The sequence below is a fragment of the Planomonospora parontospora genome, assembly GCA_014647935.1.
In the GTDB taxonomy this organism is placed as follows: domain Bacteria; phylum Actinomycetota; class Actinomycetes; order Streptosporangiales; family Streptosporangiaceae; genus Planomonospora; species Planomonospora parontospora.
Genome location: BMQD01000002.1, coordinates 1 through 56,577, shown reverse-complemented (window position 1 = coordinate 56,577; position 56,577 = coordinate 1). Strand labels below are relative to the sequence as shown.

53 protein-coding genes (1 of these 53 only partly in view) are annotated in these 56,577 nt (G+C 71.7%); 28 read left to right on the top strand and 25 right to left on the bottom strand.

The genetic code is table 11. The annotated features are described in order from the left end of the window. Together IEZ07_RS03380 and IEZ07_RS03375 are read left to right on the top strand one after the other, a co-directional pair. On the top strand, positions 1-191 hold the final stretch of the coding sequence (locus IEZ07_RS03380; protein ID WP_191893453.1) for a TetR family transcriptional regulator. It extends 520 nt beyond the left edge of the window; only the last 191 of its 711 coding nucleotides appear in the window; its start codon lies beyond the left edge, outside the window; the stop codon is at positions 189-191. A gap of 141 nt (positions 192-332) precedes the next feature. After that, positions 333-1,007, top strand: coding sequence for a FadR/GntR family transcriptional regulator (locus IEZ07_RS03375; RefSeq protein ID WP_191893452.1), 675 nt, complete (start codon positions 333-335; stop codon positions 1,005-1,007). A 105-nt stretch (positions 1,008-1,112) separates the two neighbouring features. Here the strand turns inward: IEZ07_RS03375 and IEZ07_RS03370 are convergent, their stop codons facing one another. Next, positions 1,113-2,054 (bottom strand): aldo/keto reductase, encoded by a 942-nt coding sequence (locus IEZ07_RS03370; RefSeq protein ID WP_191893451.1) that lies wholly within the window; start codon positions 2,052-2,054, stop codon positions 1,113-1,115. Positions 2,055-2,376: 322 nt separating this feature from the next. Here IEZ07_RS03370 and IEZ07_RS03365 point away from each other — a divergent pair, with 322 nt between their 5' ends. Then, positions 2,377-3,573 carry a cytochrome P450 gene (locus tag IEZ07_RS03365; protein WP_068897699.1) on the top strand — a complete coding sequence of 399 codons (1,197 nt, stop codon included), beginning with the start codon at positions 2,377-2,379 and terminating at the stop codon, positions 3,571-3,573. Positions 3,574-3,683: 110 nt separating this feature from the next. Here IEZ07_RS03365 and IEZ07_RS03360 read toward each other — a convergent pair whose 3' ends face one another. After that, positions 3,684-4,673, bottom strand: a complete 990-nt coding sequence (locus IEZ07_RS03360) for a polyprenyl synthetase family protein (protein WP_191893450.1) — start codon at positions 4,671-4,673, stop codon at positions 3,684-3,686. Positions 4,674-4,991: 318 nt separating this feature from the next. Here IEZ07_RS03360 and IEZ07_RS03355 point away from each other — a divergent pair, with 318 nt between their 5' ends. Continuing rightward, positions 4,992-5,369: a type II toxin-antitoxin system RelE/ParE family toxin gene (locus tag IEZ07_RS03355; protein WP_191893449.1), complete on the top strand. Its 378-nt coding sequence runs from the start codon at positions 4,992-4,994 to the stop codon at positions 5,367-5,369. Beyond that, positions 5,366-5,686 carry a helix-turn-helix domain-containing protein gene (locus tag IEZ07_RS03350; protein ID WP_191893448.1) on the top strand — a complete coding sequence of 107 codons (321 nt, stop codon included), beginning with the start codon at positions 5,366-5,368 and terminating at the stop codon, positions 5,684-5,686. Before IEZ07_RS03355 ends, IEZ07_RS03350 begins: the two co-directional genes overlap by 4 nt. A gap of 203 nt (positions 5,687-5,889) precedes the next feature. Here the strand turns inward: IEZ07_RS03350 and IEZ07_RS03345 are convergent, their stop codons facing one another. Beyond that, positions 5,890-6,918, bottom strand: a complete 1,029-nt coding sequence (locus IEZ07_RS03345; RefSeq protein WP_189238189.1) for a GDP-mannose 4,6-dehydratase — start codon at positions 6,916-6,918, stop codon at positions 5,890-5,892. Between the two features lie 306 nt (positions 6,919-7,224). Between IEZ07_RS03345 and IEZ07_RS03340 the strand changes: the two genes are divergently transcribed. From IEZ07_RS03340 to IEZ07_RS03330, 3 genes are read left to right on the top strand one after another with little or no spacing between them, the layout of a single operon-like run. Beyond that, complete coding sequence (locus IEZ07_RS03340) at positions 7,225-8,487, top strand: glycosyltransferase family 4 protein (protein ID WP_191893447.1); 1,263 nt, start codon at positions 7,225-7,227, stop codon at positions 8,485-8,487. Between the two features lie 41 nt (positions 8,488-8,528). Next, entirely contained in the window at positions 8,529-9,242 is a 714-nt protein-coding gene (locus IEZ07_RS03335) for a class I SAM-dependent methyltransferase (RefSeq protein ID WP_068897703.1), read from the top strand. A 3-nt stretch (positions 9,243-9,245) separates the two neighbouring features. Continuing rightward, positions 9,246-10,286: a prenyltransferase gene (locus IEZ07_RS03330; protein ID WP_068897704.1), complete on the top strand. Its 1,041-nt coding sequence runs from the start codon at positions 9,246-9,248 to the stop codon at positions 10,284-10,286. An 81-nt stretch (positions 10,287-10,367) separates the two neighbouring features. On the opposite strand, the gene IEZ07_RS03325 is transcribed toward IEZ07_RS03330, so the two are convergent. Continuing rightward, on the bottom strand, positions 10,368-11,000 hold the full coding sequence (locus IEZ07_RS03325) for a class I SAM-dependent methyltransferase (RefSeq protein ID WP_191893736.1): 633 nt from the start codon (positions 10,998-11,000) through the stop codon (positions 10,368-10,370). A gap of 140 nt (positions 11,001-11,140) precedes the next feature. Here IEZ07_RS03325 and IEZ07_RS03320 point away from each other — a divergent pair, with 140 nt between their 5' ends. From IEZ07_RS03320 to IEZ07_RS03310, 3 genes are read left to right on the top strand one after another with little or no spacing between them, the layout of a single operon-like run. Continuing rightward, positions 11,141-11,614, top strand: a complete 474-nt coding sequence (locus tag IEZ07_RS03320; RefSeq protein ID WP_191893446.1) for a pyridoxamine 5'-phosphate oxidase family protein — start codon at positions 11,141-11,143, stop codon at positions 11,612-11,614. A 14-nt stretch (positions 11,615-11,628) separates the two neighbouring features. Continuing rightward, positions 11,629-11,838 (top strand): ferredoxin, encoded by a 210-nt coding sequence (locus IEZ07_RS03315; RefSeq protein WP_068897707.1) that lies wholly within the window; start codon positions 11,629-11,631, stop codon positions 11,836-11,838. A gap of 23 nt (positions 11,839-11,861) precedes the next feature. Next, on the top strand, positions 11,862-12,947 hold the full coding sequence (locus IEZ07_RS03310) for an alcohol dehydrogenase catalytic domain-containing protein (protein ID WP_191893445.1): 1,086 nt from the start codon (positions 11,862-11,864) through the stop codon (positions 12,945-12,947). Positions 12,948-13,153: 206 nt separating this feature from the next. Here IEZ07_RS03310 and IEZ07_RS03305 read toward each other — a convergent pair whose 3' ends face one another. After that, positions 13,154-14,098, bottom strand: a complete 945-nt coding sequence (locus tag IEZ07_RS03305) for an AraC-like ligand-binding domain-containing protein (protein WP_191893444.1) — start codon at positions 14,096-14,098, stop codon at positions 13,154-13,156. Between the two features lie 375 nt (positions 14,099-14,473). Here IEZ07_RS03305 and IEZ07_RS03300 point away from each other — a divergent pair, with 375 nt between their 5' ends. Beyond that, complete coding sequence (locus IEZ07_RS03300; RefSeq protein WP_204054265.1) at positions 14,474-15,289, top strand: dioxygenase family protein; 816 nt, start codon at positions 14,474-14,476, stop codon at positions 15,287-15,289. Positions 15,290-15,468: 179 nt separating this feature from the next. On the opposite strand, the gene IEZ07_RS03295 is transcribed toward IEZ07_RS03300, so the two are convergent. The 7 genes from IEZ07_RS03295 to IEZ07_RS03265 all read right to left on the bottom strand — a co-directional run bounded on the left by IEZ07_RS03295 (position 15,469) and on the right by IEZ07_RS03265 (position 22,194). Next, on the bottom strand, positions 15,469-15,882 hold the full coding sequence (locus IEZ07_RS03295) for a type II toxin-antitoxin system VapC family toxin (protein WP_191893442.1): 414 nt from the start codon (positions 15,880-15,882) through the stop codon (positions 15,469-15,471). Beyond that, a complete protein-coding gene (locus tag IEZ07_RS03290) occupies positions 15,879-16,103 on the bottom strand; it encodes a FitA-like ribbon-helix-helix domain-containing protein (protein WP_191893441.1) in 225 nt (74 codons plus the stop codon). Before IEZ07_RS03290 ends, IEZ07_RS03295 begins: the two co-directional genes overlap by 4 nt. A 175-nt stretch (positions 16,104-16,278) precedes the next feature. Further along, a complete protein-coding gene (locus IEZ07_RS03285) occupies positions 16,279-17,286 on the bottom strand; it encodes a sugar phosphate isomerase/epimerase family protein (RefSeq protein ID WP_191893440.1) in 1,008 nt (335 codons plus the stop codon). Between the two features lies 1 nt (position 17,287). Next, a complete protein-coding gene (locus IEZ07_RS03280; protein WP_239319478.1) occupies positions 17,288-18,454 on the bottom strand; it encodes a Gfo/Idh/MocA family protein in 1,167 nt (388 codons plus the stop codon). Continuing rightward, a complete protein-coding gene (locus IEZ07_RS03275) occupies positions 18,451-19,515 on the bottom strand; it encodes a substrate-binding domain-containing protein (RefSeq protein WP_068897714.1) in 1,065 nt (354 codons plus the stop codon). Before IEZ07_RS03275 ends, IEZ07_RS03280 begins: the two co-directional genes overlap by 4 nt. Before the next feature lie 94 nt (positions 19,516-19,609). Then, positions 19,610-20,677, bottom strand: coding sequence for an ABC transporter permease (locus IEZ07_RS03270; protein WP_239319480.1), 1,068 nt, complete (start codon positions 20,675-20,677; stop codon positions 19,610-19,612). Further along, positions 20,674-22,194, bottom strand: a complete 1,521-nt coding sequence (locus IEZ07_RS03265) for a sugar ABC transporter ATP-binding protein (protein ID WP_239319490.1) — start codon at positions 22,192-22,194, stop codon at positions 20,674-20,676. Before IEZ07_RS03265 ends, IEZ07_RS03270 begins: the two co-directional genes overlap by 4 nt. 262 nt (positions 22,195-22,456) lie before the next feature. On the opposite strand from IEZ07_RS03265, the gene IEZ07_RS03260 reads away from it, so the two are divergent. From IEZ07_RS03260 to IEZ07_RS03250, 3 genes are read left to right on the top strand one after another with little or no spacing between them, the layout of a single operon-like run. Next, complete coding sequence (locus IEZ07_RS03260) at positions 22,457-22,909, top strand: SRPBCC family protein (protein WP_191893438.1); 453 nt, start codon at positions 22,457-22,459, stop codon at positions 22,907-22,909. Beyond that, positions 22,906-23,319, top strand: coding sequence for an ArsR/SmtB family transcription factor (locus IEZ07_RS03255; protein ID WP_191893437.1), 414 nt, complete (start codon positions 22,906-22,908; stop codon positions 23,317-23,319). Before IEZ07_RS03260 ends, IEZ07_RS03255 begins: the two co-directional genes overlap by 4 nt. 47 nt (positions 23,320-23,366) lie before the next feature. Continuing rightward, positions 23,367-23,810, top strand: a complete 444-nt coding sequence (locus IEZ07_RS03250) for an SRPBCC family protein (protein WP_191893436.1) — start codon at positions 23,367-23,369, stop codon at positions 23,808-23,810. 57 nt (positions 23,811-23,867) lie between these two features. Here the strand turns inward: IEZ07_RS03250 and IEZ07_RS03245 are convergent, their stop codons facing one another. Then, complete coding sequence (locus tag IEZ07_RS03245) at positions 23,868-24,773, bottom strand: SDR family oxidoreductase (RefSeq protein ID WP_191893435.1); 906 nt, start codon at positions 24,771-24,773, stop codon at positions 23,868-23,870. A 228-nt stretch (positions 24,774-25,001) separates the two neighbouring features. On the opposite strand from IEZ07_RS03245, the gene IEZ07_RS03240 reads away from it, so the two are divergent. Continuing rightward, entirely contained in the window at positions 25,002-26,060 is a 1,059-nt protein-coding gene (locus tag IEZ07_RS03240; protein ID WP_191893434.1) for an NAD(P)H-dependent amine dehydrogenase family protein, read from the top strand. A gap of 77 nt (positions 26,061-26,137) precedes the next feature. Here the strand turns inward: IEZ07_RS03240 and IEZ07_RS03235 are convergent, their stop codons facing one another. Then, the gene (locus IEZ07_RS03235) at positions 26,138-26,656 is read right to left on the bottom strand and encodes a hypothetical protein (protein ID WP_191893433.1); all 519 of its coding nucleotides are present in this window, start codon (positions 26,654-26,656) and stop codon (positions 26,138-26,140) included. 310 nt (positions 26,657-26,966) lie between these two features. Between IEZ07_RS03235 and IEZ07_RS03230 the strand changes: the two genes are divergently transcribed. Further along, positions 26,967-28,088, top strand: a complete 1,122-nt coding sequence (locus tag IEZ07_RS03230) for a S1 family peptidase (RefSeq protein WP_191893432.1) — start codon at positions 26,967-26,969, stop codon at positions 28,086-28,088. Between the two features lie 42 nt (positions 28,089-28,130). Here IEZ07_RS03230 and IEZ07_RS03225 read toward each other — a convergent pair whose 3' ends face one another. The 8 genes from IEZ07_RS03225 to IEZ07_RS03190 all read right to left on the bottom strand — a co-directional run bounded on the left by IEZ07_RS03225 (position 28,131) and on the right by IEZ07_RS03190 (position 36,560). Further along, positions 28,131-29,468 (bottom strand): GAF domain-containing sensor histidine kinase, encoded by a 1,338-nt coding sequence (locus tag IEZ07_RS03225; RefSeq protein ID WP_191893431.1) that lies wholly within the window; start codon positions 29,466-29,468, stop codon positions 28,131-28,133. A gap of 179 nt (positions 29,469-29,647) precedes the next feature. After that, a complete protein-coding gene (locus IEZ07_RS03220) occupies positions 29,648-30,154 on the bottom strand; it encodes a flavin reductase family protein (RefSeq protein ID WP_191893430.1) in 507 nt (168 codons plus the stop codon). Beyond that, positions 30,151-30,675 carry an NADPH-dependent FMN reductase gene (locus IEZ07_RS03215; RefSeq protein ID WP_191893429.1) on the bottom strand — a complete coding sequence of 175 codons (525 nt, stop codon included), beginning with the start codon at positions 30,673-30,675 and terminating at the stop codon, positions 30,151-30,153. The genes IEZ07_RS03220 and IEZ07_RS03215 overlap by 4 nt, the downstream gene beginning before the upstream one ends. A 133-nt stretch (positions 30,676-30,808) precedes the next feature. Next, positions 30,809-32,137 carry an LLM class flavin-dependent oxidoreductase gene (locus IEZ07_RS03210; RefSeq protein ID WP_191893428.1) on the bottom strand — a complete coding sequence of 443 codons (1,329 nt, stop codon included), beginning with the start codon at positions 32,135-32,137 and terminating at the stop codon, positions 30,809-30,811. Then, positions 32,134-33,090, bottom strand: coding sequence for an ABC transporter permease (locus tag IEZ07_RS03205; protein ID WP_239319495.1), 957 nt, complete (start codon positions 33,088-33,090; stop codon positions 32,134-32,136). Before IEZ07_RS03205 ends, IEZ07_RS03210 begins: the two co-directional genes overlap by 4 nt. After that, entirely contained in the window at positions 33,083-33,967 is an 885-nt protein-coding gene (locus IEZ07_RS03200; RefSeq protein WP_191893427.1) for an ABC transporter ATP-binding protein, read from the bottom strand. The genes IEZ07_RS03205 and IEZ07_RS03200 overlap by 8 nt, the downstream gene beginning before the upstream one ends. Positions 33,968-34,016: 49 nt before the next feature. Beyond that, the gene (locus IEZ07_RS03195; RefSeq protein ID WP_204054266.1) at positions 34,017-35,033 is read right to left on the bottom strand and encodes an ABC transporter substrate-binding protein; all 1,017 of its coding nucleotides are present in this window, start codon (positions 35,031-35,033) and stop codon (positions 34,017-34,019) included. A gap of 465 nt (positions 35,034-35,498) precedes the next feature. Continuing rightward, the gene (locus tag IEZ07_RS03190; RefSeq protein WP_239319498.1) at positions 35,499-36,560 is read right to left on the bottom strand and encodes an MBL fold metallo-hydrolase; all 1,062 of its coding nucleotides are present in this window, start codon (positions 36,558-36,560) and stop codon (positions 35,499-35,501) included. 104 nt (positions 36,561-36,664) lie between these two features. On the opposite strand from IEZ07_RS03190, the gene IEZ07_RS03185 reads away from it, so the two are divergent. After that, positions 36,665-37,561, top strand: a complete 897-nt coding sequence (locus IEZ07_RS03185) for a glutathione S-transferase family protein (RefSeq protein WP_191893425.1) — start codon at positions 36,665-36,667, stop codon at positions 37,559-37,561. Positions 37,562-37,847: 286 nt separating this feature from the next. After that, positions 37,848-40,388 carry a glycoside hydrolase family 9 protein gene (locus IEZ07_RS03180; protein WP_191893424.1) on the top strand — a complete coding sequence of 847 codons (2,541 nt, stop codon included), beginning with the start codon at positions 37,848-37,850 and terminating at the stop codon, positions 40,386-40,388. Between the two features lie 426 nt (positions 40,389-40,814). Here IEZ07_RS03180 and IEZ07_RS03175 read toward each other — a convergent pair whose 3' ends face one another. Beyond that, positions 40,815-40,970, bottom strand: coding sequence for a hypothetical protein (locus tag IEZ07_RS03175; protein ID WP_191893423.1), 156 nt, complete (start codon positions 40,968-40,970; stop codon positions 40,815-40,817). 243 nt (positions 40,971-41,213) lie between these two features. On the opposite strand from IEZ07_RS03175, the gene IEZ07_RS03170 reads away from it, so the two are divergent. From IEZ07_RS03170 to IEZ07_RS03145, 6 genes are all read left to right on the top strand, one after another. Next, on the top strand, positions 41,214-41,783 hold the full coding sequence (locus IEZ07_RS03170; protein ID WP_191893422.1) for a hypothetical protein: 570 nt from the start codon (positions 41,214-41,216) through the stop codon (positions 41,781-41,783). 67 nt (positions 41,784-41,850) lie between these two features. Further along, the gene (locus tag IEZ07_RS03165; protein ID WP_191893421.1) at positions 41,851-42,513 is read left to right on the top strand and encodes a B3/B4 domain-containing protein; all 663 of its coding nucleotides are present in this window, start codon (positions 41,851-41,853) and stop codon (positions 42,511-42,513) included. Between the two features lie 191 nt (positions 42,514-42,704). Further along, complete coding sequence (locus IEZ07_RS03160) at positions 42,705-46,364, top strand: multifunctional oxoglutarate decarboxylase/oxoglutarate dehydrogenase thiamine pyrophosphate-binding subunit/dihydrolipoyllysine-residue succinyltransferase subunit (protein ID WP_191893420.1); 3,660 nt, start codon at positions 42,705-42,707, stop codon at positions 46,362-46,364. Between the two features lie 109 nt (positions 46,365-46,473). Next, complete coding sequence (locus tag IEZ07_RS03155; protein ID WP_189238156.1) at positions 46,474-46,650, top strand: DUF6104 family protein; 177 nt, start codon at positions 46,474-46,476, stop codon at positions 46,648-46,650. 157 nt (positions 46,651-46,807) lie between these two features. Continuing rightward, positions 46,808-47,605, top strand: coding sequence for a DUF4097 family beta strand repeat-containing protein (locus IEZ07_RS03150; RefSeq protein ID WP_191893419.1), 798 nt, complete (start codon positions 46,808-46,810; stop codon positions 47,603-47,605). Positions 47,606-47,660: 55 nt separating this feature from the next. Next, the gene (locus IEZ07_RS03145) at positions 47,661-48,392 is read left to right on the top strand and encodes a PadR family transcriptional regulator (protein ID WP_191893418.1); all 732 of its coding nucleotides are present in this window, start codon (positions 47,661-47,663) and stop codon (positions 48,390-48,392) included. A gap of 203 nt (positions 48,393-48,595) precedes the next feature. On the opposite strand, the gene IEZ07_RS03140 is transcribed toward IEZ07_RS03145, so the two are convergent. Next, a complete protein-coding gene (locus tag IEZ07_RS03140; RefSeq protein WP_191893417.1) occupies positions 48,596-49,552 on the bottom strand; it encodes a zinc-binding dehydrogenase in 957 nt (318 codons plus the stop codon). Positions 49,553-49,696: 144 nt separating this feature from the next. Next, the gene (locus IEZ07_RS03135) at positions 49,697-51,202 is read right to left on the bottom strand and encodes an acetyl-CoA acetyltransferase (RefSeq protein WP_191893416.1); all 1,506 of its coding nucleotides are present in this window, start codon (positions 51,200-51,202) and stop codon (positions 49,697-49,699) included. A gap of 319 nt (positions 51,203-51,521) precedes the next feature. Here IEZ07_RS03135 and IEZ07_RS03130 point away from each other — a divergent pair, with 319 nt between their 5' ends. From IEZ07_RS03130 to IEZ07_RS03120, 3 genes are all read left to right on the top strand, one after another. Continuing rightward, a complete protein-coding gene (locus IEZ07_RS03130; protein ID WP_191893415.1) occupies positions 51,522-52,682 on the top strand; it encodes a trypsin-like serine peptidase in 1,161 nt (386 codons plus the stop codon). 595 nt (positions 52,683-53,277) lie between these two features. Then, positions 53,278-54,849: a trypsin-like serine peptidase gene (locus IEZ07_RS03125; protein WP_191893414.1), complete on the top strand. Its 1,572-nt coding sequence runs from the start codon at positions 53,278-53,280 to the stop codon at positions 54,847-54,849. A 205-nt stretch (positions 54,850-55,054) separates the two neighbouring features. Beyond that, positions 55,055-56,224 carry a trypsin-like serine peptidase gene (locus IEZ07_RS03120; RefSeq protein WP_191893413.1) on the top strand — a complete coding sequence of 390 codons (1,170 nt, stop codon included), beginning with the start codon at positions 55,055-55,057 and terminating at the stop codon, positions 56,222-56,224. Positions 56,225-56,577: the final 353 nt, after the last annotated feature.

Here is a 56,577-nt window from a genome sequence, read left to right as displayed (position 1 = left end):
CGGGAGAGGGAGCCGGCGCGGACGGCGCGACCGAGGAGCAGGTGGCCCTGGCGGGGTCGCTGGCGAGCGTCTGGGTCCACGAGCTGCTGGAGATGCTGCGCGGGCGGCGGACGTACGAGCAGATCCAGTGGCGCATCGAGATCGCCGCCGTCCGCCTGTTCGCCGACTTCCCGGACGTCTCCTCCGCCTGAGGCCGCAGAACGCCGCGGAACGCTCCGGAGAGCCACCCGAACGGCGTTCCGGATGGCGCGCGGCCGCCTCCGGACGCCCTCGCGCTCCGGCCCCTAAACTCCTGGGCATCCGATGTACCGGCGAGTCTGGGACGGTGAGGCGTGGCGGTCACCGACGCCGCGATCGACAAGATCAAGCAGATGATCCTCTCGGGCGAGCTCACCCCGGGCAGCCGCCTGCCGAAGGAGGCCGTTCTCGCCGAACGGCTCGGCCTGTCCCGCAACTCCCTGCGCGAGGCAGTCCGCGCGCTGGCCCTGATCAACGTGCTGGACGTGCGCCAGGGCGACGGCACCTACGTGACCAGCCTGGAGCCGGGGCTGCTGCTGGACGCCGTGTCCTTCGTGGTGGACTTCCACCGGGACGACACCGTGCTGCAGTTCTTCCAGGTCCGGCGGATCCTGGAACCGGCCGCCACCGCCATGGCCGCGGCCCGGATGGACGAGGCCGGGGTGGCCGAGCTGCGCGGGATCCTCGCCTCGCTGCCCGGCGACCCGAGCGTCGAGCAGCTCGTCGCCAACGACCTGGAGTTCCACCGGCGCATCGCGGCGGGCTCGGGGAACGCGGTGCTCTGCTCCCTGATCGAGAGCCTGTCCGGCCCGACCACCCGGGCGCGCGTCTGGCGGGGGCTCACCCAGGAGGGGGCCCTGGCCAGGACCCGCGAGCAGCACGCCGCGATCTGCGAGGCCATCGCCTCCCGCCGGCCGGAGGTCGCCCGCGCCTGGGCCACCGTGCACATCGCCGATGTCGAGGAGTGGCTCCGCGGCGCCCTCGCCTGACCCCGGCGGAGCGGACGGCCCCCCGGGCCTCGTCACCCGGCCCGGCGGAGAGGGCACCACCCCCGGACCCGCTCACCAGGCGGGAAAGGACGGCCCCGGCCTTGCTCAGCCGACGAGGCCCTCGGCGGCGAGGTCGGTCCAGAGGGCCTCGGGGACGGGTGCGGCGGCCAGGGCGGCGTTGCGGGTGACCTCGGCGGCCGAGCGGGCCCCGGCGACCACGGAGACGACCGCCGGATGGCGGAGCGGGAAGGCCAGCGCCGCCTGGGGCAGGGTGACGCCGTGGCGTTCGCAGACCCGGGCGATCCGGCGGGCGCGCGCCAGCAGCGGCCCGGGGGCGGGGGCGTAGTCGTAGGTGCCGGAGGCGTCGTGGGTGGCCAGCAGGCCGCTGTTGAACACCCCCGCCGCGAGCACGCGGACCCCGCGCTCCGCGCAGAGCGGGAGCAGCCCGCGCGTGCCCGACTGGTCGAGCAGCGTGTGGCGCCCCGCCAGCATCACCACGTCCATGTCCGTCTCCCGGACGAACCGGGCGAGCATCTCCCACTGGTTCATGCCGGTCCCGATCGCCCCGACGACGCCCTGGTCGCGCAGCTCGGCCAGGGCCGGGTACGCCTCGGAGACGGCCTGCTCCCAGTGGTCGTCCGGGTCGTGGATCAGCACGATGTCGACCCGGTCGAGACCGAGCCGCCCCAGGCTCTCGTCCAGCGACCGGCGCACCCCGTCGCGGGAGTAGTCGCGCACCCGGCGCAGGTCCGCGGGGACGTCGAAGCCCTCCGCGTCCCGGGAGCCCCCCGCCTCCGACGGCACGAGCAGGCGGCCCACCTTGGTGGAGAGCGTGTAGGAGTCGCGGGGACGGTCCGCCAGGGCCGCGCCGAGCCGCCGCTCCGACAGGCCGAGCCCGTAGTGCGGCGCGGTGTCGAACAGCCGGATCCCGGCCTCGTAGGCGGCGTCGACCGCCGCCCGCGCCGTCTCGTCGTCCACCGCGGTGAACAGGTTGCCGATGGGGCCGGCGCCGAAGCCGTACCTGCCGATGTCCGCGCTGACGCCCATCACGTGCTCCGTTCCGCGGGAGATGCCCGGGTACGGCTCCCGCCGCCCGGCGGGAGCCTAGCCGATCGCGGTTCCGGTGACCGGCCGGCGGATAAGGCGGCGCCGTACGGGTAGTGCGGCGTCACGCGCCCGGACGAGTCCGGGACGGGACAACCACCGGTCCCGCCCTTGACTCTCCCCCCGCCCCGTAATAGAACACGTTTCAGAAACGTGATCGATCAGTGATCCCCGGATGCACCGCCGGTCGGGGCGCGGCCGGACCGCGTCCCGGTGCCGCGCGGACACCGGGGAAGCCGCCCGTACGGCCCGCATGGGAGAGCAGATGGACATCAACGTCATCGACCAGGACTTCTACGCGAAGCATGGGCCTCCCCACGAGCAGTTCGCCTGGCTGCGCGCCAACGACCCCGTCCACTGGCATCCCGACCCCGACGGCCCCGGCTTCTGGGCGGTGACCCGGCACGCCGACGTGGTCCACGTCTCCCGCCGCTCCGACCTGTTCTCCTCCCACCGCAAGCTCGCGCTGATCAACGAGATGCCCGAGGAGGAGCGCGAGCTCCAGCGGATGATGATGCTCAACCAGGACCCCCCGGAGCACACCCGGCGGCGCTCCCTGGTCAACCGGGGCTTCACCCCGCGGGTCATCGGGCGGCTGGAGCAGCACATCCGCGACATCTGCCACGACCTGGTGGACGAGGCCAGGGGCCGCGGCCCGGTCGACTTCGTCCGGGACATCGCCGCCCCGCTCCCGCTCTACGTCATCTGCGAGCTGCTCGGCGCGCCCGTCGAGGACCGCGACAAGCTCTTCACCTGGTCCAACCAGATGATCGGCGCCGAGGACCCGGACTACGCGGCCGACCCGTCGCAGGGGCGCGACGCGGCCTCGGAGGTCTACGCCTACGCCAACGCCCTGGCCGCCCAGCGGCGCGCGGAGCCGCGCGACGACATCATCACCAAGCTCCTGCAGCCCGCCGAGGACGGCGAGGCGCTCGACGAGAACGAGTTCGACCTGTTCGTGCTGCTCCTGGTGGTCGCGGGCAACGAGACGACCCGCAACGCGGCCTCCGGCGGCATGCTGGCGCTCTTCGAGCACCCCGAGCAGTGGTCCCGCCTGGTGTCCGAGCCGGCGCTGGCGCCCGCCGCGGCCGACGAGATCGTCCGCTGGGTCTCACCGGTCAACCTCTTCCGCCGCACGGCGACCGCCGACACGGTGATCGGGGACCGGCAGGTCCGCGAGAACGACAAGGTCGTGGTCTTCTACGGCTCGGCCAACCGCGACGAGTCCGTGTTCGACTCCCCCGGCGTCTTCGACATCGGCCGCGACCCCAACCCGCACATCGGGTTCGGCGGCGGAGGGGCCCACTTCTGCCTCGGCAACCACCTCGCCAAGCTGGAGCTCCGGGTCCTGTTCGAGGTGCTGGCCGAGCGGCTGCCGAAGATCTCCCAGACCGGCCCGGCCCGGCGCCTGCGCTCCAACTTCATCAACGGCATCAAGGAGCTCCCGGTCGACCTCGGCTGACAGTGAGGATGTAGGGGAACGCCTCCCGGTGGAGCCTGGCTCATCGTCTGACTGACCATGGTGTCTTCAACCCGAGCCGCCGGCTCCGTCCGGGAGGCGTCCACCTGCACTCACCTGACGAGCAGGGACTCCGCCCCGTCGAGGCAGGCGTACGGCAGGCGGTGCAGGGCTTCGGCGGCCTCGGGGTCGGCGATGCCGGGCAGCGCGGCGACGGCGTCCGCCGCCAGGCCGCGGCAGTGCGCGATCGTCTCCTCCGCCATGGAGCCCGCCCTGAGCCGGGCCAGGACGGTTCCGATCTCGTCCTCGTTCAGCCGCCGCCCCAGGAACGGGCGCAGATCGGCGCACTCCCCCCGCACGGCCGTGAGCAGCGGCAGGGTGTAGACGCCCTGCCGCAGGTCGTTGCCGGCGGGTTTGCCGAGCAGCTCCGCCGTGGAGCCCAGGTCCAGCAGGTCGTCCAGGATCTGGAACATCATGCCGAACCGCTCGCCGTACTCCGCCAGGGCCTGCCCGTCCGGGTGCGCGACCAGGCAGCTCGCCCGGAACAGGGAGGCCGTCTTGCGGCGGACGGAGCACAGGGCGCTCTCGGGGGTGCGGTCGGCGTCGAAGAGCTCGGCCGCCTCCTGGAACTGCCCCTCGGCCAGCTCGACGACGGTGGCGGCCAGCGTCTCGGCCACCGGTTTGGAGAGCGAGGAGAGCGCGGTCAGCGCGGCCCTGGCCAGCATGAAGTCGCCCACCACCAGCGCCCGCGCGTCGCCCAGCTCGGCGTTGAGGGTCCGCACGCCGCGGCGCTCGGCCGCCCCGTCCATCAGGTCGTCGTGGACCAGCGACCCCGCGTGGACGAGCTCCACGCACGCCGCGGCGGTCACCGTCCGCCTGTCGATCCGGCCGCCCAGGGCGAGCGCCGCCGCCAGGGTCAGCGCGGGCCGCAGCCGCTTGCCGCCGGCCCCCGTGATCCGGGTGACCGCGCGGCTGACGGACGGCAGCCGGGACGAGGCGCTCAGGCTCCGCAGGCGCTTCTCCACCTGCCGGAGCCCGGCGGAGACGGCCGGACCGGCGAGAACCTCCTCCGGACCCGCGGGGCGCGTGACGTGAACGGGCATGACGACCTCCTGGCGGCGGGACCCCTCTTGTGGGGGATCACCCGCCACGCTGCCCGAACCCCCCTGAGGAGACGCTGAGCCCGGCTGAGCCGGAGCTGAGGACCGCTGAGACGCCTCTCAGCGGGCTCGACCCGCCCAGAGGAACCGGCACACCCGACCCCCGGACAGAGCGGAGCGGAAGATCCCGCCCCACCGGCTTCAGCGGCGGTTCAACCACCCATCGGAACCGAACCGAGGAGCTCCGCCGATCCGCCGTCTCTCGAAGCGCACTTTATTTAGAATATCCTTAACTATGGTGACTGTCCCGAGAAGACCGCAGTGGACGAGTGGGAGATCTTCTTCACCGATGAGGTGGGAGAATTCCTCGACACCCTGAGCGAGACCGATCGCGCTTCCCACAAGCTGGTCAACCAGGCCGTCCTGATACTGGAACGCAACGGCCCCGCAGAAGGTCGTCCACTCGTGGACACCATCACGGGCTCCAAGATCCCTAACATGAAAGAGCTGAGGCCGGGCTCCGCCGGCCGCAGTGAGATCCGCATCCTGTTCGTCTTCGATCCCTGGAGGGCAGCCATATTGCTGGTGGCGGGAGACAAGGCGGGCAACTGGGAGCGCTGGTACCGCACGGCGATTCCGCGAGCCGAGCAACTGTACGAGCTCTATCTGGTGGAGCGGCAGAAGGAGATGGGCCGATGAGCAACTACCGTAGGTGGCGCGAGAGCGGCCATCTGGAGCAGGCGATCGAAACCGCAGGCGGCCCGGAGCGGTTCGAGAACGAGGTGCAGCAGCTGCGCGCCCAGGCACAAGGCTGGCGGCTGAGCGAGATGCGCAAGCGCCGAGGTCTCACCCAGGCCCAGGTCGCCGACCGCATGGGCATCTCCGTGGCCCGGGTGTCTCAGATCGAGAAGGGCGACGTGTCGACCCGCGAGGTCCTGGACCGCTATGTCGCCGCCCTCGGCGGCACCCTCAAGCTGATCGCCGATTTCGGCGACGAGCAGCTCAAGGTCAGCTGACCGGCTCGCGGGTCCCCTGCACGGGCCACCAGGGCGGTTTCGTCTCCGCATGGCAGGGCGGTGATCCAGGCGCGGAAGCCTGCTGTCCATCCGCATGTGCGACGGCGGCACGAGGACGGATCGCCAGGCCCGGCCATCGGCAACGCGGATCAGCGCTCCGCGCCTCCGCGGGAAGGCGCGGCCGTTCGAAAGCCGGGCGGAGGTCAGGGCCAGGAGGAGTCCTGGTCGGGGTCGCCGCCCTCGGACAGGAGTTTGACGTCGGCCTCGACCATCATGGCGACCAGTTCCTCGAAGGAGACCGAGGGCTCCCAGCCGAGCTGGACGCGGGCCTTCTTCGGGTCGGCGCAGAGCAGGTCGACCTCGGCCGGACGGTGCAGGGCCTGGTCGCAGACCACGTAGCGCTCCCAGTCGAGGCCCGCGGCGGAGAACGCCGCCTCGACGAGCTCGCGCACCGACTGGGTCCGCCCGGTGCCGATGACGTAGTCCTCGGGCGTCTCGGCCTGGAGCATCAGGTGCATCGCCCGGACGTAGTCGCCGGCGTAGCCCCAGTCGCGACGGGCCTCCAGGTTGCCCAGGCGGAGCTCGGAGGCCAGGCCCAGCTTGATGCGGGCCACGCCGAGGGAGACCTTGCGGGTGACGAACTCGGCGCCGCGGCGCGGCGACTCGTGGTTGAACAGGATGCCGCTGACCGCGAACATCCCGTAGGACTCGCGGTAGTTCTGGGTCAGGAAGTGGCCGTAGGCCTTGGCCACGCCGTACGGCGAGCGGGGGTGGAACGGGGTGGTCTCCGCCTGCGGGGTCTCCCGGACCTGCCCGAACATCTCCGAGGACGACGCCTGGTAGAACCGGATCTGGCCGGAGCCGTTGACGGTCCGCGAGGAGGAGATCCCCGAGCAGACGCGGATGGCCTCCAGCATGCGCAGCACGCCCATGCCGGTGACCTCGGCGGTCAGCTCGGCCTGCTCCCAGGACATCGGCACGAACGAGATGGCGCCCAGGTTGTAGACCTCGTCGGGCTGGACCTTCTCCACCGCGGAGATGAGCGAGCCCTGGTCGAGCAGGTCGCCGCGGACCAGCTGGACGTCCTGCAGGAGCCTGCGCACCCGGGAGACGCGCGGGTTGGCCTGGCCCCGGACGAGCCCCCAGACCTCGTAGCCCTCGTCCAGCAGGCATTCGGCCAGGTAGGAACCGTCCTGCCCGGTGATGCCGGTGATCAGCGCGCGCCTGGCCAACGCGTCCTCCTTGCTCGTCGGGCGGGGCTTGCTCCCGGACCGGGTCCTACCCGGACAGTGTGCCGTTGACTGGCGAATGTACCGCCCTGCCCTGTTATGGGCACCATACCGGGCGGCGTGTCACTAGAACCCGTTACACCGAATTGCGATCGGTCGCACCAACGTCGCAGCTCGTATGCCCTGAAAGTGACACTGAGCACAATTCCACATTAGAAGGGTGAGACCTACCGAATGGTAGGGTCCGAGGTCTAAGGTCATCTTTCACGGTACCTGTCCTCACCCGGACAGGGTGAGGAAGGGGTTGCCGTGCCAGGTGCGGACTCGCTGCGGATCGCTCTGCTGTCCTACCGGAGCAAGCCGACCTGCGGCGGCCAGGGGGTCTACCTGCGGCACCTCAGCCGTGAGCTGGTCGCCCTCGGCCACCACGTCGAGGTCTTCTCCGGCCAGCCGTACCCCGAGCTCGACGAGGGGGTCGTCCTCAACAAGGTGCCCAGCCTCGACCTCTACCGCGACGAGGACCCGTTCCGCACCCCGGGGCTGCGCGAGTTCCGCGACTGGATCGACGTGCTCGAGGTCGCGACCATGTGGACCGCCGGATTCCCCGAGCCGCTGACCTTCACCCTGCGCGCCCGCCGTGAGCTGGCCAGGCGCGTCGGCGACTTCGACGTGGTCCAGGACAACCAGACCCTCGGCTACGGCCTGCTCGGCATCGCCAAGCTCTTCCCGGTGGTCGGCACCATCCACCACCCGATCAGCGTGGACCGGCGGATCGAGCTCAAGGCCGCGCCGCTGCGCAAGCAGTTCTCGATGCGGCGCTGGTACGGCTTCGTACGCATGCAGGCCAAGGTCGCCCCGCGGCTGAACCCGATCCTGACCGTCAGCGAGTCCTCCCTCGCCGACATCCACCGCGACTTCAACGTCCCGCAGGCCAACATGCGGCTCATCCCGCTGGGCGTGGACACCCGCTACTTCCACCCGCGCCCGGAGATGCCCAAGCGTCCCGGCTCGATCGTCGCGGTGGCCAGCGCCGACTCGCCGATGAAGGGCGTGGCGACGCTGCTGCGCGCGGTGGCCAAGCTCGCCACCGAGCGCGACGTGAACCTGACCGTGGTGAGCAGGCCGACCCCGGGCGGCCCGACAGAGAAGCTGGTGGCCGAGCTCTCCCTGGCCGACCGGGTCCGGTTCGTGCACGGCATCTCCGACACCGAGCTGGGCGAGCTGATCGCCACCTCGGAGATCGCGGTCGTCCCCTCGCTCTACGAGGGCTTCTCGCTCCCGGCCGTCGAGCACATGGCCTGCGGAACCCCGCTCGTCGCCTCGCGGACCGGCGCGCTGCCGGAGGTCGTCGGCGACGCCGCGGTGCAGGTCGCCCCCGGCGACCCCGAAGAGCTGGCCGCCGCGCTGCGCCGCCTGCACGACTCCCCCGAGGAGCGGGCCGAGGTCGGCCGGCGCGGCTACGAGCGCGCCATGGAGCGCTACACCTGGAAGGTCGTCGCGCAGCGGACCGTGGAGGCCTACCGCGAGGCCATCCAGGCCCACCCCGCGGCCCGCACGGCCCGCACGACCTGATCGACCCCCTTTCCCAGCTGGATCTCTGCAAGGAGCGGCAAGTGCTGACTGTCGACTTCGGCCGGTTGCCCGTCGGGCCCGGGACCCGAGTCCTCGATCTCGGCTGCGGCGGCGGGCGGCACGCCTTCGAGGTGCTGCGCCGGGGCGCCGACGTGGTGGCGTTCGACATGGACGCCGAGGAGCTGAAGGGCGTGGCGACCATGTTCGCCGCGATGGAGCAGGCCGGCGAGGTGCCCGACGAGGCGACCGCCGAGACGGTGACCGGCGACGCGCTGGACATGCCGTTCGAGGACGCCAGCTTCGACCGGGTGATCGCCGCCGAGGTCCTGGAGCACATCCCCGACGACATGGCGGCGATGCGGGAGATCTTCCGGGTGCTCAAGCCGGGCGGTCTGGCCGCGGTCACGGTGCCGAGCTTCCTGCCCGAGCGGATCTGCTGGGCGCTGGACGAGGACTACCACACCGCCCCCGGCGGGCACGTGCGGATCTACACGCTCGCCGAGCTCGGCGCGAAGCTCAAGGCCACCGGGTTCGTCATCGGCCCGCACCACCACGCCCACGGCCTGCACGCGCCGTACTGGTGGATCAAGTGCGCCGTCGGCGTGAACAACGACGACCACCCGCTGGCCAAGGCGTACCACGAGATCCTCGTCTGGGACATCATGAAGCGCCCGGCCGCCACCCGCATCGCCGAGGCGCTGCTCAACCCGCTCATCGGCAAGAGCGTCGTGCTCTACGTCCGGAAGCCCGCCTGAGCCGTGGACCGGCAGCGGGTCGCGCAGACCGCGGGCAGCATCGCGGCCGTGCAGGAGGACGACGGCGGCGTCCCCTGGCCCGAGGGCCACGTGGACGCCTGGAACCACGTCGAGTGCCTGATGGCGATGAGCGTGGCCGGACTGGCCGAGCCGGTCCGCAGGGGCTACGACTGGCTGGTCCGCACCCAGCGGGCCGACGGGTCCTGGCCGATGAAGCTGGTCGGGGGCAGGGCCGTCGAGCACGGCGGGGAGTCCAACCACGCGGCCTACGTCGCGGTCGGCGTCTGGCACGAGCTGCTGGTCACCGGTGACGAGGGCTTCGCCCGCGAGATGTGGCCCGTCGTGCGCTCCGCCCTCGACTTCACGGTCGGCCTGCAGACCACCCGGGGCGAGATCGTCTGGGAGCGGGCCGCGGACGGCCGGGCGGCCTCCTACGCCCTGCTGACCGGCTGCGCCTCCATCCACCAGGGCCTGCGCTGCGGCGTGCTGCTCGGCGAGCACCTGGGCGACCCGCAGCCCGACTGGGAGCTCGCGGCCGACCAGCTCGGCCACGTGCTGGCCGCCCATCCCGAGGCGTTCGCCGACAAGAGCCGCTTCTCGATGGACTGGTACTACCCGATCCTCGGCGGCGCCCTGCGCGGCCCGGCGGCCCACGCCCGGCTGGCCGAGGAGTGGGACACGTTCGTCGAGCCGGGCCTGGGCATCCGCTGCGTCTCCGACCAGCCCTGGGTGACCGGCGCGGAGACGTGCGAGCTGGTGCTGGCGCTGGACGCGCTGGGCGACCGGGACCGGGCCGAGAAGCTCTTCACCGACATGCAGCACCTGCGGCACGAGGACGGGTCCTACTGGACCGGCTGGCAGTTCGTGAACGAGAAGTGGTTTCCGCACGAGCGCTCGGCCTACACCGCGGCCGCCGTCGTGCTCGCCGCCGACGCGCTGTACGGCCTCACCCCCGCGTCGGGCCTCTTCCGCGACGCGGGCGCCTACGCGACGGACCGTCCCACCGCGGCCTGCGGCTGCAGTCACGCCCGCTCCCCCGGCTGACCCGGCGGGGCCCGGGAGCCGTGCCGCCGCCCCGCCCGGCCGAGGGTCTCCCCCGCGGCCCGTCAACCGGCCCGGGGCCTGTCAGCCGATGCCGGGGCCGATCCGCTCCAGCACCCGGAGCGAGCCCTCCCGCCGGACCTCCTTGAACGCCCCGGAGGCCAGCGCCCTCTGGTGGACGCGGTACGGCGCCTGCCCGCCGTCGGCCGGGTCGGGGTAGACGTCGTGGAAGGCCAGCGCGCCGCCCGGCACCACGTGCGGGGCCCAGCCCTCGTAGTCCTTGGTCACCGGCTCCTCGGAGTGGCCGCCGTCGATGAACAGCATCCCCAGCGGGGTGTTCCACAGCCCGGCGACCCGCTCGGACCGGCCGACGATCGCGATGACCTCCTCCTCCAGCCCGGCCGCGGCGATCGTGCAGCGGAAGGTGGGCAGGGAGTCCATCTTGCCGAAGCGGGGGTCGACCAGCGTGGGGTCGTGGTGGGCCCAGCCCGGCTGGATCTCCTCCGAGCCCCGGTGGTGGTCCACGGTCAAGACGACGGAGCCGGACAGGCGGGCGCCCGCGCCGAGGTAGACGGCGGACTTCCCGCAGTAGGTGCCGATCTCGCAGATCGGCCCGCGCGAGCCGTACTCGGCGGCGGTCTCGAACAGGGCGATCCCCTCGGCTCGGGGCATGAACCCCTTGGCGCGGTGGGCGGCCTGCAGCAGGTCCGCGGGCATGCTCGGCGGCGTGCCGGGGCGCGGGTCCGCGGGCAGGTCGGAGGGCCCGGTGGCGTTGCTCATCCGAGCAGCCTACCCACGCCGAACAACATTCGGAACGGCTCTTGCCGGGCCTTGTGGAACATGTTCTACTTTGCACCGTGAATCAGCGCGCGCGCATAGCGATGTCCGACGACGAGGTCACCGCCTTCATCGCGGAGTCGCGGAAGCTCCAGCTCGGCACGATCAACCCGGACGGCACGCCCCACATGGTCACCATGTTCTACGGGCTGGACGAGGGGAGGATCGCCTTCTGGACCTACGGCAAGGCCCAGAAGACCCGCAACATCCAGCGGGACGCCCGGGTGAGCTGCCTCATCGAGGCCGGGGACGACTACGCCGAACTGCGCGGAGTCCTGGTGTACGGCGTCGCGCGCACGATCGGCGACCCGGAGGGCGTGCTGCGCGTCGGCACGGGCGTGACCCGGCGGATGGCCGGGATGCCGGACTCCGCGGAGCTCGTCTCCGAGTACGTCGCCCACACCGGCCGGAAAAGGGTCGCGTTCGTCGTCGAGCCCACCCGGGTGGTCTCCTGGGACCACCGTAAGCTCGGCACGCCGATCCAATCCGGTTGAGGAGGTTCACGCTCATGAAGATCAAAGTCGACTATCTGGTCTGCGAGGCCAACGCCGTCTGCATGGGACTCGCCCCGGAGGTCTTCGACGTCGACGACGACGACCAGCTGCACGTGCTGCTGCCTGAGCCGCCGCCGGAGATGATGGACCGCGTCCGGCACGCCGTGCGGTCCTGCCCCAAAGCCGCCCTCTCCCTCGAGGAGACCCCCGAGGAGAAGGCATAACCCAGGACCGAGGAGGACCCCTCATGCGCGGTGCGCTGCTCCACGCCGTCGGCGACGACAAGCTCGACATCCGCGACGACTTCACCCTGACCCCGGTGGGCCCGGCGGACGTCCGGATCAAGGTCAGGGCCACCGGCGTCTGCCACTCCGACCTGTCGGTGCTGAGCGGCGTGCTGCCGATGCCGCTCCCGGTCATCCCCGGGCACGAGGGCGCGGGCGAGGTCGTCGAGGTCGGCGACCACGTGACCACCGTCCAGCCCGGCGACCACGTCATCGTCAACTGGACCCCGGCCTGCGGCACCTGCTCCAACTGCCTGGTCAACCAGCCGTTCCTGTGCATGACCTACGTCATGGACAGCTTCGTCAACGCCCGCTTCCGCTACGGCGGCGACACCCCGGCGTTCGGCATGGCCGGCTGCGGCACCTGGTGTGAGGAGATCGTCGTGCCCTGGCAGGGTGCGGTCAAGGTCGACCCGGACGTGCCCTTCGAGGTCGCGGCGCTGATCGGCTGCGGCGTCACCACCGGCGTCGGCGCGGCGCTCAACACCGCCAGGGTCCGCGCGGGCTCGACCGTGGCCGTGGTCGGCTGCGGCGGGATCGGTCTGTCGATCATCCAGGGCGCCCGGATCTCCGGGGCGACCACGATCCTGGCGATCGACCCGCTGGAGTCCAAGCACGCGCTGGCCGAGAAGGTCGGCGCCACCCACGCGGTCACGCCCGACCAGTTGATGGACGCGATCGGCACGCTGACCGGCGGCCGGGGCTTCGACTACGGCTTCGAGGCCGTCGGCAAGTCCGCCGCGATCATGACCGCCTGGCAGGCGACCCGCCGCGGCGGCGACATGATCGTCGTCGGCGCGGGCGCGATGGACGACACCGTCCCGCTGAGCGCCTTCAGCCTGCTGTTCGAGGGCAAGAACATCCTCAGCTCGATGTACGGGGGCTCGGACGTCCGCCGGGACTTCCCGTTCCTCGCCGGGCTGTACAAGGCCGGCAAGCTCGACCTGGAGAGCATGATCAGCTCCCGGATCAGGCTCGCCGACCTCAACGACGCCGTCGCGGCCCTGCGCGGCGGCGAGGTCCTGCGCCAGGTCGTCGTCCTGGACTGACGGTGAGCATGCGGGGGAACGCCTCCCGGTGGAGCCCGGTTCCCGGCCTGACCGGCCACGGTGTCCTCGACCCGATCCGCCGGCCCCGTCCGGGAGGCGTTCGTCCGCACGCACCGGACGCGGCAGGTGACCCATAGGAGCCCGGCCGGAGGTCCCGTCACCGTCCTGTCCGGATCGCCCGGTCGCGATCCGGCCGGGCGGGCCCCTCAGTCCCGCCGGTCCCTCCAGTCGCGCGGCGCCCGGCCGTAGGCCCGACGGAAGGCCCGGCTGAACGAGGTGGCGTCGGTGAAGCCCCAGCGGGCGGCGACCTCGCCCACCGCCTCGCCGCGGGGCCCCGCGGCGGCCAGCTCCCGGCGGCAGTGGTCCAGGCGGCGGGCGCGCACGTGCGCGGTCACCGTGCCGCCCGCCGCCTGGAAGATCCGGTGGAGCTGGCGGACCGAGACGTGATGGGCCTGCGCGATGACGGCCGGGGACAGCTCGGGGCGGTGCAGGTTCCGCTCGATCCAGTCCACGATCCGCGCGTACGCCTCGGCGTGCGCGCCGCCGGGCGGCGGCGTGCCGTCGAGCCGCTCGCACAGCGCCCCGGTCACCACGTTGACCAGGGCCTCGCCGAAGTGCACGCCGTACGGGCCGTCCGCCGGACCGCCGTGGACCGCCAGCGCGCTCAGGAAGGAGACCGCCAGGCTCCCCGGGCCCTCCCTGCTGCCCAGCAGCGTGCCCGCCAGTTCCGCCACCCGCGCGGGCGGCAGCGGGATCACGGACCGGGGGATGGTCAGGGCCAGCAGGTGGTGGTCCTGGAGCGCGAACCTGATCGGGCGGGCCAGGTCGTAGAGCACCAGGTCGCCGGAGCCGACCTCGACGTGCCTGCCCGCCTGCTCGACCACCCCCGAACCGCGCAGCAGCAGGGACAGCTTGTAGTGCTCCATGCCGTCCCGCAGACCGTGCCGCGCGGCGCGGCTCACCACGTGGGCGGGCGCGCGCACGTCGCTGACCTGGACCGGGCCCAGGGTGCGGCCCACGATCCGGCCCGCGAACCCCTCCCGGTCGTCGGTCCGCAGCTCCAGCGGGCCGAAGGCCCGTGACACGACGTCCCGCCAGAGCGCGGCCTGCTCCCGGGCCGGCGTGCCGGCCGTGCTGACGAAGGTGGGCATGGCCTCTCCCCGGTCTCGTGGGCTCTCCGCGCGTCCCGCTGAGCCCTCCGGTGCCGCCCGGTCGCGGCCCGCCCAGCCTCTCCCCCCGAGCCGAGCGCCGGAAATCCCATCCGTGTCCCCGTCACGGGTTATGGACGACCGGCTGCGCCCTCCCCGCCGGGGCGCGGGAGGAGGGCCGTGGAAGGAGGACCGCGGGAGGAGGACCGCGGGAGGAGGACCGCGGCGGCCCGGCGCTCCGTGCCAACACCTCGGCACGCGCCGCCACGTCCGCGGCGGGTGCGGTGGATATACACGTCAGGGACGGGCCGCCGCGGCCTCCGGAGCGGCCCCCGTCCCCCGACCCCTCCCCCGACCCCTCCCCCGACAAGGAGCATGATGAGCGAGAACCCGCACCGGGCCGGCGAGGAGCCCGGCCTCAGCCGTAAGAGGTTCATCACCGCGGTGGGCCTGGGCGCGCTGGCCGCGCCGGCGGTGGCCGGCGCCGCCTCCCGGGCGGGCGCCGCGTCGGCGGCCCCGGCGGACGCGCCGCTGGCCTGCACCCCCGGCAGGACGACCGTGGCCCAGACCGAGGGACCGTACTTCAAGCCGAACTCCCCCGAGCGCGACGACCTCACCGCCGGGGTGTCCGGTACCCGGCTGGTCGTCAGCGGCTACGTCTTCGACCGCGCGTGCCGCCCGCTGAGCCGGGTGCTCATGGACTTCTGGCAGGCAGACAACTCCGGCAACTACGACAACGTCCGGTTCACCCTGCGCGGCCACCTGTTCACCGGCGCGGACGGGTCGTACCGGCTGACCACCATCGTCCCCGGTCTCTACCCGGGGCGGACGCGGCACATCCACGTCAAGCTCCAGGCGCCGGGCCAGTCGCGGATCCTGACCACCCAGCTCTACTTCCCCGGCGAGCCGCGCAACAACACCGACACCATCTTCGATCCGTCGCTGCTGATGAACGTGCGCACGGCCGGGGGCGTGCGGGAGGGGACGTTCGACTTCGTGCTCGACGTCGCCGGGACGCCCACGACCAGCCCGTCGCCGAGCACGCCGCCCGGCGGGACCTGGCGGGCCGGCACGGCCTACGCCGCCGGGGACCGGGTCACCTACGGGGGCTCGACCTACCGGTGCCTCCAGGCGCACACCGCGCAGACCGGATGGGAGCCGCCGAACGTCCCCTCCCTGTGGCAGCGCGCCTGACCCGCCCGGACCGCCGGTCCGCGTTCCCGGCGAGGCACGCGGACCGGCTCCGGCCGGGTTCCGGCGCGGGAGCCGGGCCGGGCGCACCGGGCCGCGCGGGAACCGGCCCGCCCGGAGGCATTCGCCCGTGGACGACACGGGCGCGGTGGAGCCGTCTGCGGCCGTCGCGGGACGACGGTCTACACCGACGGCGGCGGATAGCGGTGGATCTCCGCCCGGTGCCCCGTTGCACTGGCGAACTTGGCGTCGTCGGTGAGCAGCGGCACCCCCAGCAGTTCGGCGAGCGCGACGTACATGCCGTCATAGGCGGTGAGGTTGTTGCGCAGTTCCAGCACACGCGGCTGCAGAGGCAGCATCGGATGGCGGGCGATCCTCAACTGGGCGTACCGCTCCAGCATGATGCCTGCCCGCTCCTCGGAGATGCGCACCTCCGGCTTACTCGTGATCACATGCCCGCGCACCACCGAGGCGATCTCGACGTCGATCAGCGCCGGGGCGTGCAGCTTGCGGGCCAGCCGCTGCCGGAGGAGGTCGTCGCCTTTCACGTTGGCCAGCAGGCGGAAGACGATCGAGGCGTCGACGACCAGGCTCACCGGCGGCCCTCGCGCAGCGTCTCGCGGACGAAGTCCGGATCGTACGGCACCGGCTCGTCGGCGGCGATCCTGGCCATGACCTCGTCGAGCGTCGGGGTGGCAGCCTCCTCGGTGAGGAGATCGCGCAGGTAAGCCGTCAGCGACTTGCCCTCACGCTCGGCCCTCGCCTTCAGCGTCCGTTCGGTTTCGTTGGGGACATCTCGGATCTGCACAGTTCCCATGCACACAAGTTAGCATGCAATCTGCATGCACTGCAGATGTCTTCATCATCCCGGGAAGCCGGCTCGCCGAGCCCTCGCCACCGGTCTCCCGGAGAGCGTGGCCGTCGAAAACCGCCGGGACGCATACCGCCCCTGACGGCCCGCGGCACCCCGTGCGGCCGCGGGCCGTACCGGGTCAGTCCCCGCTGAAGGCCGCGTCGAACGAGGCCGCCGGGGGCGTGATGGCGTTGAGCCGCCGGACGAAGTCCAGCGCCTCGGGGGCGCCGTCCAGGCGGTCCATCCCGGCGTCCTCCCACTCGATCGAGATCGGCCCGCCGTACCCGATGGAGTTCAGCGCCCGGAAGCAGTCCTCCCAGGGCACGTCGCCGCGCCCGGTGGAGACGAAGTCCCAGCCGCGCCGCAGGTCCGCCCAGGGCAGGTGGGAGGCGAGCCGCCCGCGCCGCCCGTCGCCGCACCTGACCTTGGCGTCCTTGCAGTCCACGTGGTAGATCCGGTCGGCGAAGTCCAGGATGAAGCCGACCGGGTCCAGGTCCTGCCAGACCATGTGGGACGGGTCCCAGTTCAGCCCGAACGCCTCCCGGCGGCCGATCGCCTCCAGGGTCCGCACCGTCGTGTGGTAGTCGTAGGCGATCTCGCTCGGGTGCACCTCGTGCGCGAAGCGGACCCCGACCTCGTCGAACACGTCCAGGATCGGGTTCCACCGGTCGGCGAAGTCGGCGTAGCCCGCCTCCACCATCGACGGCGGCACCGGCGGGAACATCGCGACCGTGTGCCAGATCGAGGAGCCGGTGAAGCCCACGACCGTGTCCACGCCCAGCTTCGCCGCGGCCCGCGCGGTGTCCTTCATCTCCTCGGCCGCCGCCCGCCGCACCTGCTCGGGGTCCCCGGAGCCCCAGATCCGCGCGGGCAGGATGGCCCGGTGCCGCTCGTCGATCGGGTGGTCGCAGACCGCCTGGCCGACGAGGTGGTTGGAGACCGCCCACACCTTCAGGTCGTACTTGGCGAGCGTCTCCAGCTTCCGCCCGACGTAGGAGTCGTCCGCCAGGGCCCTGTCGACCTCGAAGTGGTCGCCCCAGCAGGCGATCTCCAGCCCGTCGTAGCCCCACTCGGCGGCCAGCCGGCAGACCTCCTCGAAGGGCAGGTCGGCCCATTGGCCGGTGAACAACGTGATCGGCCTGCTCATCTCACACCACCGTCCAGCGGCTCTCGTCCGCCGCGCTCGCCTCGACCGCCGCCAGCACCCGCTGCACCCGCAACCCGTCCTCGAACGAGGGGGCGGGGTCGGCGCCGGCGGCGACCGCCTCCAGGAAGTCCTTCACCTCGTGGGTGAAGGTGTGCTCGTAGCCGAGCCCGTGCCCCGGCGGCCACCAGGCCCCCGCGTACGGGTGGCCGGGCTCGGTGACCATGATCCGCCGGAAGCCCGCCTCGGCCCCGTCGAGCGTGTGGTCGTGGAACCACAGCTCGTTCATCGCCTCGAAGTCGAAGGCCAGGCTCCCCTTCGAGCCGTTGACCTCGATCCGCAGCGCGTTCTTGCGCCCGGCGGCGAACCGGGTGGCCTCGAACGAGGCCAGCGCCCCACCCTCCAGCCGCCCGATGAACAGCGCGGCGTCGTCGACGTCGACCGTCCCCTTCTCCCCGGTACGGCTCCCGCCCGCGAGGCCCTCCGAGGCGTCCGCCAGCGGGCGCTCCCGGACGAACGTCTCGGTGAGCGCCGAGACGCCCACCAGGTTCCGGCCGGTGACGAACTGGGCGGTGTCCACGATGTGCGCCCCGATGTCGCCGAGCGCGCCCGAGCCCGCGCGGTCCCGGCGCAACCGCCAGACCAGCGGGAACTCCGGATCCGCGATCCAGTCCTGGAGGTACTGCGCCCGGACGTGGCGCACCTCCCCCAGCCGCCCCTCGGCCACGAACCGCCGGGCCAGCGCCACCGCCGGGACCCGCCGGTAGTTGAAGGCGACCATCGCGCGCACGCCCCGCGTCGCCGCCTGCCGGGCCGCCTCCGCCATCGCCTCGGCCTCGGCGACCGTGTTGGCCAGGGGTTTCTCGCAGATGACGTGCTTGCCCGCGGCCAGCGCCGCGATCGCGATCTCGGCGTGCGAGTCGCCGGGCGTGCAGACGTCCACGATCTGCACGTCGTCGCGCTGGACGAGCCGCTTCCAGTCCGTCTCGGCCGCCGCCCAGCCGAGCCGCCGCGCGGCCTCGGCCGTGCGCTCCGGCGAGCGCCCGCCGAGCACCGCCATGGACGGGACCACGGGCAGGTCGAAGAAGGCGGAGACGCTCCGCCAGGCCTGGGAGTGCACCCGCCCCATGAACGCGTGCCCGACCATGCCCACCCCGAGGACCGGCTTCACGATTCGAACCCCAGCGGGAGGTACTCGGCGACGTTCTCCTTGGTGATGGTCTCCGAGGCCAGCGTGATGGACTGCGGCACCTCGTTCTCCACCAGGTCGCTCATGCCCTTCCCCTGGGCGATGAGCCGGGCCAGCCGGACCGCCGAGGAGGCCATCGTCGGGCTGTAGGTCACGGTGGCCTCCAGCACGCCCGTGCCGGCCTGGATGTCGCGCATCGCGTTGGCCGAGCCCGCCCCGCCGACCATGAAGAACTCGTTCCGGCCGGCCTCCTTGATCGCGGCCAGCACGCCGATGCCCTGGTCGTCGTCGTGGTTCCAGATCGCGTCGATCTTCTTGTGCGCCTGGAGCAGGTTCCCGGCGACCTCGGTGCCGGACTCCACGGTGAACTGGGCGTCCTGCTGGGCCGTCACGCTGAAGCCGTACGTCTTGAGCGCGTCGGCGAAGCCCTTGCTCCGGTCCTGGGTGAGCGGAAGCGTCGCGATCCCCTGGATCTCCAGGATCACCGGGTCCGCCACGCCCTTGTCCTTGAGCCGCTTGCCGATGTAGTGCCCGGCGGCCACGCCCATGCCGTAGTTGTCACCGCCGATCCAGGTCCGGTAGGAGAGCTTGTCGGGGAAGACGCGGTCCAGGTTGACCACCGGGATGCCCGCGTCGCTCGCACGGCGGGCGATCTGGTTGAGCTGCTGGCCGTCGTTGGGCAGGATGACCAGCGCGGAGACCTTGGCCGCGATGAGCGACTCGACGGCGGAGATCTGCGCGTTGATGTCGTTGGTCGGCTCGACCGGCTTGAACTCCACGTCGGTGTACTGCTTGGCCGCGGCCTCGGCGTTCTTGGCGATCGCGGCGATCCAGCCGTGGTCGGCGGCCGGGGCGGAGAAGCCGATGACGACCTTCTCCCCGGGCGTGTCGTTGCCGCTCCCGGCGGCCGGGGCGTTCGACGGCGCCGCGGCGGCGCTCGGCTGGGCGGCGGGTTCGTTGCTCGTGCAGGCGGTCACCAGGGCTCCCGCTCCGATGACCGCCCCGCCGACGAGGAATCCCCGGCGGGCGAGTGGGTTGGACATGATCGTGCTCCTTCTGCTGCCGTGCGGGGGGAGGAGTTCCGGGTGGAGGTGCGTCCCCGCGGGCCCCTGACCGGTCCGCGGGGGCACCGGTCTTTCAGGTGGGCGAGCGCAGGCCGCGCCGCTGGAGCAGCACGGCCACGACGATGATCAGCCCCTTGGCGATCAGCTGGTCGCTGGTGTTGAGCCCGTTGAGGATGAAGAGGTTCGTGATCAGCGTGAAGATCAGCAGTCCGAGGATCGAGCCGATGATCGAGCCGCGGCCCCCGGTGAGGAGCGTGCCGCCGATGATGACGGCGGCGATCGCGTCCAGCTCGTACAGGTCGCCGTGGGTGGAGGAGCCTGTGGTGGTCCTGGCCATGATGAGCACGGCGGCGATGCCGCAGCACAGTCCGGACAGCGCGTACAGCAGCATGGTGTGCCTGCGCACGTCGATGCCCGCCAGCCGGGCGGCCTCGGGGTTGCCGCCGACCGCGTACGTGCGGCGGCCGAAGGTGGTGCGGTTGAGCAGCACCCAACCCGCGGCGACCACCAGCGCGAAGACGTAGACCAGCAGCGGCAGGCCGAGCACCCGGGTCGTGGACAGCTCCACGATGGCCTCGTTGCCCTGCTGGACCAGCTGGGTCCGCCGGTCCGACATGCGCTGGGCCAGGCCCCGGGCCGCCACCAGCATGGCGAGTGTGGCGATGAACGGCACCAGCCGCCCGTAGGCGATGAGCAGCCCGTTGACCAGACCGGCCCCGGTCCCGACCAGGACCGCGCAGACGATCATCACGAACGGTCCGTAGGACTGGGTGGCCAGCGTGGTCGCCCAGACCGAGGCGAGCGCCATGATCGCGCCCACGGACAGGTCGATGCCGCCGCCGATGATCACGAACGTCATGCCGACGGTGATCACGCCGATGGTGGCGGCCAGGGACAGGATGCTGACCAGGTTGGAGGCGGTGGCGAAGTTGTCCGGCCGGGTCACCAGGCCGACCAGTGCCAGCAGCACCAGCGCCGCCACCAGGCCGAGGTGCCGGGCCTCGCCCAGCCGGGCCAGCGGCCCGCCCAGCGCTCCCAGCGGGTTCCGCGGGGCGCCCGGCCCCTGCGCGGACGTCCCGGCCCGCGCCTCCGCACCGCTCTTCGCGTCCTCGCCGGCCCGCGGCCCGCGGGTGTCGGTCACAGCGCGCTCCCTTCCATGATCATGTCGAGGACCCGGCGCTCGTCCAGGTCGCGGGCGTCGGACTCGTGGATGATCCGCCCCTCCCTGACCACCAGCACCCGGTCGGCCAGGCCGAGGACCTCGGGCACCTCGCTGGAGACCAGCAGCACGCCGATCCCGGTGTCGGCCAGCCTCCGGATGACGGCGTACAGCTCCGCGCGGGCGCCGACGTCCACGCCGCGGGTCGGTTCGTCCAGCAGGAGCAGCCGGCGGTCGCCGACCAGCCACCGGGCGAGCACCGCCTTCTGCTGGTTGCCCCCCGACAGCGTCCGGACCGGCCGGTCCGGATCGACGGGCCGGATGCCGAGGGTCTCGATCAGCTTCCGCGCCTCCGCGTCCTCGCGGCGGCGGTCGAGCCAGCCGAACCGGGAGTAGCGGCCGAGACCGGCCAGCGTGATGTTGCGGGCGACGCTCTGGTCCAGCAGCAGTGCCTGGGCCTTGCGCTCCTCCGGGGCCAGGCCCATGCCGCGCCGGACGGCGGCCGTCGTGCCGCCGCCGCGTCCCAGGGGGCGTCCGTCCAGCACGACGGCGCCCGAGGCGCGGCGCGCGCCGTACACCGCCTCGACGATCTCCGATCGGCCCGAGCCGACCAGCCCGGCCAGGCCCACGATCTCTCCGGCCCGGACCGTGAAGGAGACGCCGGCGAAGAGCCCCGGCGCGGTGAGCCCCTCGACCCTCAGCACCTCGGGCGCGTCCGGGTCCTCCGCGGAGCGCGGGCGGCGCGGCGGGAAGACGTACTCGACCGCGCGGCCGGTCATCAGGGAGACGATCTCGGAGGTGGGGGTGGTCCGGGCGGGCAGGCCGACCGCCACCGTCCGGCCGTCCTTCAGGACCGTCACCCGGTCCCCGATCTCCCGGATCTCCTCCAGCCGGTGGGAGATGTAGACGACGGCGACGCCCTGGGAGGTCAACTCCCGGACGATCCGGAAGAGGTTGGCGACCTCGTCGTGGGCCAGGGCCGCCGAGGGCTCGTCCATGATGATCAGCCGGGTGTCGTGGGAGAGGGCCCGGGCCATGCTGACGACCTGCTTGGCGGCCGGTGAGAGCCGGCCGACCTCGGTGGACGGGCGGATCTCGGGGTGCCCGAGCCGGGCGAGGAGCGCGTGCGCGGCGCGGTTGGCCTCACCGGAGCGGACGAAGCCGAGCCTGGCGCGCTCGTGGCCGAGGAAGACGTTCTCGGCCACGCTGAGGCCGTCGACCAGGTCGAGCTCCTGGTAGATCGTGGAGACGCCGGCCCGGATCGCGGCCGTCGGCGTCGCCAGGCGCGTCTCCTGCCCGTCCAGCGTGATGACGCCCTCGTCGGGCTGGTGCGCCCCGGAGAGGATCTTGATGAGGGTGGACTTGCCCGCGCCGTTCTGGCCGAGCAGGCAGTGCACCTCGCCGCGGCGCACCTCCAGGTCGACCCCGTCGAGGGCGCGGACGCCGGGGAACTGCTTGACGATCCCCCGCATCAGCAGCAGAGGGGTGTCTCCGGACACGGGCCCTCCCGTCTCGGAAGCTCCCAACATCCGGGATTCGGAGTTGGTGATGCAGAAGCTAATCCTGTTCCGGCCGCTTGTGAAGACCCTTTTATCGAAAGCCGTCATACTTTCGCTGATTTCAGCAAAAGTGGAAGCACCGGCGGACGGGGCCCGGCGGTCCACCCCTCTCCATGACACGCAACCGATGGTTGCGAAATTGCGGATCGCCCGCTAGCGTGAAGAGCAACCGAAAGTTGCACATCGAGAGGGCGCACAGAGCATGGAGTACGGCAGCATCGAACGCGAGATCCACATCGACGCCCCGCCCGAGGTGGTCTTCGAGGTCGTCAGCCGCCCCGAGCACATCTCGCAGTGGTGGAGCGACGGCGCCGACGTCGAGGCGACTCCCGGCGCCGTCGGCGAGCTCGTCTGGGGCGACAGGGCGGACGTCCTCCCGATCACCGTGGTGGACGCCGAGCCGCCCCGGCGCTTCTCGTTCCGCTGGTGCTATCCGGACGGCGAGGCCGACGCCTCCGCCGTCTCCCTGCTGATCACCTTCGAGCTCGCCCCGTCGGGCGCGGGCACCAGGCTCCGGCTCACCGAGACCGGGTTCCGGGAGATGGGCTGGGAGGCCGCCAAGCTGGCGGAGCACTACCGCGACCACGTCGCCGGCTGGGACGTCTTCGTCCCCCGCCTCGGGGAGTACGCCGCGCGGCTGGTGTCGGCCCCGTGACCGCCGCCGTCGACGACGACCTGTGGTCCGCGGTCGGGGACCCGACCCGTCGGCGGATGCTCGACCTCCTCCTGGCGGACGGCAGCGGCACCGCCACCAGCCTCAGCGAACGGCTGCCCGTGACCCGGCAGGCCGTCGCGAAACACCTCGGCGTGCTCGACCGCGTCGGCCTGGTGCACGCGTCATCCGCCGGACGGGAGAGGAGATACCGGGTGAACGAGGCGCAACTCGCCCGCGCAGTCGCCCAGCTGGCCTCGGTGGGGGCGGCCTGGGACGCCAGGCTCCAGCGCATCAAGCGGATCGCCGAGGCGATCCGGCACGGCGAGGGTCCGCGGGGTGAGGACCCGCGCGGTGAGGACCCGCGCGGTGAGGACCCGCGCGGTGGGGACCCGCGCGACGCACAGCGGTGAATCCACCGGGTCCGGACGAGAACCGACATCGGAAAGAGGGATCGAAAATGGCGGACATCCTGCACAGGGTGGGGATCGGATCACCGGCGGCCGAGGTCTACACGGCCCTGACCACCACCGGAGGGCTCACCGGCTGGTGGACGGCCGACACACAGGCCGAGGGCGACGGCCTCGGCGGCGTGCTCCGGTTCCGGTTCGAGGCCGGCGGGTTCGACATGAAGGTCGTCGAGCTCCGCCCGGCCGAGCACGTGCGGTGGGAGGTGGTCGACGGACCCGAGGAGTGGATCGGCACGCACGTGGACTGGAACCTCGGCCGGTCCGGCGACCGCACCATCGTCCTCTTCAAGCACGAGGGCTGGAGGGAGCCGGTCCCGTTCATGCACCACTGCAGCACCAAGTGGGCGACCTACCTGATGAGCCTGAAGTCGCTGGTCGAGACCGGCAAGGGCGCTCCTCATCCGCACGACGTCAAGATCGACGACTGGGACTGACGTCCGGTGCGGGACCGCGCGCCTCGCCCCGGACCACCGGGGCGAGGCGCCGCGGCGTCAGAGCATGGCCTTCAGCGACGCGCCCGACTGCTGGCCGAGGGTGGTCGGCGTCAGGTAGGGCTGCTCGGCCATGATGGCCTCCCAGTTGTCCCTGATGTCCTCGGCGGTGTGGTCGCCCTCGCCGTCCTGCTTCCAGCCCGGCCCCTCCGCGACGAACACCCGCGCGACCCGGCCGGCGCCGACGCTGAAGACCTCGCCGCTGGTCTCGCAGGACTCGTGCGCCAGGTACGCCACCAGCGGGCTGATCCGCTCCGCGGTGAACCTGGCCTCGAACTCGGCCGGGAGCAGCGACTCGGTCATCCGGGTCCAGGCGATCGGCGCGATCGCGTTGACCCTGATGTTCGCCCGGGCGCCCTCGAGGCCGAGGGTCTTGGTCAGGCCCACCAGCCCCATCTTGGCCGTGGAGTAGTTCGCCTGGCCGAAGCTGCCGAACAGGCCGGAGGGCGAGGAGGTGTTGACGATCCGGCCGTAGGCCTGCTCCTTCATGTGGGAGAAGGCCGCGCGGGTGACCAGGAACGCGCCGCGCAGGTGGACGGCGATGACGGCGTCCCACTCCTCGACGCTCATCTTGCCGAACGACCTGTCCCGCAGGATGCCCGCGTTGTTGACGACGATGTCGACCCGTCCGAAGGCGTCGATCGCGGACTGCACGATCGCCTCGGCGCCCTCCGGGGTGGCGACGTCGTCACCGCTCACGACCGCCTCGCCACCGTTCTTGGTGATCAGCTCGACCACCTCGGCGGCCGGGCCGGTGGACGCGCCGGTGCCGTCCAGCGCGCCGCCGAGGTCGTTGACGACCACCTTGGCGCCGCGCTCGGCCAGTGACAGCGCGTGCGACCGGCCGAGGCCGTGCCCGGCGCCGGTGACGACCGCGACCCTGCCGTCGAACCGCAGCTCTGACATGAGCAGCCCTCCCACGAGAATAAAGTTCTAGTCGGAGGACAGGATAGCCCGCCCGTCCCCGCGAAGCCACGGCCCCCGCCGCCGGCGACACGCCTGCGTTCCGTGGCGTCGCGGACAGTGAACACGAGGGTGGGTCCCTGCTAAAGTTTCTGGCCCGCACCTGGCGTGGGTCGACGACGACGCACCTGAAGGAACGGCCCCGCCCAGACCCCAGGGCTGGAGGTCCGCATGCCCGCAGCTCCGCCCCTCCGCGTGGTCCAGTGGGCCACGGGCGCCGTCGGCCGCCACTCCCTCCGCAGCCTGATCACCCGTCCCGAGTTCGAGCTCGCCGGAGTGCTGGTCTACGACCCCGACAAGGCCGGCAGGGACGCGGGCGAGATCGCCGGCCTGCCCCCGACCGGCGTCTCCTGCACCGACGACGTCGAGCGGATCCTCGCCCTGGACGCCGACTGCGTGCTGCACATGCCGCTGCCCGCCTCCTACTTCGGCGGCGATCCCACGGCCGACGTGGAGACCATCTGCGCCCTGCTCGCCTCGGGCAAGAACGTCATCACCACCACCGGTTTCGTCCACCCGCAGTCGTACGGCCCCGGCCTGGTCGAGCGGCTGGAGACCGCCTGCCGTACCGGCGGGACCTCCCTGCACGGCACCGGCGTCAACCCCGGTTTCATGAGCGACCTGCTCCCGCTGGCGCTCACCGGGCTGTCGAGCCGGATCGACCACGTCTACGTCCGCGAGTCCTCCGACTTCCGCGGCCACCCGTCCCGGCAGACCGTCGTCGACCTGGTGGGCTTCACCCTCTCCGCCAAGGACTACGCGTCCGCGGTGCGTCCGTTCCGCGCCTTCCAGCGGGCGCTCTTCACCGAGAGCGTGCAGTTCGTGGCCTCGGCGCTGGGGGTGGCGCTGGACGAGGTGGAGGGGAGCGACGAGTTCGAGCTGGCCGCCGAGGAGTTCGAGATCGCCGCCGGCACGGTCCGCCCCGGCACGGTGTGCGCGTCCCGCTGGACGTTCTCCGGACTGGTCCGGGGCCGCCCCTTCATGACCGTGGAGTGCGTCTACAAGGCCGACGCCGCCAGGGTCCGCCGCTGGCCGAAGCCGGGCTTCGCCGTCCGCCTGGAGGGCGTGCCGCAGATGACGCTCAGCGTCGACGAGGTCTCCCACGGCCTGTCCGCCGCCGCCTCCCACGCGGTCAACGCCGTCCCCTCCGTCTGCGCCGCGCCGCCCGGCATCCGCACCCTCCTCGACCTCCCCCTCGTCACCGGCCGCGGCACCGTCCGCCTCGCCTGAGCGCGGACCGCCCCCTCGCCGCGCGGCGAGGGGGCGGTCGAGGCGTCCGGCGTCCGGCGTCCGGAAAGGAGAGCCGATCAGAGTACGCCTTGACTTCGGCGCCGAACGGATGCCTGGACAGGACGCCGCGACTGCAGAGCGCCGAGGTTGGGCCACCAGTCCGGATGCGCCTCCACCATCTCCCGCAACGCGGGACAGGTGCTCATCACGTCGGAACAATAGCCTGGCCACGGATCCAGGCCGCCGTTCACCGCAGGAATCTGCCGTGACACGTGCAGCCCCGTGTTCAGGACATCGGCGAGCATCTCCGCGGTCACGAGAACCCGGTTCCGGACCTTCCCGCGCCGCGGCGGCTGCTTGGACTCGCGGAAGTAGGGATACAGCTCCGGGTGGTCGATCAGCAACTGCATCACCTGCTGATGACCGGCGAGGACGGGGTTCAGGTTGGACGTGCCGGCCATCTCGTTGCCGATCTTCGCCTGTTCCGCCACCGCGGCGGTCTGCCGGGCCGCGTACCGAATGGTTTGAATCGCGATGACAAAGGCGAGCCCCGCCATGACCAGTTGACCCAGGTCCACCATGTCCTCGACTGACAATTGCCCTCCAATGGGCTCGGCCACGAGTCGTCGGTTGATGAACGTACGGCATTCACCGACCGTTCCGATTCGCCTTCTCCGCTGGAGGCGTCCACCGAGGGGGGCGGATTGCGGCGAGCCTGCGGGGGCGCACCGGGAGTCGCGAATGCGCGACCCGTCGTCAGGAGACGTCCGCAACCGCACGGTCCGCCATCCGCGGAGCACCTGACCGCCCGGAGGGGCCCATAACACCGCGATAGGAAGCTTTTGCTACATCACACGGTCCGGGGCGAGGGAATACCTTGACGGCACCCCTCACACAGGAGTGCACATGTTCAGTCAACGCTCCCTGCTGGCCGGGACCGCCCTCGTGGCCCTCTGCCTGGCCGGTACCACGACCACCGCCTCCGCGCAGTCCGGACCCTCCCCCTCCGCGCCGGGGGCCTCGATGCTCGAGGCCCTCCAGCGCGACCTCGGGCTCAGCGAGCAGCAGGCCGTCACCAGGCTGGCCAACGAGGAACGCGCCGCCCGGGCCGACTCCTCCCTGAACTCCTCCCTCGGCGAGGCCTACGCCGGTTCCTGGCTCAACGGGGACGCCTCCCGGCTCACCGTCGCCACCACCGACCCGGCGCAGACCGAGGCGATCAAGGCGCAGGGCGCCCGGCCGCTGGTCGTCGCCCGGACGCTGGCCCAGCTCAACGCCGCCAAGGACCGGCTCGACCAGGCCGCCGAGGGGGCCAAGGCCGGAGCCGCCCTCTGGTACGTCGACGTCCCCACCAACAGCGTGGTGATCAAGGCCGCGGACCAGGCCGCGGGCGAGGCCCTCGCCGCCGCCGCGGGCGTGGACGCCGGCACGGTGCGGGTGGAGGTCTCCGGCGAGCAGCCGCAGCCCTTCATGAACATCATCGGCGGCGCGGCCTACTACATCGGCTCCAGCCGGTGCAGCATCGGCTTCTCCGTCACCCGCGGCAGCACCCCCGGGTTCGTCACCGCCGGGCACTGCGGCAGGGCCGGCGCCAGGACCACCAACCCGACCGGCACCTTCCAGGGCTCCTCGTTCCCCGGCAACGACTACGCGTGGGTCGCCACCCCCGGCCACACCCCCCAGCCGTGGGTGCGGGGCTCGGGCGGCGCCAACGTCATCGTCCGCGGGTCCGCCCAGGCCGTGGTCGGCGCGTCCATCTGCCGCTCCGGCTCGACCACCGGCTGGCGCTGCGGCGTCATCCAGCAGCACAACACCAGCGTCCGGTACTCGCAGGGCACGGTCAGCGGCCTGACCCGCACCACGGTCTGCGCCCAGCCCGGCGACTCCGGCGGCTCGTTCATCTCCGGCAGCCAGGCCCAAGGCGTGACCTCGGGCGGCTCCGGCAACTGCACCACCGGCGGCACCACCTACCACCAGCCGGTCAACGAGATCCTCTCGGCGTACGGGCTGACGCTCCGCGTCGGCTGACCGCGGTCCGGCCGCGGGGCCGGAGAGGACGACACGAGGCCGTCACCGGATCCCGGTGGCGGCCTCGCCTCCGTCCCCCGCCCGCCCGGAAACGTCCGGGCCGGAGGGGTCCCGGCCGGAAGAGCCCGGTCCGGAGGAGTCCGGGGAGGACGCCCGGTCCGGGCCGGAACCCGTGAACACCGGCAGGACGAGGCGCACGCGGGTGCCCCTGCCGGGTTCGCTCCCCACCCGCACCTCTCCCCCGTGCAGCCGGAGGATCTTGTCGGCGATGGCCAGACCCAGCCCGGTCCCGCCGATGGCCCGTTCCTCCGTCTCCGGAGCGCGGTAGAAGTCCTCCAGGACGTGGTCCAGGTCCTCGGGCCGGATGCCGATGCCGGTGTCGCGGACCTCCACGGCGGGCCGCGGGTCCGCCGTGACCGCGACGTCGATCGCGCCGCCGGGCGGGGTGAACTTGACCGCGTTGTCCAGCACGTGCCGCAACGCGAGCCGCAGCCGCTCCGCGTCGGCGCGCACCGCCACCCCGCTCCGGGCGTGCACGCGCAGGGTGTGCCGCCGGTGCCGCGCTCCGTCGGCGACGTCGTCCACCGCCCGCCGTACGGTCTCCGCCAGATCGACCCGGCGCGGCGAGAAGGCGGCGGTTCCGGCGTTGAGGCTGGTCACCAGGAGCAGCTCGTCCAGCAGGCCCAGCAGGCGCTCGTTGTTGCGCTCCATCACCAGCAGGAAGCGGCGTTCGGTGTCCTCGTCCAGGCCGCCCTCCCGCAGGAGCTGCAGGGCGCTGCGGATCGAGGTCATCGGGGTGCGCAGCTCGTGGTTGATGCTGGTCAGGAACCGGCCCTTGAGCCGCTCCAGCTCCGGCGGGCGCACGATCCCGGTCCTCCCGGCGTCGCGGGCGCGCCGGTGCAGTTCCAGCATCGTGACGACGCTCCCGGCCAGGATCCCCAGGGTCTCCCGCTGCTCGGCGGTCAGCCGGCGCGGGCGGTGGTCCACCACGCACACGGTGCCCAGGGCGTGCCCCCGGCCGCTGACCAGCGGCATGCCCGCGTAGTAGCGGACGTACGGCTCGCCCTGCGCGACGGCGTTCTCGCGGTAGCGCGGGTCAGCCAGAGTGTCGGGGATCTCCAGCAGTTCCCGTCCGCAGATCGTGTACTGGCAGTAGCCGCTGCTCCGGTCGGCGCAGGTCCAGGCGGTGCCCGCCCTGCCTCTGAAGTACTGCCGCTCCCCGTCCAGCAGATTGACCAGCGCGACCGGGGCCCCGCAGATGTGCGCGGCCAGCGTGGCGACGGCGTTGAAGTCGGGTTCGAGCGGGGCCTCCAGCGCCCCCAGCTCGTCCAGATCCCGCAACCGCTCGGCCTCGTCGGGCGGTGTCGGCGTCTCCGCCATCGATCGCGCCTCCCCCGGGCTTCCGGAACCACCGCCGGGCCGGGGGACCCCGTCCGGCCTCCCGGCCGCCGGTTCACAGCCAGGTTATGCCCCGGTCCGCGCCGGGGGCCGTCCGGGTTCCGGCGCGGCCCGTCTGCGGACCCGCACCCGCCGGAGGGGCTCCGGCGGGTGCGGGGACGTCAGACGTGGGGAGCGAACCGGCCGAACCGGCCCTGGTGGTAGAGGAGAGGGCGGTGCTCCGCGCCGAGGCGGGCCTCGGTCACGAGGCCGACGACGAGGACGTGGTCGCCGATCTCGGCGGTCGAGTGCGGGGCGCAGACCAGGTGGGCGGAGACCCCGCCCAGCAGCGGGACGCCCAGCGGGCCGGGGCGCCACCTGGTGGGCGGGGCGAAGCGGTCGACACCCCTGCGGGCGAACCGGGAGGCGAGGTCGGCCTGGTCGCCGGCCAGGATGTTGACCGCGAAGTGCCCCGCCCGGCGGAGCCAGGGCCAGGTGGTCGAGGCCCGGTCCACGTAGAAGGAGACCAGCGGCGGCTCCAGGCTCACCGAGGAGAACGAGGTGGCCGTCAGGCCGACCGGCACGCCCTCGGTCTGCGCCGTCACCACCACTACTCCGGCCGCGTGCACGGCCAGCGCCCGGCGGAACCGCTCCGCGTCGACCGCCTGCTCAGGCAGCGTCTCGGTCATCGGGCCACGCTCCGCTCCGCCAGGAGGGCGGCCGTCTGGGGGGCCACCCGGTCGGCCCAGGGGCCGAGGTGCGCGTCCAGGTCGGCCAGCTGCGACTCCAGCAGTGCCAGCCCCGGCGTGGGCACCGCGGCGCCCAGCTCGACCAGGAGCGGCCGCAGGTGCACCTCCACCGCCAGGGAGTGCCTGGCGTCGCCCAGCACCAGCAGCGGGAGGGCGACGGTCCCGGCCAGCGCCCCGCCCGGCAGCCGGTCGAGGAACGCCTTGAGCAGCCCGGTGTAGCTGCCCTTGTAGACCGGGCTCGCCACGATCAGCACCCGCGCCTCGGTGATCTGCTCCAGTGCGACCTCCACGCCGGCCGACGCGCCGGGCGCCAGCAGCAGCGGCGCCAGCGCGGACAGGTCGACCACCTCGCCGGGCCCGTCGTGGCCGATGCGCCCGGCCAGCGTCCCGGCGGCGCGGACCGCCGCCTCGTGGGTGCGCGACCCGCTGCGCGGGTTGCCCACCAGGGTCACGACGCTCATCGCTCTCCTCCCGTCTCCCGGTCCCGTCCCCGCGCTCTTCCCGCCCCGCCGGGCGTCCGTGTTCTTCCCGTCCCCTCGCGTGCCTGTGGCCCCGTGCCCTCGCGGCCCGTGGCCCCGTCGTCCCGCGGCGCGCTCACGAGGCCACCGCGACCTTCCGCGCGTGGCGGGAGGCGGGGCGCTCCAACCCGTAGTTCTCCCGCAGGGTCCGGCCCTCGTACTCGGTGCGGAACAGGCCGCGGGCCTGCAGCACCGGGACGACGTGGTCGACGAAGTCCTCCAGGCCGCTCGGGAGGAGGGGCGGCATGATGTTGAAGCCGTCGGCCGCGCCGCCCTCGAACCAGGTCTGGATCTCGTCGGCGATCCGCTCCGGGGTCCCGGCCACGACCCGGTGCCCCCGCCCGCCCGCCAGGCGGCCGAGGAGCTGCCGCACCGTCAGCCGCTCCCGGCGGGCGAGGTCGATGACGAGCCTGCGGCGGCTCTGCGCCCCCTCCGTCTCGGCGGAGACCTCGGGCAGCGGCCGGTCCAGCGCGTCCTCCGTCAGCTCGATGCCCACCATGTGGGAGAGCTGGCTGAGGCCGTACGCCGGGATGATGAGCTCCTCCAGCTCGCGTTCCAGGCGGAGCGCCTCCCGCTCGGTGGAGCCGATGATCGGGGAGATACCGGGCAGGACCAGCAGCTCGTCCTCGTGCCTGCCGTACCGGGCCAGGCGGCCCTTGAGGTCGGCGTAGAACTCCCGGCCCTCGGCGAGGGTCCGCTGGGCGGTGAAGACCGCCTCGGCGAAGCGGGCGGCGAACTCCTTGCCGCCCTCCGACGACCCGGCCTGGACCAGCAGGGGGTGGCCCTGCGGGGGGCGGGAGGTGTTCAGCGGGCCGCGCACCCGGAAGTGGGCGCCGACGTGGTCGAGGGGGTGGATCCTGCCGGTGTCGGCGTACCGCCCGCTCCGGCGGTCGCCCAGGATCGCGTCGTCCTCCCAGCTGTCCCAGAGCCCGGTGACGACCTCCAGGAACTCCGCCGCCCTGGCGTAGCGCTCGGCGTGCGCGGGGCGCTCGATCCCGAAGTTGTGCGCCTCGGCCTCACCGGCGGAGGTGACGATGTTCCACCCGGCCCGGCCGCCGCTGATGTGGTCCAGCGAGGCGAACTTGCGGGCCACGTGGAACGGCTCGTTGTAGGTGGTGGAGACGGTCGCGATCAGGCCGACGTGGTCGGTGACGGCGGCCAGCGCGGACAGCAGGGTGAGGGGTTCGAGCCCGCCGAGCGCGTTGTGCCGGACGTCGCCCTGCAGGGCCAGGCCGTCGGCCAGGAAGACCGAGTCGAGCCTGCCCCGCTCGGCGGCCAGGGCGAGCCGCTGGTAGTGCCGGACGTCGGTGAGGTGGGAGGGCTCGGTCCGCGGGTGCCGCCAGGCGGCCTCGTGGTGGCCGACGCCCATCAGGAAGGCGTTCAGGTGCAGCTTGCGGGCGGTCATGAGGTGGTCCTCCACGTCGAGAAGCGGCGCTCCACGGTGACGAGCAGCAGGTTGAACAGCAGGCCGAGCACGGAGATGGTGATGATCCCGGCGTACATGTCGGGGATGCGGAAACTGAACTGGGCGTCCTGGATGAGGTAGCCGAGACCGGCCTTGGCCCCCACCATCTCGGCGAACAGCAGCACGAGGATCGAGTAGGCCCCGGCCAGCCGGATGCCGGTGAAGACGGTCGGCACCGCGGCGGGCAGGATGACCTTCTGGAAGAGGCGGAAGGGGCCGAGTCCCATGGACCGGGCCGACTTGACCAGCAGCGGTTCCACGGTCCGCACGCCGCTGATGGTGTTGAGCAGGATCGGCCAGGCGCAGGCGTAGAACACGAAGATGATCTTCGATGGCTCGCCCAGGCCGAAGATCAGGATGAAGACGGGCAGCAGGGCGACGGCCGAGGTGTTGCGGAACAGCTCCAGCACCGGGCTGAGGAAGTCGGCGACCGGCCGGTACCAGCCGATCGCCAGGCCGAGCGGGATGGTCAGCGCGATGGCCAGGGCGAAGCCCGACAGCGACCTGATCAGGGACGCCTGGAAGTGCTCGACGAGCTGCCCGCCGACCAGCAGGTCGTACCAGGCGACCAGGACCTCCGACAGCGGCGGGGCGAACACCCGGTCCACCACGCCGATCCGGGGCAGCACCTCCCAGAGCGCGGCGAGCAGGGCCAGGGCCGCGGTCCGGCGCAGCAGCAACGCCGGCCGCGCCAGCGCCGGGAAGCGCGTCCCGGCGGCGACCCTGAAGAAGTTGGTCGCCCGGTCGTCGGCGGTGGGCGCGTCCCCCCGCGTGGACGCGGGGGCGGGACCGGGGGGGCCGGTTCCGGTTGCGGCGCCGGCCGCCTCCTCCGGGTCGCCTGCGGCGAGGGTCCGGGCGCCCGAGCCGCCGGGGACGGCGAGCGTGTCAGCCAATGGTCCGCTCCTGTTCCTGGGCCGCGGCGACCTCGTCGCGCAGCAGGGTCCAGATCTCGTGCCGGTAGGCGCCGAAGCGCGGGTCCGCGCGCAGGTCGCCCTCGCGCGAGTCGAACTCGATGTCGATGACCTTCTTGATCCGGCCCGGCCGGGACGTCATCACCGCGACCCGCTGACCGAGGTAGACGGCCTCGTCGATGCCGTGGGTGATGAACACGATGGTCTTGCTCGTCTTCTCCCAGATGCGCAGCAGCTCCTCCTGGAGCGACTCCCTGGTCTGCGCGTCGAGCGCGGCGAACGGCTCGTCCATCAGCAGCACGTCCGGGTCGAAGGCGAGGCTGCGGGCGATCGCCACCCGCTGGCGCATGCCGCCGGACAGCTCGTGCGGGTAGCGGTGCTCGAACCCGGTCAGCCCGACCAGGTCCAGGTAGTGCCGCGCCCGCTCCCGGCGCTCCTTCTTCGGTACGGCCTTCGCCTCCAGGCCGAACTCGATGTTGGCCAGGGCGGTGCGCCACGGGAACAGGGCGTACTGCTGGAAGACGATCCCACGGTCCAGGCCGGGGCCGGTGACGGCCCGGCCGTCGATGAGGATCCGGCCGGTGGTCGGGGCGGTGAGGCCGGCGATCAGGTCGAGCAGGGTGGACTTCCCGCAGCCGCTCGGGCCGACCAGGGTGAGGAACTCCCCGTCCCGCACGTCCAGGTCGACGCCGTCGACCGCGGTGAAGGGCCGGTCGGCCCCGCGGATCCGGAAGACCTTGCCGACGTCGCGAATGCCGATCTTCGCCTGGACCTCCGCCCGGTTCTCCGCCGGGTCCTCCGTCGGGTTCTCCGCCCGGCCGTGCGTCCGGGTCTCGGTCAGGGTCGGGGTGACGGTCATCGTTCCTCCTGCTGCGCCGTCCGGGCACGCCGCCGGTCGAGGTCCCGGTTCACGAGGTGCTCCCGGGCCTGAAGGGGTTGAACTCGTTGGTGTAGATGTCGGACACCTTGACCTGGCCGGGCTTGACGTCGCCCTCGCGCTCCAGCCAGTCGATCCAGGTCTGGAACTCCCGGTCGGCGATCACCCCGCCCTTGCCGGCCACCCCGCTGCTCTTCCAGAAGTCGATGGCCGAGGCGTCCTCGTTCCGCCCGCGCTTGGCGATGATCTCCTTGTACTTGGCGACCACCTCCTCCCTCGGGCGCGACTGCGTCCACCCGACCGCCCTGGCGAAGGCGTCCACGAACTTCTTCGTGGCGTTCGGGTTCTCCGCGATGAAGTCCTCGCGGAGCACGAAGCTGCCCGCGGTGAACGGCCCGAAGAGGTCGACGTCGGTGTAGAGCGGGTGGATCCCGCCGCGCGACAGCGCCTTGTCGCGGAGGATGCCGCTGAGCGAGGCGACGTCGATCTGCTTCTGCCGCAGCGCCTGCTCGGTGTTGACCGGCGGCACGACGACCAGCTCGACCTTGTCGACCTCCTCCGGAGTGAGGCCGCCCCGCTTGAGGTACTCCTTGGTGACGGCCTCGCTGTGCGCGCCGAGGGTGTTGACGCCGATCTTCTTGCCGAGCAGGTCGCGCGGTGTCGTGACGGTGCTGCCGTCCAGCACGTAGAAGCCGGTGTAGGCCTCCTTGTCGACGCCGTAGTAGCCGACCACCGCCTTGACCCGGGCGCCGCCGGCCCGGAGCTTGACGATCGCGCCGTTGAAGGCGCCGCCGGCGTCGACCTGGCCGGTCGCGGTCGCCTGGATGTCCTGCGGGCCGGAGATCGTGTTGCCGACCCACTTCAGCTTGAGGTCTCCGAGGTAGCCCAGGCTCTCGGCGAGCTCGGGGTAGGTGACCTGGCCGACCCAGCCCTGGTAGCGGATCTCGGTCACCTCACCGCCGTTCCCGGTGGCCCCGGAGGCGGCGGAGCAGGCGGTCAGGGAGCCGGTCAGCAGTACGGATAGGAGGACGTGCCTGGTTCTGATCACGGGGATTGGGTCCTTGCGGAATCTGGGCATGCTCGCGCCGGGCGGTGCACGCCGGAGGGCTCACGTCATGAGGGAGGGCACGGGCAGCGGCGGCCGTGCCGGGGACGGGACTCGCGTCAGCTCGTGATCACAGACACTGGGCGCTGACGACGCGGCAGAAGTCCACGTGTGCGCACCGGGTCAGGTAAAGGCCCATGCCCATGAAGGTACGCACCTCGGAGCACTAAGTCAACATTTCCTACTTACTTTACATGGAAATGGGCGAGCGGACCCCCGCAGGGCCGCCGCCGGGGATCGCCGCGGAGGTCCGCGGGGAGCCCCGGCCCCCGGGGCGGGGAGCGGGTCCGGCGTGCACGGCGTGTGTCACGGCTGCTCGGCCCTCCCGGCCCCCGGGGCGGGAAGCGGATCGGCCACGGGCCGGGCTCGACCGGCCCGACGACCGCCCGCCCCGGGGCAGGGGGCGGATCAGGCGGGATACCAGAGCTCGGGCTCGTCCGGGCCGCCGGGGACGCGGCGCAGGCGGCCCCGCGCCTCCAGCCAGACCAGGTGGGCCAGGGTCTCGTTGTTGGCCGCCCGGCGCATGTGCGGCGGGATGGTCTCCCACGGCCGCGACCAGGTCAGCCGGGTGGCCGCGGCCCAGCAGGTGACGCCCCCGCCGGTCGCGCCGACCAGCGCCTCGATCTCGGCCAGCCGCTCCTCGTGGTGGCCCGTCACGCGGTCGACCCGCTCGGCCAGCTCCAGGAACCGGTACTCGTGCGCGGGCAGCACCTCGTCCACGTCCAGCTTGCGCACGGCCGCCAGCGAGTCGAGGTAGTCGGCCAGCGGGTTGGGCACGGACTGCGCGTGCACGGCCACGATCGGGGTGATCTTCGCGAGCACGTGGTCGCCGGAGAACAGCAGCCGCCGCTCCCGCTCGGCGAAGCACAGGTGCCCCGGCGAGTGGCCGGGCGTCCAGATCGCGTGCAGGTCCCAGCCGGGCAGGTCGAGGCGGTCGCCGTCCTCGATCAACCGGTCGGGTCCGGCCATGGTCACGAACTGCCGGATCATCAGCGAGGCGCCGGCCAGCTCGTCCAGGGTCTCCGCGGGCACCCCGGAGCGCTCCAGCAGCGCCCGCTCCTGCTCCACCAGCGCGTCGACGGCCTCGGAGTCGTAGCGGCCGTGGATCAGGCGCGCGTCCGCCGGGTGCAACCCGATCCAGGCCCCGGACACCTCCCGGATCCGCCCGGCCAGGCCGTAGTGGTCGGGATGGATGTGGGTGACCAGCACCGCCCTGACGTCGGTCATCTCGTATCCGGCGACCTTCAGCCCGGCGGCCAGCGCGCCGTACGCCTCGTCGGTGTTCCAGCCCGCGTCCACGAGCGCCACCCCGCCGGGCAGCTCCAGCGCGTAGACCAGCACGTAGCGCAGCGGGATGGGCAGCGGCACCGGGATCGACCACAGCCCCGGCCGGACCCGCTCCACCTCCGGCAGCGCCTTGCTCCGCCACGCGTCCCGCTGCGCCTCGCTGGCCGGCGTCACCATGGTCATCGCCGATCTCCCTTCGTCGCCCCCGATTGTGCCCGCTGAACCGAATTATGTTCTAAGCGGGGCCCCTCGCGGGCGGAAGCGGCGGGCCCCGTACGGTCGGAACCATGAAGCTGGAACGTGAGACATCTGCCGACGGGCGGTTCGTCCGCCAGCCCAACCGCTTCACCGCCCGGATCGAGGAGGGCGGCGAGCACCCGCCCGAGCCCGGCCGCTACCAGATCTACGCCTCCTACGCCTGCCCGTGGGCGCAGCGCGCGCTCATCGTCCGCGAGTTGCTCGGCCTCCAGGACGTCGTCGGCGTGACGATCGTGGACCCGATCAGGGACGAGCGCGGCTGGCGCGTGCCCGGCGGCGACCCGGTCACCGGGGCCGAGTTCCTCTCCGAGCTCTACCTGGCGAGCGACCCCGGATACCGGGGCCGCCACACCGTGCCCTGCGTCTGGGACCGTACGGCGGGGCGCCTGGTCACCAACGACTACCCGCAGATCACGCTCACCCTGGAGACCGCCTTCGCGCCCTGGCACGCCGAGGGCGCGCCCGAGCTCTACCCGGAGCCGCTGCGCGGACAGATCGACGCGCTGAACGACGTCGTCTTCCACGGGCTCAACAACGGCGTCTACAAGGCGGGCTTCGCCACCTCGCAGGAGGCCTACGACGAGGCGGTCACCGGCGTCTTCGCCACGCTCGGCATGCTGGAGGAGCGGCTGTCGGACGGCCGGCCGTACCTGCACGGCGAGGCGCTGACCGAGAGCGACGTGCGGACCTACACCACGCTGGCCCGCTTCGACGCGGTCTACCACTCCCACTTCAAGTGCGCGATCCGCCGCCTGGTCGACCACCCGGCGCTGTGGGCCTACGCGCGCCGCCTGTACGCGATCCCGGCCTTCCGCGACACCACCGACTTCGACCACATCAAGCGGCACTACTACGTGACGCAGACCAACATCAATCCGACCGGGATCGTGCCGCAGGGCCCCGACATCGACTGGACCGCGCCCTGAGCCGCCACCGCCCTCCGGCATCGTCCGGACCCGCACCCTGAACCGCCGGACCCCACCGGGTCCCCCACCCCACCCCGCACCGCTCACGGCGGACGGGTCGGCGGGGTGCGGCGGCGGGCGCCGTCCGTGAAAGTTTCATCGGGCAAACCGGACATCGGGCCGGTCAGCCGGGAGATCGCGGCGCCGCTCCGTTGACGGGGCGGAAACCGCCTGGAAACAATCGGTGGACTCCACACGTGGGAGCGCTCCCACACGGTCGCGCCACCCTTCCCGAAGGACTCCCTCCGTGATCAGACCCCCCGCCTGGCTCACTCTCTGCCTCTCCACCGCGCTGGCCGCGGTCGCACTGGCGCCGGTCTCCGCGACCGCCGCCGCCGAAGGGCCCGAGCAGATCGTCAACGGCACCTTCGACACCGGCACCGCTCCCTGGTGGAGCACCGCCAACACCACGCTCGAGCTCGACGACGGACGGCTCTGCGCCGACATCCCCGGCGAGACCGCCAACCCGTGGGACGTCATCATCGGCCAGAACGACATCCCCCTGGTCAAGGACGAGACCTATGAGTTCTCGTTCCACGGCGTCGCGTCCCCCGGCAGGGTCGCCAAGGCCCTGGTCCAGCTCCCGGTGGATCCGTGGACGCAGTTCCTGGCGGTCAACCCCGAGCTGAGCGTGTCCGGCAACGACTACTCGTACACGTTCACCGCGCCCGTGGACCTGCCGAACGCCCAGGTGGCCTTCCAGGTCGGCGGCAGCGCGACCCCCTGGAGGTTCTGCGTGGACAACGTCTCGCTCAAGGGCGGAGCCGAACCCGACGTCTACACCCCCGACACCGGGCCCCGCGTCCGGGTGAACATGGTCGGTTACCTGCCGTCCGGTCCGAAGAACGCCACCCTGGTCACCGAGAAGACCGAGGCCGTCGACTGGAAGCTGGAGCGCGACGGCCAGACGGTCGCCAAGGGCGAGACCGTGCCGCGCGGCGTGGACGCGAGCTCCGGCCAGAACGTGCACTCGATCGACTTCGGCTCGGTGGAGGCCGCCGGCACCGGCTACACGCTCACCGCCGACGGTGAGACCAGCCGCCCGTTCGACATCGCCGCCGACCTCTACGACGACCTGAAGACCGACGCGCTGAAGTTCTACTACACCCAGCGCAGCGGCATCGAGATCCTCGACGGCCTGCGCCCCGGGTACGGTAGGCCCGCCGGCCACCTGGGCACCGCCCCGAACCAGGGCGACACGCAGGTGCCCTGCCAGGCCGGCGTGTGCGACTACACCCTCGACGTCCGGGGCGGCTGGTACGACGCGGGCGACCACGGCAAGTACGTCGTCAACGGCGGCATCTCCGTGCACCAGATCATGTCCACCTTCGAGCGGGCCAAGGCCGACGGCACCCACGGCGACGGGGACCTGGACATCCCCGAGAGCGGCAACGGCGTGCCGGACATCCTCGACGAGGCCCGCTGGGAGCAGGAGTTCCTGCTCAGCATGCAGGTCCCGGACGGAAAACCGCACGCCGGAATGGTGCACCACAAGATCCACGACGCGGCCTGGACCGGTCTGCCGCTCCTGCCGCACCTCGACCCGCAGAAGCGCGAGCTGCACCCCGTCTCCACCGCCGCCACCCTCAACCTGGCGGCCACCGCCGCCCAGGCGGCCCGGCTCTTCGCGCCGTACGACGCCGCGTTCGCCGCGAAGAACCTCGCGGCGGCCAAGAAGGCGTGGGCGGCGGCCAAGGCCGACCCCGCCCGCTACGCCGACCCGGCCGACGGCACCGGCGGCGGCGCCTACCCCGACAACGACGTGACCGACGAGTTCTACTGGGCCGCCGCCGAGCTCTACATCACCACCGGCGACAAGGAGTTCAGGGACTTCGTGCTGGCCTCCCCGCACCACACCGCCGACATCTGGCGCGACCGGGGCTTCGACTGGGGCAACACCGCCCAGCTCGGCAGGCTCCAGCTCGCCGTCGTGCCCAACGCGTTGCCCGACCGCGCCCGGGTGCGCGCCTCGGTGCTGGAGGGCGCGGACAAGTACCTGGCGGTGCAGAAGGCCAGCGCGTACGGCCTGCCGTACAACCCGCCGGACTTCGACTGGGGCTCCAACAACCTCATCCTGAACAACATGGTCGTGATGGCCGTGGCGCACGACATCAGCGGTGAGGCGAAATACCGCGAGGCCGTGCTGGAGGGCATGGACTACATCCTGGGCCGCAACGCGCTCAACCAGTCCTACGTCACCGGCTACGGCGAGGTCGCCTCGAAGAACCAGCACAGCCGCTGGTACGCCCGCCAGCTCAACCCCGACCTGCCGAACCCGCCGAAGGGCACCCTGTCGGGCGGCCCGAACTCCGCCATCCAGGATCCGGTCGCCCAGGCCAAGCTCCAGGGCTGCAAGCCGCAGTTCTGCTACCTCGACGACATCGAGTCGTGGTCCACCAACGAGCTGACCATCAACTGGAACTCCCCGCTCTCCTGGATCGCCTCCTTCCTCGCCGACCCCGTCCCGTCGGGCGACGTCAAGGTGACCTACACCAACCACGGCCAGTGGCCCGACGGGTTCAACACCCAGATCACCATCACCAACACCGGTGACGAGCCGATCGAGGGCTGGACCCTGAAGTGGGCCTTCCTCGGCGGCCAGCAGGTGCGCCGGCACTGGAACGCCGAGCTGTCCCAGGACGGCGCGACGGTGACCGCGAAGAACCTGGAGTGGAACCGCGTGATCAAGCCCGGCCGCTCGGTCACCGTCGGCTTCATCGGCGCCGACGCGCCCGGCCCCAACCCCAAGCCGGAGCGCTTCATCCTCAACGGGACCCTCGCCCGGTAGTCCCCCCCTCCCGCCCGGCGGAACCCCGCCGGGCGGACGCCCCCCGAGACCAGGGCGGCCGCACTCCTCCGGCGGCCGCCCTGCCCGTTCCCCGGAAGGCCCGTCCTACGACGGGAAGTACAGTGACCGGTGGCAGCCCGGTCCGGCGACCGCTCTTCTCTGGCTCAGAACCTTCGCCGCACCATCTGGTCGATCACCCGTCGGACAGCCGGATCACGCAGAACCGCGGCCAGTTTCCCGGACCGGACAGACGGTAGTGCGCGGCGGCGCACCCCCGCCGTCCCACCTCTCGATACACCTGGACGAATGCCTCTCGCACCCGTCGGGGGGTTCCCGCGTCGCGTACGACCGCATCGACGCTCCTGGGAACCAGGACGGTGAACTTCGATCGCTCCTCACGGCCGCCGGATCGTCGGTTTCCCCTGCTCACTGACGGAGAAGCTCTGTCAGCTCGTCGTCACCGTACTCAACGAGGTCCTCCGATTCCCGGGCGGCCTCCTGGGCCTGTTCGAGCAGGTCGCGATCTCTCAGCGCGTCGATGACGCGTGCCAGCCTGCGGCGCCCGGTCTCACCCTCCTGCATCTCCCGGACGACAGTCGGCTACCGGGGCACCCAAGCCGTCGGCCACGCCGTGTGGGCGCAGTTCGCCCTCGCGTCTCCCTGAACCTGCGGCTCTCCCGGCGGCGATCGGCCGAACGACGCCCGGTAGGTCGCACTCACTGGCATCCAGCCTCGTAACGACTGGATTCCGGGACCCGTCCGCCGTTGCTCCGCTCGGACATAAGCCTCTATAACCCTCCTTCTATCACCAAACAGGAGGATCCCATGCAGGAAAGCAGGAAGTGGCTCAGGGCCGTGCGGGCGGCCGCGGCCGTGCTGGGCGGGGCACTGGTCGCGGGTCTGGTCGTCGGCGTCGCGGCCCGGCTGCTGATGCGCACCATCCTGCTCGCCGTCGACATGCCGACCTCCTTCTCCGCGGGGGGAACCGCGGCGGTGCTCGTCGCCTTCGCCGTGCTCGCCGTACCGGCCGCCGCGACCGCGACCGCGCGTCCCGCGGTCAGGCGTGCGGGACGGTGGGTGACGGTGGCGCTGACCGGGTGGGGCTCCGCCCGGAACGGGCTCGCCGACGCCAAGATGCTGCTGCTGGCGGACGAGGAGCGGCTCTCGGTCGTCGCGGGGCTGATCGTGGCCTTCGCGGTGACGGCGGCGCTGCACGGCCGGCTCGCGCAGTACGCGACACGCCGCCTCGCCGGCCCGCCCGCGACCGGCGGGGAGGCGGGCCGTGCGGACACGACCGGCGGAGACGAAGGAGACACGACCAGCGCGGACACGGACGACGGGAACATGAACGACGGGAACACGACGCCGCGCGCGGCGGCCGCTCCGGCGTCCTGAAGCCGTCCGGCCGCACCGCGAGCGGGCGGGCACGTCCCGGACCCGCAGGAGTCCTAAACTGGCGGACGTGATCGAGGACATCTGGGTGGATCCGGCCGTCGCCGAGCTCAGGCCGGACTTCGCGGTGCTGGCCATGGCGGTGTACGGCCTGCGCAACGGCCCGACCGACGACAGGTCCCGGGCCTGGCTGGCCGAGGCGGCCGACCGGGCGGTGACGCCGGACGACCCGAGGGTCGAGGCGTGGCGGGACGCCTACCGGGCGTTCGGCGCCAAGCCGCAGCGGACCCGGCCGTCGGTGGACGCGCTGGTCCGGCGGATGCCGCTACCGGAGATCAACCTGGTGGTGGACGCCTACAACGCGGTCAGCGTCGGCCACGGTCTGCCGATCGGCGGCGAGGACCTGGCCCGCTACGCGGGCACCGCCAGGCTGGTGCGGGCGGCCGGGGACGAGCCGTTCGAGGTCGTCGAGAAAGGCGAGCCCGCGATCGACCACCCGGAGATCGGCGAGGTGGTCTGGCGGGACGACCTGGGCGTCACCTGCCGGCGGTGGAACTGGCGGCAGTGCGTGCGGACCCGGATCACCGAGGAGACCTCCGACGCCCTGTTCCTGCTGGAGCGGCTGGACCCCATGTCACTGGAGGAGCTCCAGGCCGCAGGGAACGAGCTGACCGTCCTGCTGGAGGAGATCACCCCCGGTCTGCACGTCGAGACGCGCCTCGTCACCGCCTGACACGCCCGGCGGGAGGGTGACCCTACTCACACCCTCCGGTCAGACCCCCCGAACGTGACCGCTTTCAGCTGTTCTGAGAGGATCGTTCCGGGAGCTGCGGCCAGATTGGCGCGGGCCCATGCCCAGGAGAGTAGCCTTGGACAGGTTCTCTTATCATCAACGCCGATCTGCGGAAGAGGGCGATTTCCGCCGTGTCGTCTGAGTCGTCGCGGACAAACCCGCTGGCAGCCTTCGGTCAGAACGAATGGCTTGTCGACGAGCTGTACCAGAAGTACCTCCAGGATCCCGAGTCCGTGGACCGCGCCTGGTGGAACTTCTTCGCTGACTACACCCCTGATTCCGGGTCCGGCAGAGCCGCGGCCCAGGGAACGGCCGCGGCCGCTCCCCCGACCCCCGCCACGGCCCCGGCCACCCCGGCCGCCGCGACAACCACCCCCACAGCGCCGAAGGCCCCGGCGGCCCCGGCGGACAAGCCCAAGCAGGAGACGCAGTTGCCCGCCGGTGCCGAGGAAGTCCGACTCCGTGGCGCGGCCGCCAGGACCGCGCTGAACATGGAGGCCAGCCTCGTAGTCCCGACGGCCACCAGCGTACGCGCCGTCCCGGCGAAGCTGCTCATCGACAACCGCATCGTGATCAACAACCACCTGTCCCGCGGCCGCGGCGGCAAGGTGTCGTTCACGCACCTCATCGGGTTCGCCGTCGTCAAGGCCCTCGCGGTCCTGCCGGAGATGAACCACTCCTACACCGAGGTCGACGGCAAGCCGGTGCTGGTCAAGCCCGAGCACGTCAACCTGGGCCTGGCCATCGACATCCAGAAGGGCGACACCCGCCAGCTCCTGGTGCCGTCGATCAAGGCCTGCGAGCAGATGGACTTCCGCCAGTTCTGGACGGCGTACGAGGACATCGTGCGCAAGGCCAGGAGCGGCAAGCTCGGCGTCGACGACTTCGCGGGCACGACGATCTCGCTGACCAACCCGGGCACCATCGGCACCGTGCACTCGGTGCCGCGCCTGATGCCCGGCCAGGGCACGATCATCGGCGTCGGCGCGATGGAGTACCCCGCCGAGTACCAGGGCGCCTCCCCCGACACGCTCTCCCGCCTGGCGGTGAGCAAGATCATGACGCTCACCAGCACCTACGACCACCGGATCATCCAGGGCGCCCAGTCGGGCGACTTCCTGCGCCAGATCCACCGCCTGCTCCTGGGCGAGGACGGCTTCTACGACGAGATCTTCGAAGCCCTCCGGATCCCCTACGAGCCGGTCCGCTGGGTCCGCGACATCTCGACCACGCACGACGACGACGTGGCCAAGTCCGCCCGCGTGCTGGAGCTGATCCACGCCTACCGGGTCCGCGGCCACCTCATGGCCGACACCGACCCGCTGGAGTACAAGCAGCGCAAGCACCCCGACCTCGACATCAAGTCGCACGGGCTGACCCTGTGGGACCTGGAGCGCGAGTTCGCCACCGGCGGCTTCGGCGGCAAGCCGCTGATGAAGCTCCGCGACATCCTCGGCGTGCTGCGCGACTCCTACTGCCGCACCATCGGCGTCGAGTACATGCACATCCAGAACCCCGAGGAGCGGGCCTGGATCCAGGCGCGGGTGGAGCGGCCGTACGACAAGCCCGCGCGCGAGGAGCAGCTGCGCGTCCTGGAGCGGCTCAACACCGCCGAGGCGTTCGAGACGTTCCTGCAGACCAAGTTCGTCGGCCAGAAGCGCTTCTCGCTGGAGGGCGGCGAGTCGCTGATCCCGCTGGTCGACTCGGTGCTCTGCGCCGCCGCCCAGGACAGCCTGGACGAGGCCGTCATCGGCATGGCCCACCGCGGCCGCCTCAACGTGCTGGCCAACATCGTCGGCAAGTCCTACGGGCAGATCTTCGGCGAGTTCGAGGGCAACATCGACCCGCGCACCTCGCACGGCTCCGGCGACGTGAAGTACCACCTGGGCGCCACCGGCGACTTCGTCTCGCCCGACGGCTCCAAGATCAAGGCCTCGGTCGTGGCCAACCCCTCCCACCTGGAGACGGTCGACCCGGTCCTGGAGGGCATCGTCCGCGCCAAGCAGGACCTGCTGGAGCGCGGCGAGGAGGGCTTCAGCGTCCTGCCGCTGCTCGTCCACGGCGACGCCGCCTTCGCCGGCCAGGGCGTGGTGGCCGAGACGCTGAACCTGTCCCAACTGCGCGGCTACCGCACCGGCGGCACCGTGCACATCGTGGTCAACAACCAGGTCGGCTTCACCACCAGCCCGGCGAGCTCCCGCTCCAGCGTGTACGCCACCGACGTCGCCCGGATGATCCAGGCCCCGATCTTCCACGTCAACGGGGACGACCCCGAGGCCGTGGTCCGGGTCGGCCGCCTGGCCTTCGAGTACCGCCAGGCGTTCCGCAAGGACGTCGTGATCGACCTCATCTGCTACCGGCGCCGGGGCCACAACGAGGCCGACAACCCCAGCTTCACCCAGCCGCTGATGTACGACCTGATCGACGCCAAGCGCTCCACCCGCAAGCTCTACACCGAGGCGCTGATCGGCCGGGGCGACATCACGGTGGAGGAGGCCGAGGGCGCGCTCCGCGACTACCAGGCCAAGCTGGAGAACGCCTTCGCCGAGACCCGCGAGGCGACCAGGGAGCAGACGGGCGAGTTCGCCCGCCCCGCCGACCTGGAGGCCATCCCCTGGTCGCACGAGGACACCCCGACGGGCGTCTCCGAGGAGACCGTCAAGCGGATCGTCGACACCCAGCTCAACCTGCCGGAGGGCTTCACCGTCCACCCGCGCCTGCTCCCGGTCATCCAGCGCCGCGGCCAGATGGTCGCCGAGGACCGCATCGACTGGGGCATGGGCGAGACCCTGGCCTTCGGCTCGCTGCTGATCGACGGCCACCCGGTCCGCCTGGTGGGCCAGGACTCCCGGCGCGGCACCTTCGTGCAGCGGCACGCGGTGCTCGTGGACCGCGTCACGGGCGAGGAGCACACCCCGCTCAAGACGTTCAACGAGGGCACCACCAAGTTCTACGTCTACGACTCGCTGCTCAGCGAGTACGCCGCGCTCGGCTTCGAGTACGGCTACAGCGTGGAGCGCCCCGAGGCCCTGGTCTGCTGGGAGGCGCAGTTCGGCGACTTCGTCAACGGCGCCCAGTCGGTCATCGACGAGTACATCACCGCGGGCGAGCAGAAGTGGGGCCAGCGCTCCGGCGTGACCCTGCTGCTGCCGCACGGCTACGAGGGCCAGGGCCCCGACCACTCCTCGGCCCGCATCGAGCGCTTCCTGCAGATGTGCGCCCAGGACAACATGACCGTGGCCCAGCCGACCCTGCCGGCCAACTACTTCCATCTGCTGCGCTGGCAGACGAAGTCGAACCGGCACCGGCCGCTGGTGGTCTTCACGCCCAAGTCGCTGCTGCGGCACAAGGCGGCGGTCTCGCCGGTCTCCGACTTCACGTCGGGCTCGTTCAAGCCGGTCATCGGTGACACCACGGTGGACCCGGCGGGCGTGCGCAGGGTCGTGCTCTGCTCCGGCAAGATCTACTACGACCTGGCCGCGGCCCGCGAGGCGCAGGGCCGTACCGACGTGGCGATCGTCCGCCTGGAGCGGCTCTACCCGTTCCCGGCGAACCCGCTGACGACGGAGCTGGACCGCTACGGCGACGTCGAGCTGATCTGGGCGCAGGACGAGCCGGCCAACATGGGGCCGTGGCCGTTCCTGACGCTCAAGCTGGCCGAGAACCCCCGCGTGTTCGGCGGGCGGCCGATCAAGCGGGTCTCCCGCAAGGCCAACTCGTCCCCGGCCACCGGGTCGCACTCCACGCACGAGGTGGAGCTGCGCCAGATGCTGTCGGAGGTCTACGCCTGATCCGGGCGCCGGGGCCGCGACGGCGGTCCCGGCCCGGATCTTCGGAGTCCACCCGGGAGGTCCCCCACAGCACGGCTGTGGGGGACCTCCCGCTATCAGGAGGGAAACGATGTACTTCACCGACCGGGGCATCGAGGAGCTCGTCACCCGCCGCGGCGAGGAGGAGGTCGGCATCGGCTGGCTGGCCGAGCGGCTGCGCGAGTTCGTGGACCTCAACCCCGAGTTCGAGATCCCGGTGGACCGGCTGGCCACCTGGCTGGCCCGGCTGGACGACGAGGACGAGTAGCGGCGGGAGACGGCCGACGGCGAGGACGGACGGCACGGGAACGGCCGACGGCACAGGAACCGCCCGGGGCGGACCGGCTCCCGGTGGATAAAACACGATATATCTTGACCTCCCGAGTGACGCGACATATCGTGTCTCATACAAGGAGGTCGCAGACATGTGTGAATGGACGATCGGGAAACCCGAGCAGATCACGTTCGGCGCGGTGAGCGGGCTGAACGTGTGGATCGTGGCGGGCAGGCTGGCGGTGCTGGCCAGCGACGGCCCGCCCGCGCTGGAGGTCACCTCCGTGGGCGACATCCCGCTGATCGTGACGCACGACGACGACGGCACGCTCACCGTCTCCTACAAGGACCTCACCTGGGACGGGCTGCTCAGCTGGCTCCGCCCCGGCCGCCGGGAGAGCGTGCTGACGCTCACCGTGCCGAAGGACTGCCCGGTCAGCGCCGGGGTGGTCTCCGCCTCGGCCGTCGTGGCCGGCTTCGAGGCCCGCACCGCGGTCAAGAGCGTCTCCGGCGAGGTCGTGCTCGACGGGGTGAGCGGCGAGATCCACGCCGACACCGTCTCCGGCCCCGTGGAGAGCCGCGGCCTGGTCGGCGACCTGTCGTTCAAGAGCGTCTCGGGTGACCTGACCGTCGCCCGGGGCAGGCCCCGCCGGCTGAAGGCCGGCACCGTCTCCGGCCGGATCACCGCCGACCTGGAGCTCCCGCCGACCGGCCACGTCACGCTGAACAGCGTCTCCGGCGAGGTCGTGGTACGGCTCCCGCACTCGGTGGAGGCCGACGTGGCGATCCGCTCCACCTCCGGCCGGGTCGGCAGCGCCTTCTCCGAGCTCGACCGGGTGGACCAGCCCGGCAGGAAGGCGCTCACCGGCCGGATCGGCGGGGGCATGGCCTCCCTGTCGGCCACCACCCTCTCCGCCGACGTCACTCTCCTGAAGGGAGACCCTTCGTGAACGGCTCGTTCGACACCGGTCGCGCCTCCGGCACGGCTCAGGGCGGGAGGGCGTCGTGAGCCCCGTCTTCGGCCACGGGCGGCTCCGCCTCTACCTGCTCAAACTGCTCCAGGAGAGTCCGCGCCACGGCTACGAGGTGATCCGGCTGCTGCAGGACCGCTTCCTCGGCGTCTACTCCCCCTCGCCCGGCACGATCTACCCGCGCCTGGCCCGGCTGGAGGAGGAGGGCCTGGTCACCCACGAGGTCGTGGCCGGCAAGAAGGTCTTCACCCTCACCGAGGCGGGCCGCGCCGAGCTGGAGGCCAGGATGGACGAGCTGGCCGAGCTGGAGCAGGAGATCTCCGACTCCGTCCGCGACATCGCCCGCGAGGTCAAGGAGGACGTGCGCGACACGGTCCGGTCGCTGCGCGAGGAGCTCACCCAGATGGCCCGCGACGTGCGGCAGAGCGCCAAGCAGGAGGAGCACTCGGCCAAGGACGAGTTCCGGCGGGCCAAGCGGGAGCAGCGCGAGGCCTGGCGGGAGCAGAAGGCCGAGTGGCAGCGGCACAAGCACGAGTGGAAGCACGAGACCGAGCGCTGGCAGCGGGAGTGGAAGCGCATCTGGGCCACCGGCTTCACCGGGCCCGGCTCCTCCGCCGGCGACGACCGGCTCGGGCAGCTGCTCGCCGAGTTCGCCGAGGAGGTCCGCGGGGACGCCGCGGGCCGGCAGGTCACCGAGGAGACGCTGGCCGCGGCGCAGGACGCGCTCTACGACGCGGCCCGCCGGATCCGGGACGCCCTGCGGTGATCCTCCTGATGCGGGCGGCCCCGCCCCTCCTCCGGGCGGGGCCGCCGCCCTCGGCGCCCTCGGCGCACGCGGCACACGCGGCGCACGCGGCGTGCACGGCGCACTCGGAGTGCACGGCGTGCACCGCACACGCGACGCACCCGGAGTGCACGGTGTGCTCCCTGCACCCGGCGGGCCTCGTGCGCCCGGTGCCTCCGGCCCGTTCAGGGAGTGAAGACGATCTTCCCGAAGACCTCGCCCCCGTGCATGGCCGCGAAGCCCTCGCGGGCCTGCGCCAGCGGGAGCACCCGGTCGATCAGCGGACGGGTGCCGGTCTGCTCCAGGAACCGGGCCAGCCGGGCGAGCTGGTCCCGGCTGCCCATGGTCGAGCCGACCACCGACAGCTGCAGGAAGAAGACCCGGTTCAGGTCGGCCGGGGGCACGGCGCCGCTGGTCGCGCCGGAGACCACGATCCGGCCGCCGGGACGCAGTGACTTGAGCGAGTGGTCCCAGGTCGCCTGGCCCACGGTCTCCATGACCGCGTCCACCCGCTCGGGCAGCCGGGCGCCGGGCTCGAAGACCTGGTCGGCGCCGAGCTCCAAGGCGCGGGCCCGCTTGGCCTCCGACCGGCTGGTGGCCCAGACCCGGTAGCCGCCGGCCCGGCCCAGCGCGATCAGCGCGGTGGCCACGCCGCCGCCCGCCCCCTGGACCAGCACGGTCGAGCCGGGCTCCAGCCCCGCCCGGTCGAACAGCATCCGGTAGGCGGTCAGCCACGCGGTGGGCAGGCAGGCCGCCTCCTCGAAGCCGAGCGCGGCGGGCTTGGGCACCAGGTTCCGCCGGGGCACGGCGACCCGCTCGGCGAAGGTTCCGTCGTGCACCTCCGAGAGCAGCGACCGCTTCGGGTCGAGCGTCTCGTCGGCCCCCGAACCGATCACGGAGTGCACGATGACCTCGTTGCCGTCCTCGTCGAGTCCGGCGGCGTCGCAGCCGAGCACGACGGGCAGCCGCTCCTGCCGGATGCCCACGCCCTTGAGCGTCCACAGGTCGTGGTGGTTGAGGGCGGCGGCCTTCACGGTGACGGTGGTCCAGCCGTCGGGGACCTCCGGCTCGGGGCGCTCGCCGAGCGTCAGCCCGGCGAGGGGGTTGTCGGGATCGGTCTGGGTTGCGGTTACGGCGAACATGGCCGCACCCTACGCTCCCGGCTCCGCCCGGCCACGCCCCCACCCCGCACTCCCGCCCGTCTCCTCACCGTCCCCGGCCGGACGGCTCCCGCGCCCCGCACCGTGTCCCCGCGCCTGTGCTCCCGGCCCGCGGCTCCCGTCTCCTCACCAGGTGGCGACGTTCACCGGCCCGTCGGGGACCAGGCGGACCTCCCGGCCGACGAGTTCGGCGGCCTCGGCCTCGGCGACCAGCCCGGGGTCGCGGACGAGGGCGTGCGTGCGCGCGCCGCCCGGCAGGTCCACGACCACGATCCCGCGCTCGGCCGCGCCGTCCCTGCCGTGCGCGACGGTGTAGCCCGCGACGGTCCCCGTCCCCTCGAAGACGTCGGCGATCGGCACGGGCTCGGCGACGTGCACCGGCCCGCCCGCCCCGCGCAGCGCCGCGAGCCCGTCGCCCCGCCCCTCCCGGAAGGCGTCGCCCGGCTCGGTGGACCAGACGGCCCAGGTGTGCTTGGTCAGGTGCATCCCCACCCCGGTGACCAGGCCGTGCCCCTGCGCCCCCGCCCCCTCCCGCAGCCGCTCGGCCATCGCCGCGGTGGAGTGCAGCACGTAGACGCTGACCGGAGCCCCGGCGTACGGCAGGCCGCCGGTGACCGTCAGCCCCCGCCCGTCCAGCGGGTCCAGGCCCGTCGCGGTGCAGGCCGTACGGAGGGCGACCGCGAAGCAGCTGTAGAGGTCCAGCGCGCCGATCCCGTCCAGGTCCGTGCCTGCCCGGTCCAGGGCGTGCCGGGCCGCGGCCGCCATCGCCGGGGACTCCCCCAGGGCAGGCCGGGCCGCCACCTCCCAGGTGTCCTCGGCGTACGCCCAGCCCCGCAGGTGGACGCGGCGGTCGCGGTCGATCCCGAGCCGGTCGGCGAGCCCCGAGCTCACCATGATCACGGCAGCGGCCTGGTCGACGTCCATGAACGCGACGGTCCGCTTGGTGTACGGCCAGCCGACGACGCGGTTGTCCGGACCCGGGGTGACGAGCTCCTCCGGCGTCCACGTCCGCCGGTGCCAGGCGTGCGGGTTGGCCGCGGCGACCCGGGTCATCGGAGCCATCATCCTGCCCCGGGCCTCCCGCTCGTCCCCGGCGGACTCCCCGGCGGCGGCCCGGCGCGCGGTCTCCATGATCGCGTAGGTGTGCACGGGCAGGAAGAGCTCGTGGGCCAGCTCGGCCGGGTGCGGCGGGCGCTCCCAGCCGTAGGGCGGCCTGGGATGGGCCCGGTGGCTCCACGCGGGGCGCCCCCCCGCCCTGCGCAGCGCCTTCCTGGTCGCCAGCGCCTCGCCCCCGGTGACCAGGGCCGCGTCCATCTCCCCGGCGGCGATCGCGGCGGCGGCCGTACCGAGGAGCGTCTGCGGAGCCGTACCGCTCACCGTGGAGTAGGCGCGGTGGCGGGGTGCGGCCTTGAGGCGCTCGGCGAGCCGGACGGCCGGGTCGTCGTACTGCCAGGACTCGGTGTAGACGACCTGGATCGAGTCGAGCCGCTCCAGCAGGCCGGGAACCCCCGCGTCGGCGGCCGCCTTCCGGGCGACCAGCTCCCACAGGTCCAGCGGCTCCGGTCCCGGCTGCTCGCGGACGGTGTGCTGGGCGACACCGACGAGGCAGGGGGTCCGTGGGTCCACGCTCATACGGACATCAAACCAGAACGTCATTCGGTTTGGGTAGGGCGAAGTGCACGGAGTTACCGGAGGAATGGTCGTCGATCGATGATGAAGGTGGTACGGAAGACGTCTTTCCGATCCGCCCGCAGCGACCCCCGCCTGCGGAGATGCCCATTCGTTAAATGATAGCGAATCGGCATTTCAATAACGGAATCGCATCGGGGGGAACCGTCCCAGACTTTTTCCCGTCAATTCATGGCCTAACTCGTGATCCACTCAGTAGCGTTCCCAGCGTTTTCCTGGCGACGGGAAGTCCCGCCCGCCGCCGAAGACGAAAGGAGCTCCATTGAATCCCCGAGCACGGCGCCTCACCGTCCCCCTCACCGGCCTCCTCCTGGTCGCCGGAGCGATGGGCGCCACCTCCACCGGCGCGAGCGCCGCGAGCACCACCGCAACCGCGGCCGGCACCACCGCCGTCACGACAGGCGCCCCCGCCGACGTGGTGACGTCCACCGCGTCGGAGACCCCGGCCGAGGCGACCTCCTTCTGGTCGCCGGAGCGCATGCGCAGGGCCACCGACGCCACCGGCGACGTCGACCTCAGCGTCCGGGGCGGCAAGGCCTCCTCGGCGGCCGGGCCCACCGGCAAGGCCGGGGCCGTCCCGCCGAGCGGTCCGGGAGGCGGCCCGACCACCAAGAGCAAGCAGGTCAACCTGCCCAACACGGTCGGCCGGGTCTTCTTCACCCTGCCCAAGGCGAACCCGCTGGACCCGAAGAGCTGGAAGTACTGCTCCGGCACCTCGGTCCAGGGCAGGTACCGCAACGTGGTCGCCACCTCGGCGCACTGCGTCTACGACGTGAAGACCAATCAGTTCTACGACAACTGGATCTTCATCCCGTCCTACTGGGACGGGAACCAGGCCTGGGACGGGAAGAACCCGTACGGCATCTACGCGGCCAAGTGGTTCAACGCGCACGACGACTTCGTGGTGAAGGAGGACTACGACTACGACTACGCCTTCGTCAACGTCCACTCCGGGTTCAAGGTGAACTGGGAGAAGGACAAGGACGGCAAGTGGCAGCCGATCGTCAAGAACGTCGGCCGGCTCGGTGACAACGTCGGCGGCCAGGGCTTCGCCTGGAACCAGAAGGTGAAGAACAAGGTCTTCTCCTTCGGCTACCCGGCCGGGTCCCACCCCGACGGCGACAAGCCGTTCACCGGGCGCACGATGAAGTGGTGCTACGGCACCACCGGCGCCATGCCCGCCGCGCCGAAGTACAACATCCAGGAGCACGTCGGCTTCAGGTGCGCCTTCACCGCGGGCGCCAGCGGCGGCCCGTTCCTGCTGAAGTACAAGAGCGCCACGCGGACCGGCTACCTCAACGGCGTCAACAGCGTCGCCTGGGACACCGACAAGAACGACCGCTACGACCGCATCTCCTCGCCGTACTTCAACGGCGAGACCTACCAGGTCTACAAGGTCGCGGCCAACCGCTGGACCAAGTAGCCCCACCCGCAGGACGGCGTCCGGACAGCCCGTGCGCCGTCCTCCGGAGGACGGCGCACGGCGGCCGGCCGGCAGGCCGTTCGACCGGCCGCCGCAGGAGAACGAGGGACCCGGTCCACCCGGACCGGGTCCCTCCGGCTGCACGCGCTCGGAGAAGCACGGGTCCGCGGCCCGGCGGAGGTGGTGATCCCCGGAGCGGCGGCCGGACGGCGTCCCGGCGCCCTGGGCCGCCCGGCGGGACGCTTGACGGGAATCCGCCGGGGACCTGCTGATGAGTTGCCCTCCGGTCGGCAAGGCCCCGGATGTGGAAGGTTCCAGCCGTTTCCCCGGGGCGCCCCGTCCGGACGGCGAGCGGTCCAGCGTCTTCGCAGCTCAGGGCGGTTGCCCGATGGACATTCCCCACGACCGCCGATCCGGATCATCTCTGACGCCGTCCGAGATCTTTCGGTTCCGCCGATTCGGCAACGAAAACATAACGGTCCATACCGATGCCGGATTACTGCTCCTTTACACCATCTTTGCTGAGTACGGTCTCCTCTTGTCTCTTTACGTACGCGTGAGCCACCCGAGCGCTCATGACAAAGAAGGAGCTACCGTGAACCCCCGAGTCAAGCACCTCGCCCTCCCTCTGGGAGGTGCTCTCGTGGCCACCTCCGTGGCCGGCGGCGCCTTCGCCGGCACCGCCAACGCCGAGCCCGACCTGAAGTCGGCGACGCTCGCCCCATCAGCCAACGCGCAGGCCATCGCGGGCTACTGGACCTCCTCCAAGCTGAAGGAGGCGAAGACCTACCTCGCCGAGTCCACCGCCACCGGCAAGCTGAGGGTGGGCGGCACCACGGCCTCCGCCGACGGCAGGCCCGGCGTCGTCGCGCCGACCGGTGAGGGCGGCAAGTCCGCCGGCAAGTCGAGGAACGTCAACCTGCCCATCACCGTCGGCAAGGTCTTCTTCCTCGACGACAAGGGCCAGGAGCGCTGGTGCTCCGGCACCTCGATCCAGTCGAAGTACCGCAACCTGGTCGCCACCGCGGGCCACTGCGTCTACGACACCGACACGAACAAGCCCTTCAGCAACTTCGTGTTCATCCCCGGCTACTACCAGGGCAAGGCCCCCTGGGGCATCTACGTCGGCGCCAGGGTCAACATGCACCACGACTTCGACGTCTACGAGGACTACGACTACGACTACGCGTTCGTCAACGTCTACAACGGCATCAAGCAGACGGGCGTCAAGGAGGTCAGCAAGTCCACGTACACGGCCGCCAAGGGCTTCAAGTACACCGAGGACCGGGCGATCTCCAAGGCCGAGTTCGAGAAGGGCTACGAGAAGTACGGCGAGCTCGGCCCGTACTGGAAGAAGGCGGTCGACCCGACCGTCGAGCACGTCGCCAAGCCGGCCGACGCCGCGAAGTACATCGAGGAGTACGTCGCCACCGGCCGCAACGGCGTCAAGCTGACGGCCGTCGAAGTCGTCGAGAGCGTCTACAACAAGGCGCCCAAGGGCCTGGACAACGGCAACAAGTTCGAGCGCAAGACCGTCAGGACGCCGATCAGCAAGGAGGAGTACGACAAGCTCGTCAAGCAGAAGGCGGACGGCGGCTTCCTCGGCAAGCTCGAGGCCACCAAGGACGTCAACGGCACCGAGATCGCCTGGTTCAAGTCCCAGTACTTCGTGAAGAAGTGGGTCAAGACCACGGTGAAGGAGCTGTACTTCCACACCCGGTACTTCGTGATCACGCTGGCCGACGCCGGCCGCCTCGGCGACAACGTCGGCGGCCAGGGCTTCAGCTGGAACCAGAAGCTGGGCAAGAAGGTCTTCACCTTCGGCTACCCGGCCTACGCCCACCTGGACGGCCACCGGCCGTACAGCGGGCACACCATGAAGTGGTGCTACGGCAAAACCGGCAACGCCCCGGACGTGCCGAAGTACAACGCCCAGGAGCACCAGGCCATCAAGTGCGCCTTCACCCCGGGCGCCAGCGGCAGCCCCTTCCTGCTGCAGTACAAGAACAGCAAGCGGACCGGATACGTCAACGGCGTCGTGAGCCTCACGCTCGACAGCGACGGCAACGACCGCTACGACCGGGTCACCACCCCGTACTTCAACGGTGAGACCTACGGCATCTACAAGTCCGCCGCCAACCGCTGGACCGGGAAGCTCCCGGGCTGAGGAGCGGAGATCCGATGAGGGGAGGGCCTGGTGACCGCCGGGCCCTTCCCCGTCTTCACGAGGCTCTTACACGCCGGAGGGCACGCTGGGTGGGATGACGATGTCAAATCAGATCGGCATACCGAGCTGCCCAAAACCCAGTTGATCTGGAAAAATCACCCTTTACACCCCCTCCTCCGGTCCGACCCCTGGAAGGAACGTCTCCATGTCCCCCCGCGCACGGCGGCTCACGGCCATGCTCGGCGCCCTGGTCGCCGCCTGTGTGACCGCGATGTCCGCCTTCCCCGGGGACGCGGAGGCCACTCCCTACGACGGGGTGCCGAACGGCGTCACGTCCATCACGCTGACCCGCAGCAGCGCGGACATGAAGCGGATCGCGAACTACTGGAACCCCGCGCGGCTCAAGCAGGCCCAGGACAACAGCCCGGCGGTCCCCGGGGTGAAGCCCAGCGAGGGCGGTTCCACCCCGCCCGCGGTCTCGCCGACTCCCAGCGGCACGGGTAAGGCCACCACCGCCGCCGCGGCGGCCGGAGAGCAGACCACCACCACGACCACCACGACGACGACCGCCGGCGCCTCTCCGGTCATCGAGCCCACGTCGCCGAAGAAGAAGGCGGCGGCCGCCAGCCCCGCCCCCATCACGGTCGGGAAGGTGTTCTTCCGGATCGGCGACAAGGACTACTGGTGCTCCGCCTCCTCGGTGGCCTCCGCCAACCGGAGCCTGGTCGCGACGGCGGCGCACTGCGCCTACGACGCCAAGCTGGCGAAGGCCGCCGAATACTGGATCTTCATCCCGGGCTACGACAGGGGCGCCACCCCGTACGGAATCTACGTGGGGCACTCCCTCAACCTGCACGAGAGCTTCGTCGGCAAGGGCGACTACGACTACGACTACGCCTTCGTCACCGTGCACGAGGGTTTCCGGTGGAAGCCGGGCAAGACCGCCGGTTCCCACGAGATGGAGAGCGTCGGCAGCCTGGAGGACAACGTCGGAGGGCAGGGCCTGGTCTTCAAACGGGGTTCCGGGAGGTACACCTTCGCCTTCGGCTACCCCGCCGCCCCCTACCTCGACGGCACCAAGCCCTTCAACGGCCAGGAGCTGAAGTCGTGCGACGGGCTGACCCAGAAGAGGACGGCCCCGACCTACCTGGTGGAATACGGCATCGCACTGAAGTGCGGGTTCACCGCCGGCGCCAGCGGCGGACCGTGGCTGGTCGGCTACGACACCAGGCGCGCGCTCGGCTATCTCAACGGCGTCAACAGCTTCGCCTGGGACACCGACACCAACAAGCGCTACGACCTGATCTCCTCGCCGTACTTCAGCCTGTCGACCTATGTCGTCTACAGGTACGCGGGAGGCCAGCGCCTGGGCTGACCCGCCCGGTCCAGACGGCGAGAGGGGCTCCGACGATCCGTCGGGGCCCCTTTCGAGTTCCGTTAGACGTGGCGGCGGCCGAATCGGTGCCATCTTGTTGCTGTGATCTGAGTCACATAAGTCTGAACACCCAGAGCGATCGACCGGTCACGCGTCACCAGTCGCGTCCGGTGCGGTATCAGTCCTAGCTGCAGAAACACGACACTTCATCCCCAATGACACCAAGGACTCCAAGAGCCACCTTATGTCACGGAACGATATCGGCGGACATGGCCGACTTCATCGGTTCCCGAGCGGCTTCCGTTTTTCAAGATCGGGCCTGTATGTTCCTGGCTATCCCTTTACTGACGCAT

Bases quoted from the DNA above. Each gene is read 5' to 3' on its own strand.
- IEZ07_RS03140 (WP_191893417.1), bottom strand. From the start codon at position 49,552: ATGTTCGCCGTAACCGCAACCCAGACCGATCCCGACAACCCCCTCGCC.
- IEZ07_RS03360 (WP_191893450.1), bottom strand. From the start codon at position 4,673: ATGCCCGTTCACGTCACGCGCCCCGCGGGTCCGGAGGAGGTTCTCGCC.
- IEZ07_RS03120 (WP_191893413.1), top strand. From the start codon at position 55,055: ATGTCCCCCCGCGCACGGCGGCTCACGGCCATGCTCGGCGCCCTGGTC.
- IEZ07_RS03310 (WP_191893445.1), top strand. From the start codon at position 11,862: ATGCGCGGTGCGCTGCTCCACGCCGTCGGCGACGACAAGCTCGACATC.
- IEZ07_RS03210 (WP_191893428.1), bottom strand. From the start codon at position 32,137: ATGACCGCCCGCAAGCTGCACCTGAACGCCTTCCTGATGGGCGTCGGC.
- IEZ07_RS03350 (WP_191893448.1), top strand. From the start codon at position 5,366: ATGAGCAACTACCGTAGGTGGCGCGAGAGCGGCCATCTGGAGCAGGCG.
- IEZ07_RS03175 (WP_191893423.1), bottom strand. From the start codon at position 40,970: ATGCAGGAGGGTGAGACCGGGCGCCGCAGGCTGGCACGCGTCATCGAC.
- IEZ07_RS03155 (WP_189238156.1), top strand. From the start codon at position 46,474: ATGTACTTCACCGACCGGGGCATCGAGGAGCTCGTCACCCGCCGCGGC.
- IEZ07_RS03300 (WP_204054265.1), top strand. From the start codon at position 14,474: ATGAGCGAGAACCCGCACCGGGCCGGCGAGGAGCCCGGCCTCAGCCGT.
- IEZ07_RS03185 (WP_191893425.1), top strand. From the start codon at position 36,665: ATGAAGCTGGAACGTGAGACATCTGCCGACGGGCGGTTCGTCCGCCAG.
- IEZ07_RS03260 (WP_191893438.1), top strand. From the start codon at position 22,457: ATGGAGTACGGCAGCATCGAACGCGAGATCCACATCGACGCCCCGCCC.
- IEZ07_RS03220 (WP_191893430.1), bottom strand. From the start codon at position 30,154: ATGACCGAGACGCTGCCTGAGCAGGCGGTCGACGCGGAGCGGTTCCGC.
- IEZ07_RS03365 (WP_068897699.1), top strand. From the start codon at position 2,377: ATGGACATCAACGTCATCGACCAGGACTTCTACGCGAAGCATGGGCCT.
- IEZ07_RS03250 (WP_191893436.1), top strand. From the start codon at position 23,367: ATGGCGGACATCCTGCACAGGGTGGGGATCGGATCACCGGCGGCCGAG.
- IEZ07_RS03305 (WP_191893444.1), bottom strand. From the start codon at position 14,098: ATGCCCACCTTCGTCAGCACGGCCGGCACGCCGGCCCGGGAGCAGGCC.
- IEZ07_RS03370 (WP_191893451.1), bottom strand. From the start codon at position 2,054: ATGGGCGTCAGCGCGGACATCGGCAGGTACGGCTTCGGCGCCGGCCCC.
- IEZ07_RS03225 (WP_191893431.1), bottom strand. From the start codon at position 29,468: ATGGCGGAGACGCCGACACCGCCCGACGAGGCCGAGCGGTTGCGGGAT.
- IEZ07_RS03285 (WP_191893440.1), bottom strand. From the start codon at position 17,286: ATGAGCAGGCCGATCACGTTGTTCACCGGCCAATGGGCCGACCTGCCC.
- IEZ07_RS03325 (WP_191893736.1), bottom strand. From the start codon at position 11,000: ATGCCCGCGGACCTGCTGCAGGCCGCCCACCGCGCCAAGGGGTTCATG.
- IEZ07_RS03230 (WP_191893432.1), top strand. From the start codon at position 26,967: ATGTTCAGTCAACGCTCCCTGCTGGCCGGGACCGCCCTCGTGGCCCTC.
- IEZ07_RS03135 (WP_191893416.1), bottom strand. From the start codon at position 51,202: ATGAGCGTGGACCCACGGACCCCCTGCCTCGTCGGTGTCGCCCAGCAC.
- IEZ07_RS03170 (WP_191893422.1), top strand. From the start codon at position 41,214: ATGCAGGAAAGCAGGAAGTGGCTCAGGGCCGTGCGGGCGGCCGCGGCC.
- IEZ07_RS03315 (WP_068897707.1), top strand. From the start codon at position 11,629: ATGAAGATCAAAGTCGACTATCTGGTCTGCGAGGCCAACGCCGTCTGC.
- IEZ07_RS03275 (WP_068897714.1), bottom strand. From the start codon at position 19,515: ATGTCCAACCCACTCGCCCGCCGGGGATTCCTCGTCGGCGGGGCGGTC.
- IEZ07_RS03190 (WP_239319498.1), bottom strand. From the start codon at position 36,560: ATGACCATGGTGACGCCGGCCAGCGAGGCGCAGCGGGACGCGTGGCGG.
- IEZ07_RS03200 (WP_191893427.1), bottom strand. From the start codon at position 33,967: ATGACCGTCACCCCGACCCTGACCGAGACCCGGACGCACGGCCGGGCG.
- IEZ07_RS03150 (WP_191893419.1), top strand. From the start codon at position 46,808: ATGTGTGAATGGACGATCGGGAAACCCGAGCAGATCACGTTCGGCGCG.
- IEZ07_RS03240 (WP_191893434.1), top strand. From the start codon at position 25,002: ATGCCCGCAGCTCCGCCCCTCCGCGTGGTCCAGTGGGCCACGGGCGCC.
- IEZ07_RS03245 (WP_191893435.1), bottom strand. From the start codon at position 24,773: ATGTCAGAGCTGCGGTTCGACGGCAGGGTCGCGGTCGTCACCGGCGCC.
- IEZ07_RS03215 (WP_191893429.1), bottom strand. From the start codon at position 30,675: ATGAGCGTCGTGACCCTGGTGGGCAACCCGCGCAGCGGGTCGCGCACC.
- IEZ07_RS03290 (WP_191893441.1), bottom strand. From the start codon at position 16,103: ATGGGAACTGTGCAGATCCGAGATGTCCCCAACGAAACCGAACGGACG.